The 57,671-nt window shown below is 61.2% G+C and carries 41 protein-coding genes and 1 pseudogene (1 of these 42 running past the window's edge); 17 read left to right on the forward strand and 25 right to left on the reverse strand.

Going from position 1 to position 57,671, the window contains the following annotated elements; all coding sequences use genetic code 11:
- Nucleotides 1–110: 110 nt before the first annotated feature.
- The 5 genes and pseudogenes from GJ700_RS32310 to GJ700_RS35960 form a co-directional block, all read right to left on the reverse strand.
- Nucleotides 111–737 carry a hypothetical protein gene (locus GJ700_RS32310; RefSeq protein WP_154381884.1) on the reverse strand — a complete coding sequence of 209 codons (627 nt, stop codon included), beginning with the start codon at nt 735–737 and terminating at the stop codon, nt 111–113.
- 10 nt (nt 738–747) lie between these two features.
- Nucleotides 748–1,680, reverse strand: a complete 933-nt coding sequence (locus GJ700_RS32315; RefSeq protein ID WP_154381886.1) for a hypothetical protein — start codon at nt 1,678–1,680, stop codon at nt 748–750.
- Between the two features lie 97 nt (nt 1,681–1,777).
- Nucleotides 1,778–3,364, reverse strand: coding sequence for a metallophosphoesterase (locus tag GJ700_RS32320; protein WP_154381888.1), 1,587 nt, complete (start codon nt 3,362–3,364; stop codon nt 1,778–1,780).
- Complete coding sequence (locus GJ700_RS32325) at nt 3,364–5,412, reverse strand: hypothetical protein (protein WP_154381890.1); 2,049 nt, start codon at nt 5,410–5,412, stop codon at nt 3,364–3,366. Before GJ700_RS32325 ends, GJ700_RS32320 begins: the two co-directional genes overlap by 1 nt.
- 1,341 nt (nt 5,413–6,753) lie before the next feature.
- Nucleotides 6,754–6,907: pseudogene (locus GJ700_RS35960) on the reverse strand (VapC toxin family PIN domain ribonuclease); the annotation flags it as partial.
- 629 nt (nt 6,908–7,536) lie between these two features.
- Between GJ700_RS35960 and GJ700_RS32335 the strand changes: the two are divergent.
- Both GJ700_RS32335 and GJ700_RS32340 read left to right on the forward strand, forming a co-directional pair.
- On the forward strand, nt 7,537–8,142 hold the full coding sequence (locus GJ700_RS32335; RefSeq protein WP_371868230.1) for a fused MFS/spermidine synthase: 606 nt from the start codon (nt 7,537–7,539) through the stop codon (nt 8,140–8,142).
- Complete coding sequence (locus GJ700_RS32340) at nt 8,139–9,677, forward strand: spermine/spermidine synthase domain-containing protein (RefSeq protein WP_154381892.1); 1,539 nt, start codon at nt 8,139–8,141, stop codon at nt 9,675–9,677. Before GJ700_RS32335 ends, GJ700_RS32340 begins: the two co-directional genes overlap by 4 nt.
- Nucleotides 9,678–9,689: 12 nt before the next feature.
- Here the strand turns inward: GJ700_RS32340 and guaD are convergent, their stop codons facing one another.
- Nucleotides 9,690–11,120, reverse strand: a complete 1,431-nt coding sequence (gene guaD, locus GJ700_RS32345) for a guanine deaminase (protein WP_371868232.1) — start codon at nt 11,118–11,120, stop codon at nt 9,690–9,692.
- A gap of 223 nt (nt 11,121–11,343) precedes the next feature.
- Between guaD and GJ700_RS32350 the strand changes: the two genes are divergently transcribed.
- The 6 genes from GJ700_RS32350 to GJ700_RS32375 all read left to right on the forward strand — a co-directional run bounded on the left by GJ700_RS32350 (nt 11,344) and on the right by GJ700_RS32375 (nt 19,855).
- Entirely contained in the window at nt 11,344–13,482 is a 2,139-nt protein-coding gene (locus GJ700_RS32350; RefSeq protein WP_154381894.1) for a YHYH protein, read from the forward strand.
- Nucleotides 13,483–14,595, forward strand: coding sequence for a HupE/UreJ family protein (locus tag GJ700_RS32355; RefSeq protein WP_154381896.1), 1,113 nt, complete (start codon nt 13,483–13,485; stop codon nt 14,593–14,595).
- Between the two features lie 248 nt (nt 14,596–14,843).
- Nucleotides 14,844–16,346 (forward strand): lipopolysaccharide biosynthesis protein, encoded by a 1,503-nt coding sequence (locus tag GJ700_RS32360; RefSeq protein ID WP_154381898.1) that lies wholly within the window; start codon nt 14,844–14,846, stop codon nt 16,344–16,346.
- Between the two features lie 8 nt (nt 16,347–16,354).
- Nucleotides 16,355–17,512 carry a carboxylate--amine ligase gene (locus GJ700_RS32365; protein ID WP_154381900.1) on the forward strand — a complete coding sequence of 386 codons (1,158 nt, stop codon included), beginning with the start codon at nt 16,355–16,357 and terminating at the stop codon, nt 17,510–17,512.
- A 2-nt stretch (nt 17,513–17,514) separates the two neighbouring features.
- Nucleotides 17,515–18,717, forward strand: coding sequence for a DegT/DnrJ/EryC1/StrS family aminotransferase (locus GJ700_RS32370; RefSeq protein ID WP_154381902.1), 1,203 nt, complete (start codon nt 17,515–17,517; stop codon nt 18,715–18,717).
- The gene (locus GJ700_RS32375; RefSeq protein ID WP_154381904.1) at nt 18,704–19,855 is read left to right on the forward strand and encodes a prenyltransferase/squalene oxidase repeat-containing protein; all 1,152 of its coding nucleotides are present in this window, start codon (nt 18,704–18,706) and stop codon (nt 19,853–19,855) included. Before GJ700_RS32370 ends, GJ700_RS32375 begins: the two co-directional genes overlap by 14 nt.
- A gap of 15 nt (nt 19,856–19,870) precedes the next feature.
- Here GJ700_RS32375 and GJ700_RS32380 read toward each other — a convergent pair whose 3' ends face one another.
- Nucleotides 19,871–20,497, reverse strand: coding sequence for a TetR/AcrR family transcriptional regulator (locus tag GJ700_RS32380; RefSeq protein ID WP_154381906.1), 627 nt, complete (start codon nt 20,495–20,497; stop codon nt 19,871–19,873).
- A gap of 203 nt (nt 20,498–20,700) precedes the next feature.
- Here GJ700_RS32380 and GJ700_RS32385 point away from each other — a divergent pair, with 203 nt between their 5' ends.
- The 4 genes from GJ700_RS32385 (at nt 20,701) to GJ700_RS32400 (ending at nt 26,550) form a co-directional block, all read left to right on the forward strand.
- Entirely contained in the window at nt 20,701–23,898 is a 3,198-nt protein-coding gene (locus tag GJ700_RS32385) for a transporter substrate-binding domain-containing protein (protein ID WP_195764078.1), read from the forward strand.
- Nucleotides 23,899–23,996: 98 nt separating this feature from the next.
- Complete coding sequence (locus GJ700_RS32390; RefSeq protein WP_154381910.1) at nt 23,997–24,134, forward strand: hypothetical protein; 138 nt, start codon at nt 23,997–23,999, stop codon at nt 24,132–24,134.
- A 5-nt stretch (nt 24,135–24,139) separates the two neighbouring features.
- A complete protein-coding gene (locus GJ700_RS32395; protein WP_154381912.1) occupies nt 24,140–25,507 on the forward strand; it encodes a putative O-glycosylation ligase, exosortase A system-associated in 1,368 nt (455 codons plus the stop codon).
- Nucleotides 25,504–26,550, forward strand: a complete 1,047-nt coding sequence (locus GJ700_RS32400; protein WP_154381914.1) for an acyltransferase family protein — start codon at nt 25,504–25,506, stop codon at nt 26,548–26,550. The genes GJ700_RS32395 and GJ700_RS32400 overlap by 4 nt, the downstream gene beginning before the upstream one ends.
- A gap of 5 nt (nt 26,551–26,555) precedes the next feature.
- Here the strand turns inward: GJ700_RS32400 and GJ700_RS32405 are convergent, their stop codons facing one another.
- Together GJ700_RS32405 and GJ700_RS32410 are read right to left on the reverse strand one after the other, a co-directional pair.
- On the reverse strand, nt 26,556–27,581 hold the full coding sequence (locus tag GJ700_RS32405; RefSeq protein ID WP_154381916.1) for a polysaccharide deacetylase family protein: 1,026 nt from the start codon (nt 27,579–27,581) through the stop codon (nt 26,556–26,558).
- Nucleotides 27,582–27,812: 231 nt separating this feature from the next.
- Nucleotides 27,813–30,113: an RIFT barrel domain-containing protein gene (locus GJ700_RS32410; RefSeq protein WP_229507373.1), complete on the reverse strand. Its 2,301-nt coding sequence runs from the start codon at nt 30,111–30,113 to the stop codon at nt 27,813–27,815.
- 488 nt (nt 30,114–30,601) lie between these two features.
- Between GJ700_RS32410 and GJ700_RS32415 the strand changes: the two genes are divergently transcribed.
- The 5 genes from GJ700_RS32415 (at nt 30,602) to GJ700_RS32435 (ending at nt 38,140) form a co-directional block, all read left to right on the forward strand.
- Entirely contained in the window at nt 30,602–31,657 is a 1,056-nt protein-coding gene (locus GJ700_RS32415; protein WP_154381918.1) for an SDR family oxidoreductase, read from the forward strand.
- Nucleotides 31,658–31,730: 73 nt separating this feature from the next.
- Entirely contained in the window at nt 31,731–33,134 is a 1,404-nt protein-coding gene (locus GJ700_RS32420) for a TIGR03013 family XrtA/PEP-CTERM system glycosyltransferase (RefSeq protein ID WP_154381920.1), read from the forward strand.
- 16 nt (nt 33,135–33,150) lie between these two features.
- Nucleotides 33,151–35,223 carry an XrtA/PEP-CTERM system histidine kinase PrsK gene (gene prsK / locus GJ700_RS32425; protein ID WP_154381922.1) on the forward strand — a complete coding sequence of 691 codons (2,073 nt, stop codon included), beginning with the start codon at nt 33,151–33,153 and terminating at the stop codon, nt 35,221–35,223.
- A 39-nt stretch (nt 35,224–35,262) separates the two neighbouring features.
- Nucleotides 35,263–36,618, forward strand: a complete 1,356-nt coding sequence (prsR, locus tag GJ700_RS32430; RefSeq protein WP_371868233.1) for a PEP-CTERM-box response regulator transcription factor — start codon at nt 35,263–35,265, stop codon at nt 36,616–36,618.
- A 97-nt stretch (nt 36,619–36,715) separates the two neighbouring features.
- The gene (locus GJ700_RS32435) at nt 36,716–38,140 is read left to right on the forward strand and encodes a right-handed parallel beta-helix repeat-containing protein (RefSeq protein WP_154381924.1); all 1,425 of its coding nucleotides are present in this window, start codon (nt 36,716–36,718) and stop codon (nt 38,138–38,140) included.
- Between the two features lie 33 nt (nt 38,141–38,173).
- Here the strand turns inward: GJ700_RS32435 and GJ700_RS32440 are convergent, their stop codons facing one another.
- The 16 genes from GJ700_RS32440 to GJ700_RS32515 form a co-directional block, all read right to left on the reverse strand.
- Nucleotides 38,174–39,571: a glycosyltransferase gene (locus tag GJ700_RS32440; protein WP_229507374.1), complete on the reverse strand. Its 1,398-nt coding sequence runs from the start codon at nt 39,569–39,571 to the stop codon at nt 38,174–38,176.
- A 91-nt stretch (nt 39,572–39,662) separates the two neighbouring features.
- Nucleotides 39,663–40,853, reverse strand: a complete 1,191-nt coding sequence (locus GJ700_RS32445) for a DegT/DnrJ/EryC1/StrS family aminotransferase (RefSeq protein WP_154381926.1) — start codon at nt 40,851–40,853, stop codon at nt 39,663–39,665.
- A 21-nt stretch (nt 40,854–40,874) separates the two neighbouring features.
- Complete coding sequence (locus GJ700_RS32450; protein WP_154381928.1) at nt 40,875–41,858, reverse strand: polysaccharide deacetylase family protein; 984 nt, start codon at nt 41,856–41,858, stop codon at nt 40,875–40,877.
- Nucleotides 41,859–41,892: 34 nt separating this feature from the next.
- Nucleotides 41,893–43,053 (reverse strand): glycosyltransferase family 4 protein, encoded by a 1,161-nt coding sequence (locus tag GJ700_RS32455; RefSeq protein ID WP_154381930.1) that lies wholly within the window; start codon nt 43,051–43,053, stop codon nt 41,893–41,895.
- 3 nt (nt 43,054–43,056) lie between these two features.
- A complete protein-coding gene (locus GJ700_RS32460) occupies nt 43,057–44,274 on the reverse strand; it encodes a TIGR04063 family PEP-CTERM/XrtA system glycosyltransferase (protein WP_154381974.1) in 1,218 nt (405 codons plus the stop codon).
- Nucleotides 44,275–44,330: 56 nt separating this feature from the next.
- Nucleotides 44,331–46,226: an XrtA/PEP-CTERM system amidotransferase gene (locus tag GJ700_RS32465; protein ID WP_154381932.1), complete on the reverse strand. Its 1,896-nt coding sequence runs from the start codon at nt 46,224–46,226 to the stop codon at nt 44,331–44,333.
- A gap of 18 nt (nt 46,227–46,244) precedes the next feature.
- Complete coding sequence (locus GJ700_RS32470; protein ID WP_229507375.1) at nt 46,245–47,429, reverse strand: TIGR03088 family PEP-CTERM/XrtA system glycosyltransferase; 1,185 nt, start codon at nt 47,427–47,429, stop codon at nt 46,245–46,247.
- Nucleotides 47,426–48,979, reverse strand: coding sequence for an exosortase A (gene xrtA / locus GJ700_RS32475; RefSeq protein ID WP_229507376.1), 1,554 nt, complete (start codon nt 48,977–48,979; stop codon nt 47,426–47,428). The genes GJ700_RS32470 and xrtA overlap by 4 nt, the downstream gene beginning before the upstream one ends.
- Nucleotides 48,970–50,166 (reverse strand): TIGR03087 family PEP-CTERM/XrtA system glycosyltransferase, encoded by a 1,197-nt coding sequence (locus GJ700_RS32480; RefSeq protein WP_154381934.1) that lies wholly within the window; start codon nt 50,164–50,166, stop codon nt 48,970–48,972. The genes xrtA and GJ700_RS32480 overlap by 10 nt, the downstream gene beginning before the upstream one ends.
- A gap of 10 nt (nt 50,167–50,176) precedes the next feature.
- Nucleotides 50,177–51,265 (reverse strand): FemAB family XrtA/PEP-CTERM system-associated protein, encoded by a 1,089-nt coding sequence (locus GJ700_RS32485; protein ID WP_154381936.1) that lies wholly within the window; start codon nt 51,263–51,265, stop codon nt 50,177–50,179.
- Nucleotides 51,266–51,267: 2 nt separating this feature from the next.
- Nucleotides 51,268–52,149, reverse strand: a complete 882-nt coding sequence (locus GJ700_RS32490; RefSeq protein WP_154381937.1) for an XrtA system polysaccharide deacetylase — start codon at nt 52,147–52,149, stop codon at nt 51,268–51,270.
- On the reverse strand, nt 52,146–53,300 hold the full coding sequence (wecB, locus tag GJ700_RS32495; RefSeq protein ID WP_154381939.1) for a non-hydrolyzing UDP-N-acetylglucosamine 2-epimerase: 1,155 nt from the start codon (nt 53,298–53,300) through the stop codon (nt 52,146–52,148). The genes GJ700_RS32490 and wecB overlap by 4 nt, the downstream gene beginning before the upstream one ends.
- Nucleotides 53,297–54,313 (reverse strand): XrtA/PEP-CTERM system-associated ATPase, encoded by a 1,017-nt coding sequence (locus tag GJ700_RS32500; protein WP_154381941.1) that lies wholly within the window; start codon nt 54,311–54,313, stop codon nt 53,297–53,299. The genes wecB and GJ700_RS32500 overlap by 4 nt, the downstream gene beginning before the upstream one ends.
- 13 nt (nt 54,314–54,326) lie before the next feature.
- Entirely contained in the window at nt 54,327–55,883 is a 1,557-nt protein-coding gene (locus GJ700_RS32505) for a TIGR03016 family PEP-CTERM system-associated outer membrane protein (protein ID WP_154381943.1), read from the reverse strand.
- The gene (locus tag GJ700_RS32510) at nt 55,864–56,907 is read right to left on the reverse strand and encodes an XrtA-associated tyrosine autokinase (RefSeq protein ID WP_195764080.1); all 1,044 of its coding nucleotides are present in this window, start codon (nt 56,905–56,907) and stop codon (nt 55,864–55,866) included. The genes GJ700_RS32505 and GJ700_RS32510 overlap by 20 nt, the downstream gene beginning before the upstream one ends.
- A gap of 19 nt (nt 56,908–56,926) precedes the next feature.
- Nucleotides 56,927–57,671, reverse strand: the final stretch of a protein-coding gene (locus tag GJ700_RS32515; protein ID WP_154381945.1) for an XrtA system polysaccharide chain length determinant. It continues 788 nt past the right edge of the window; the window shows 745 of its 1,533 coding nt (coding positions 789–1,533); its start codon lies off the right edge, out of view — the gene reads right to left on this strand; its stop codon occupies nt 56,927–56,929.

Genomic DNA, 57,671 nt, shown 5'->3' on the forward strand with positions numbered 1-57,671 from the left:
AGCACATGTATTTCCATCCACTCTTCCTTGTGTAGCACTCAGGTCTCGCGCAAAAGACCTGACTTTACAAAAAAGTGGCTCAGTTTTACTTTGCGCGAAGTGGCTCATTTTTACTCCGCGCGCAACACCTGGCAATAGTGCATAGTGAGGTAAGCCTTTTCGACCAACTGCGACCACCAGTTGGGATCGTAGCGTTTCCAAGCCTCTAATGTCTCTGGATCGGTCACGAGCTTCGCTTTGTCGAGGGCCTCGACAATTTGGTCAGTGACTTTTGATTCGATGCTCGATATAAAAGGTGCAATAACAATAGACGCGTTGGAGCAATCTGTTTTACTGCCATCATTCACAACGCGTCCCTCTACGTACTTTCTTCGAGGTAGTTGCCATCTGGGGCGAACATGACAGTCGAAGTGACTGGTGCGCACATATGCATCCAACTCGATTGTATTGGCCCCATCAGCATAACCCGCAAAATTCAACCCTACTAATTCTGCGTCGAGTATCCCACCTATGGTCCCGCTCGATGCATTGCGGATAGCTTTGGCAATCTCTGGTTCCATGGCACGTCGAATTTGAGCAAGATCCAATTGAATTCTCAGAGGCACCTGGGCTACCTGAGAAAATCCGACGTACGCTCCAGGCGGAATATAGGCCCATCCATCTTTGGCATCAGCAACGCACCCTGAGAGCAACAGCGAAGCAGCCAGCAGATTTCGTCGGAAAGCGTCTTGTAACATCGCTGTTACCTCAAACCTGTGGTACTTTGGCGATATACCAGAGCTGAGGCGCAGTTGCCACATTAAAACCTAGGGGTTTGCCTTCACCGCGATTGAGGAGCGCTACCATATCCTGAATGCAGGTGGCATTTGGAAATGTTCCCGCTTGGTAAAGATAGCTAATTTCATCAGGATTTTGGCCTGGCTCAACAAACATGTGAAAATCATTTCCCCCAGAAAGCGCGCACCAAATTTTGTTGAGGCCCGTAGGTATAGGCAAAGAGTTGAGCCAGTTCTCAAGGGCGGCTGGCCACCCAGTCCCATTAGCCACGGCATCACTCGCAGTAAATACCAAATTTTGATAGTTTGGAGCCGGGGTACCCATCTGAAAATCTTTGCGCTTAATTACCCACATCTGAGCTGGGCTGCCGACGTTGTACTGTACCGGGATGCCCCGACCTAGCGATAGGAGTTTCAACATTTCATTTGTACCTAAGCCATGGGGTGGCAAAAATGCGAACTCCAAATCTGGGCCAACCGGGTCACCAGGTTCTCGAACTTTTGCCCAAACATGAAAGTCGTCCCCTGCCGATAAGCAAGCGCATACTGCTTCTAACCCATTCTTATGAGGGGGAGTATTGAGAATAGTTTCAAGCTCAGCCTTCCAATTACCAATCGCACTTGCTTTTCGGGTGTAATGTCTCCACTCGCTCATTTTCTCCTCCTTAGTTTTAGTCCTATTGACACTGCTATAACTGCTATCCATGCACGCGACCGACTTCACCGTCAATCGATAAATCTGACTCATCTTTCTATAGACGCTTAGCCGGGATGAAAGATAAGAATGGCACAATCCTAATTCGAAAAATACGATAAAAGTCACCTGACGTTGCAGAATTGGCATGCGGCCGCACAGATATTCGCAGTACCACGGTAAGCCGTGTGCATTCAATGTCAGCTTCATTACGACAGTTCGGCATGGCTCCTTGCAAGTGACTTGAACGATACCGAGAATGCATTACGCTTCTCGGGCGAGGCACGAAAGAATGCGAATCACGACGTTACTTGCCTAGAGGGCAATTTGCAGGTGGAGCAGAACACAATGGGTCGCATGCATCAAGGAACACACCCTTTTCTTCGCTCTCAGGCATGTACCACTGTTTTAGCTCATTCGTTACACGACGCCCGTCATAACCGAGTTTGATCACCGAGTAGCACGAGGCTAAGTCGGTGTGAGTCAGCCGCTCTAGCGCCTTAATGCGACCTTCATTAGGTAGGAGTTTGCTGTCAAGATATTGCACGTTCATCAAACGCTGAAAAGCACCGGTATTAGCTGCACTTATGCGTAGTCCGTCTTTTACTCTGACGGCGAATGGTTTCTTCGACTCATGTGTATGGCCATATACGTACACACTCAGTCGACCATTCTGGCGATCGTATAATTCCTGAATACGTTGCTTCACCATCGCTGTACCATCTGGATCAAGGGCTCCCCGCACTCCTGTTGCAAGAGATTTCTCGCAAAGAGGATTCTTCGATCCAGCACTTTGTAGGTCGAGTTGACCTCCTTGTAATGTCGCCATTCGCGTACACAATGCACGTGCTTCTTCTGGTCTCAGTTGCTCGGCTGTTGCCTTAAGCGCTCCACGTAATGCGTCTGCACTTTCAATTGCTATGGTTCTCTGCCCCAATGGGTTTTCGAGCGTTAGTAACGTGTCGCTAAGACATGCTTGACAACGTTGCACCTCTTCTTCGCTGAGTTCCTCATTTCCATTTGGCAAATTAAGTGCCTGTACTTTTTGATAAGTCGAAGTTTGTAATAGGTTGAACTTAATGAACTTCGCCATATCAGCCCATTTAGTGCCAATTTCTTCACTATAGGTCTTATAGATCTGGGCTCCGGCCGAGTCAGGCACGATATTGTCGACCAAAGGAAACTTAATCTCAACGTCGTTGTATAAGGACTGAACGAAATTCTCGCCCCATGGTCGGAAGTAACGCACTTCGGTGCCACATGAGAGCTTTACGTTCCCTGGCCAATATGGGAACGAATTCACATCAAATGCTTGCTGATGTCCGTGCTCGACAATAATTTTCCCATCGTCGGATGTGAAACTTCCATTTGAGGCTCGTGTGAAGCGATCCCTTCCTTTATTGATCTTTGTACTGATTCTTTCCCAAATTACATCATCTATTAGCGCCGCGTCATGATTGCCTGGAATAATGGTAACGGCGTTATTGGGAGATACTAAAAATGCTTCGATACTGCGAAACTCATCGGGATGTGCCGTAAGCACATCATCCACAATGCGCTGCATTTCTTCGACCGTACATCCACACTCCGTGTCTTTAAGCTGTGCGCATGCCACTGTCGGATGCTGCCACAACTCGAGGAAGTCACCTGCAATTACAAGATGTGCCCCCTTCGGGTTATCAGCACTAACTTGCTTGAGAAACCCATCGAATGCCTTGGGCCATCGAAAGTCCTCCATGGGATGCCAGCGCCCATTCAATTTGCCAACACCAAGATGAAGATCGCTGATAACAAAGATTGGCCGTGGGCCAGGACCTGATGTAGACAGAGAGAGCAATTGGCCTTGTGCGCTAGATACGAACCATGCCAAGACCAGAATGAGCCATTTGCGCATTATTTAATCGCTCCACAGATCGAAGTATCGGGATCCCCGACAATCATGAGAAAGTTGGCTGCTATACGGACAGCCTCATTGTTATCTTGCGGATCAGGGCCGTTAAGTATCCGTTGGCGAGCCAGCCGGAAAATTTCTGAAAGAGTCGTATCTTTTTCTAGCTTTGATGCCACAGTCTTCACATTTTCGAGAAAACGAGCTGCTAATCGACCAGGCACAATCACTGGACTAATAACCGCCGCGCGCATGTTTTTTTCATTTAATCGTTCGAGAAACATGGCACCGTCATTGTCTTTGTCCCCAATTGCGCCAAGCGAACATGCCATCAAAATACCGACTGAGCCGTTCTTAAATTTTCGCGAAACCTGCTCTGCGGGAATGCCTTCTATCCTCTTCCTCTTTTGTGTATCTGCGAGAAATCCACGGCCGTGATGTGCCAACAGTACCAAAGCTTCTGGCCTCTCGCACATTGGCGAACTACTTGTTAAATATCCTTTAAGGAGATTTAGGTCATCAAATGTTGCGGGGCTACGATGATGCAATGGTTCAACTATTGAAGGTACAAGCGTGCGCCGCCAGGTTTCAGTGAAAGCTGCGTCCGTTACAATTAATCCAGAAGTCCAGTCGCTTATGCACTTCGTAGGGCCGAGTACAGGTGGTAGTGGAATCGGTAGTGGCTGCACAAAGTCTAGATACTTTCCTAGTGCCTCGCTCTCGGAGTAGCTAATCAGTTGGACAGGGGCGTAGTAATTTCTATTTGCAACGATGTTGCGTAAATTTACTTGCACTCGATCATTTTTTGATGTGGATGCAAGAGAACGAAGCTCTTGCAGAGCAATATTACCATCGCATGGATCTTCATCACTATCGCCGTTCGTGGCGCAATCAAAAAGTGTTTTTGTCAGTTCTCGACTGACAAGCTTTAGGTCGAGCGCATCGGACCCTATATTGTCATTAATGTATTCGCTCAGGTCGCGGAGTGCTCGTTCCAGTGGGCCTTTCAGTACCCATGAAATGGGGTCTTGGTCTGCGTCACGTGCCTTCTGAAAACTACCAATGGCGAAATCTTCAAAATCCAAGATTCCAAGCCTTGCCACTGCCTGTTTTTCGTCCGATACCTCAAACCAAGGCATAGCGCTTGGTCCCACGGAACGTGAAATTGAAGTAGTAACGCATTGCGTTGCATCCTGGTCACCTACCATAGCATTGACTCGCCAAGATGTTACAAGGCGCCGAGTAGCTTTACTTGATACTACCACCACAAACGAAATACATCCCGGTTCGATCGGGATGAACGCACTCGACAGAATAGTGTTGTCCCCATCCTCAAACTTGATTGCGTTGTGCTCTCTCGACATTTCGTTGAGTTTTCTTGTCGTAATCTTATCTTGTATAAGGGTCCGAGTAAGAGTATCGCGACTAATAGTGACCATCGACAATAGGGGTTTTCTAGTACGGAACTTACCAACTGGAACAACTGTGATGTTGTAGGGCTCAAAATCAGGTAAATAATCCTCTGTCTGTTGTAGTTCAATTTTTTCCCGAGGATTGTCCGCACCATTCTTTTGCGCGTTAAAATCAAGTGCAGAAAAAGCAAGCCTGAATCGATAAAGTTTTCCAGTTTCCAAAGTAACCGGTTGCTCACTGCCGTCATCCGAATCGATCCATGAATTCCAAAAGAGGCGTGGATGTATCGGTTGGAAATAACGAATATCTGTAAGTGACGTGGTTTGAGAAACCAGTTTGTCAACTGTAATTGTCTCGAGAGCACCACAATTCTTTGTCGACGGATACCATACTGCTATTTTTTGCAATGAAAATGCTGTATTAGTATCATTTCCGTCTTCCGCCACTAACGCTGCACTTTTTGGCCAGATCATTAAGGAACCGAGACGTGATTCCCCTTTTCTCACTGGCCGCAGACCAAACTTCCCGGGTGATTTTAAAATCGCCTCGGTGTTTATCTTTTCATTACTGGGATACCTACCATGGTAGGCATAAAGGACTTCTCTTAGAAAATTCCGTAATGGAAGCAATTTGTCGCTCATGAGGGCTCCCCCCTCACATTGCTTGAAAGTATTTCGATCAATTATCGAAATACCTGCTCCGAACTGCGACCACTCCAAGCATTCCTTGGCAGCTTTTTGCTCTTCTACGCTATGAGCGGTTCTGGGTGGGGTCGTTGGATTTACGCAGACACTAGTACGCGTCGCAAAGGCAACGGAATCTTCCGCCAAAGCTGGCAAAGTGAAGCATAAAATTAGAAGCCGGATAAAAACTGAACCGATTGAGACATTCATAATGACTCCAAGAACGGACAGAATGAAATTGTCAAACAGTAAAGTTAAAGATTGAATAAAGTAATGCGTGAATGAATTTCTTCATTCAAAATTTTGCCAGGTACATTATTGTAATAATAATTATTAATTTTGCATGAAAGGTGTGTAGATAGCTGTATTAGTAGGAATAAAAAGTGCGGACCATGCGCGTTAACCACGACGAAGCGCTTGCTTATGTTGTATATAGCCCGAACAGACAGTTTGTCTACGACAAGGTCAATTTTACAAACCAACCAAAAGTTTTTTGATCTACTTCAACCATAGCTGCTAAATGCATCAACATTCTCACCTTTTGTCACGAGTGGTTGAATCGCAACACTTTGTGAAAAATTGAGATTACCTCTCTTGAGTCACCAGACGAATTCTGTGGATATTCTTACAGTATAAGTAGGGTGCGAATGCACTCTGTGGAAATCGGGCATTAAAGAGACATTAGCTATGCTGCGCATTAGGTGTCGAGATGTGCAGCTAAGCGCCTGGTATAGGGCGAGCTGTGCTTGCTCTTCATCCATTCTTGCGTGCACTGGGCTAGCCAGTTTCTGTTCTCGAATTAATTGCAAAGGAATAGCCACGAGATGCAATCGAGATTATTGCTCATCCGTTGATAGATTTCCCTTATTTCAGGACGAGCTAGCGCCAACCCTGCGGGTCTAAGTTTGTGATCCAAGGTTCTTCGAGATAAGGAATTACAACTTTCCTCCTCCAGGTAACGTAGCGCATCTTGCTCACCACTGGGTATTGCCATTCCACGTCCAGTCGAAGTTGTACTTCCACCTGCAACCTGCCTTCTGGTCAAGGAGGCATTGACAGATCGAAGCCGTCTTTCGTGCGAAGGGGTAGACGCAGGTCGCCTAACAAAAATCCATCTCCTAAATGCGCTCGGTGAACGTTGGGTTGTTCGCGAGGAGGGCAAGGCGGAGAACATCGTTTTTGAGGGAAAAGGGGCCGTAATACGCAAGTTACCTACGCCGCGTAAGTCGAAGAAAGAGAACTCCTGACCTGTTAGCGAGCGCCTTGGTTCGTATAGTGGACTTGGATGGGCGGGGTTGGCTTGCCGACCGGGAGCGCCGCAATGCTAAATAGCAGCAAGCGTCAGGCTGGACAAGTACAAGGTCGTGGCGGCCTGCTCGTTCAACCAGGCACGCACCGGATGCGGCTCCGGTTTCATAGCTTCGGAAACGACGTTGGCATCCAACACCATCATCAGTCAAATCCCAGCGGCGTAGCCGGCGTCTGATCGCGGCCCTGCTCCAGCACATCAACCCCCTCATTGGTCAAGCCGATTTGGTGGCCTAAGTCCACCAGCGTATCGCCCATGCGTACACGGGCTGCCGGTTTGACCGCCAACGCGAGAATTTCCCTAACCTCGGCTTCAGTGCTGCGTCCGTACTGTCAGCGTAGCTATGCTATCCCTTCATTTAAATGCATTCACTGGATGCCGTGTCTCATGAAATGCTTTCAATTCTGGCTTGTGTTGATGGAGATGCAGAGGCGTATGGATGCCACCCTGGCAACCTAGCTCAAGTTCAAATTACTTGTTCAAGTTCGTTTTCCCAGCTGCCACTTACGAGCACGCGGCAACGATATGGTTCCGAGATTGTGGAACGGCAAAGTTATGCTTCCGGCTCCTCGGAAAGCGGGCCTGCGGGCATATTCCATCCCGGGCGACGAATGCACCTGGGAGACGCCTCTGGCAATGTTATGCATCCTGCCGCGGCAAAGTTATCGTTCTAGCGACAGAATGTCATGCCAACAAGGCATGGTACATTTTCCATTCATCTTCAGCATTGCAGTACCGAAGTGGTTACTCACCAACCGTTTCCAGGAGTCTGCGTGTCCGGTAAATCCTCCCGCCCCCTGCTGCTCGGCGTCTTTTTCCTGTCCGGCGTCTCCGCCCTGATTTACCAGGTCGCCTGGCAGCGCCTGCTGTTCGGCGCCTTTGGCGTCGATATCGAATCCATCACCATCATTGTCTCCACCTTCATGCTGGGCCTCGGTTGCGGGGCGCTGGCGGGCGGGCAACTGGCCGACCGGCTGGGACACCGCACGGTCGAACTGTTTGCGCTGTGCGAATTGGGCATCGGCTTGTTCGGCCTGGCCAGCACGGTGCTGATCCCGGCCGTGGGCGCGCGCTTCCTGCACAGCAGCCTGCCGGTGATCGCGGCCGCCAACTTCCTGCTGATCCTGCTGCCGGCCAGTCTGATGGGCGCCACGTTGCCGATGCTGGTGGCGCACCTGTTCCGGGACAATGCCAATGTCGGCCTGTCGATCGGCAGCCTGTACTGGGCCAATACCATGGGCGCCGCACTGGGCGCGCTGGCCGCCGGCGTGCTGCTGTTCCGCTACCTGACACTGGACCAGTCGATCTGGCTGGCGGCCGCCGGCAATTTCCTGGTGTCGGGGTCGGTCTACGTGGGCCACGGCCGGGGGCGCGCATGAATGGCGGCGTCCCGGGCGCGGCGCGCTGGCTGTCGTTTTTCATGGGCTTTTTGAGCCTGAGCCAGGAAATCCTGTGGGTGCGCATGGCCGGTTTCATTTACCACGGCGCCCCGCAGGCGTTCGGCGCCATTCTCGCGCTGTACCTGCTGGGCATAGCGCTGGGCGCCTGCTGGGGCAAGCGCTATTGCGCGCGCGAGGGCAACCTGTTCCGCGTGGCCGCCGTGATCCTGCTGGTGGCCGCAGTCATGGACTGGCTGTTCCCGTGGCTGGTGGTGATGGCCTTCGGCGTGCAGCGCGGCGTGGGGACGGCGGTGCTGATGCTGTGTGTGCTGGTGACGGCGCTGTTGAAAAGCATGGTGTTCCCCATTGCGCACCACCTGGGGTCGAGCGCCAGCGCGGCCAACGTGGGTTCGTCCGTGTCGCGCGTGTATTTCGCCAATATCGCCGGTTCCACGCTGGGCCCGCTGGTGACGGGCTTTATCGTGCTGCAACTGTGCACATTGCAGCAAAGCCTGGCGCTGATGGCGGGCGCGACTCTGATGGTGTCCGCCTTTTGCCTGCACGCGGGCGGCGGCCGTTTGGCCCTGCCCGCGCTGGCGGCCGCGACGTTGGTGGCGGCGGTGACGGTGGCGGCAATACCCGATGTCTGGCTGGGCCGGCTGGTGGCCGCCATGGGGACCGGCGGCCATGCGTTCAAGGGCGCCGTGGAAAACCGCTATGGCATTGTGCACTGGCTGGACGGGGGCGCCGACGGCGACATCGTCTATGGCGGCAATGCCTACGATGGCCGCATCAACACGGATTACATGGTGGACAGCAACCTGATTTCCCGCGTCTACCTGCTGGCTGCCGTGCAGCCCCGGCCCAGGCGGGTGCTGGTGCTGGGCATGAGCGGCGGGTCATGGACGCGCGTGCTGGCGAATTTCCCCGGCGTGGAGCACATCGATGTGCTGGAAATTAATCCCGGCTACGTGGACGTGATCCGCCGCTACGACGCGGTGCGGCCCATCCTGGCCGATCCCCGTATCGTCCTGCATGTCGACGATGGCCGGCGCTGGCTGAAGCGCCATCCGGATGAGCAATACGATTTGCTGGTCATGAACACCACGTTCCATTTCCGCGCTTACGTCACCATGCTGCTCAGCGACGATTTCCTGCGCATGGCGCGCAGCCACCTGCGTCCAGGCGGCGTGATTGCCTTCAATAGCACCGATGCGCCCGATGTCTACAAGACGGCCGCCGGCGTGTTCCGCCATGTCTACAAGTTGCGTAATTTCGTGGTGGCGGGCGATACCCTGGCCTTGCCGGACGAAGAGGAAGCCGTGCGCCGTGTGGGCGCGCTGGTCGATACCGGGCAGCCGGACGTGCAGGCGCGCGTGCGGGAGGATTACCGGCGTTTCGAGCGGTATGACGAAGCCGTGTTTGCCCGGCGCGCGGGGCGCAGGCTGTCCACCATCACGGACCAGAACATGCTGACGGAATTCCGCTACGGCGACAGCCTGCTGGATAACCTGGGGTGGGCCCCCAGGCACTGAGGCGTTTATATCTTAGTTATACGTGTACTGGTAATAACCGGAACCGTAACCGTTGACGGTCTGCTTCTTGCCCATCACGTATGTATTCTGGATGGCGCGGTCGTCGCCCAGCATTTGCAGCACGAACAGCTTGTCTTCGATGGTCGTGGTCTTTTGCATGCGGAACTTCAGCAAGTCCGTGGCATTCGGATTGATGACGACAAAGTCCGCCTCATTACCGATCTTGAAGCTGCCGACCTGGTTTTCCAGGCTCAGCGCGCGCGCCGCACCCAGGGTGGCCAGGTAATACGCCTTGACGGCTTTCAGCGGATTGACCGTGTCCGGATCGTCGACAAACGCCTTGCGCAACTGCGTCATCTTGTACGCTTCATTCATGGTCTGGAACGCATTGAAGCTGGTGCCGGCGCCCACGTCCGTACCCAGGCCCACCTTCACGCCATACTGTTCCGCCTTTTGCAGGTTGAACAGGCCGCTGCCAAGGAACATGTTCGAGGTCGGGCAAAACGCGATGGCCGAGCCGGTTTGCGCCAGCGACTGGAATTCATCGTCGCGCAAGTGCACGCCGTGCGCGTAGACGGAGCGGTTGCGCGACAGGCCGAAGCTGTTATAGACGTCCAGGTAGCCGGTCGACGACGGGAACAGCGATTGCACCCACGCGATTTCACCCTTGTTCTCGGACAGATGGGTGTGCATGTACACATCCGGGAATTCCTGCAGCAACTGGCCGGCCTTGGTCAACTGTTCCGGCGTGGAGGTCGGGGCGAAGCGGGGCGTGACGGCGTACAGTGCGCGGCCGTTTTTATGCCATTTCTGGATCAGCGCCTTGCTGTCCGTATACGAGCTGGCCGGGGTGTCCAGCAAGTAGTCCGGCGCATTGCGGTCCATCATGACCTTGCCGGCAATCAGGCGCATGTTGCGCGTCTGTGCTTCCTCGAACAGCGCGTCAACGGAATTCGGGCTGACAGTGCCGAACACCAGCGCGGTCGTGGTGCCATTACGAACTAATTCATTAATAAATGTTTTAGCGACGCCTTTGGCATAAGTTTTATTCGAGAATTGCTGTTCCGTCGGGAACGTATAAGTATTCAGCCACTCGAGTAATTGTTCCCCGAAAGAAGCAATCATTTCTGTTTGTGGATAATGCACGTGACTATCAATAAATCCGGGCATCAATATTTTCCCGGAATAATCGACAACTTGAATGTAGGGGTAATTGTTCAGGACGGTATTGGCGGGGCCGACGGCCTTGACTTTGCCGTCGGTGCCCACCACCAGCACGCCGTCTTCGTAGTATTCATAGGGCGTCTGGCTGACAGCGGGATCCGCCACGAAATGCAGGATCGAGGCCCGATATGCCGTGGTTTGATATTGCGCAAAAGCAGGGGCAGTAAATGAAAGTACAGCAGCGGTAATTAAAGCTTTATAGCATGTAGAAAGTTTCACTTTTTAAGTCTCCATTTTTAAATTGTTTTGGCAGGTTTTAATGCCGCTACAAAATCTAAAGGAGTGCTATTTGCGCATTATATTTATTCGATTATGTGTCATTAATGCATCCAATATGTTGTGCGGATAAACAACATATTGGCGACAGCCTCGCCCCCCTGTGCATAATTTCTCCATATTTCCGATTGATAATGAACAGCAATAAAAATCCTTGGGGGAAACCATGACAGTGCATCTGAAACCAATGGCCGGCGCCGTGCTGGCTGCCTGTGCCGCCTTGCTGGCCGGCTGTGGCGGGTCCACCGATACCGGCGCGGGCGCCAGCCAGGCGGTGCGTGCACTGATGGGCGGCGCGGTGCAGGGCGCGCCTGTCAACAGCACCGCGACCAATGGCGTGGCGACCGTGGCGTTTGCGGGCAATGCCAGCCGCTACACGATCGCCGCCAGCGGCACCGGCTATACGGTGACGGATACCGAAGGCAGCGATGGCGCCGTGACGGTGACGCGTACGCAGCGCCTGCAATTTGCCGACACCAATATCAGCCTCGATGTGGACGGCATCCCCGGCAAGGCTTACCGCCTGTACCAGGCGGCGCTGAACCGCACGCCGGACGTGGCGGGCCTGGGTTACTGGATCAGCGTGCTGGACGACGGCATCAGCATGAACGCCGTGTCCGCATCGTTCATCGCTTCCGCGGAATTCAAAAGCCTGTATGGCGCCAATCCCTCCAACGGTGACATGGTCAACGCGTTTTACCGCAACGTGCTGCACCGCGACCCGGACCAGGCCGGTTACGCCTATTGGCTCAACATCCTCGACAAGAAGCTCGATACGGTCGACAACGTGCTGTCCTTCTTTGCCGCCGGCAAAGAAAACTATGACGCCGTGGCGCCCACCATCGCCAACGGCATCCGCTATACGCCGATGAGCCGCATCGCCGTCACCACCGTGCCGGGCGCACCCACCATTGGCGCGGGCACGGCCGGCAATGGCACGGCCAGCATCGCGTATACGGCGCCGGCATCGAATGGCGGCAGCACCATCACCGGCTATACCGCCACCTGCAGCGGCAACAATGTCAGCAAGACCGCCACCGGCCTGACCAGCCCCTTGCTGGTGACGGGCCTGACCAACGGTGTGGCGTACACCTGTTCCGTCAAAGCCGCCAATGCGCAGGGCAGCAGCCTGGCGTCCGGCACTGTGACGGTGACGCCGGCGGGCGCCACCACGCCGACCGATCCGGTCACCCCGAGCGTGACCGTGCCGGGCGCGCCCACCATCGGCGCGGCCACGGCGGCCAGCACCAGCGCCAGCATCGCGTTCACGGCCCCCACGTCGACGGGCGGCGCCGCCATTACCGGCTATACCGTCAGCTGCACGGGCGGCGGCGCCACCAAGACCGCGACCGGCACCGCCAGCCCCGTCGCCGTCACGGGCCTGACCAACGGCACCGCGTACGTCTGCAGCGTGAAAGCCGCCAATTCGGCCGGTTCCAGCGCCGCCTCGGCGACGGTCACGGTGACGCCGACGGCCGGCAGCACGTCATCCGGCACCAGCACCACGGCGGGCGTGTATTGCAGCTATACCAACAGCACCACCAATCCCACCACCAGCATGGCCAGCACGGCGGCGGTCAGCTGCACCAGCACGCAGCGCCGCTTCACGGGCAATGGCGTGCCGGATCACAAGGTAGGCACGTTCCCGAATTCCGGCAATCCGAATACCATCGGCCAGATCACGGTCGACTTCACCACCACGGTCACGCCGGCCGTTGTCAGCAGCACCGGCACGGCGGTCGACCATATCCTCGGTTACGCGATGAACAGCGTGAAGTACGACCCGTCGACGGCGGAAAGCTATCAGAACGCGGGCGTGTGGAAAATCGAAGCGCTGAACCAGACCTACTTCAAGTTCGGCACCGATACCAACAATGCGCACGTGCAGCCGGACGGCGCTTATCACTACCACGGCATGCCGGAGGAATACATCACCAAGCTGGGCAAAGGCACGTCCACCATGACGCTGGTCGGCTTCGCCGTCGACGGCTTCCCGATCTATGCGCGCTATGGCTACAAGACGGCCGGCGACGCCACCAGCGGCGTGAAAGTCATGACGTCCAGCTATCGCATGAAGACCACGGCGTCAAGCGGCCGGCCTTCCACGTCGATTGCCGCCATGGGCACGTTCACGCAGGATTATGAATACGTGGCCGGCCTGGGCGACCTGGACGAGTGCAACGGCCGTACGGGCGTCACGCCGGAATTCCCGAACGGGATTTACCACTACTACATCACGGACAGCTATCCGTACATCCAGCGCTGCGTGAAAGGCACCGCATCGTCGACCACTGGCGGCAGGTAAATGATGTCTGGCAAGTCCTGGCGGTGGGGGCGGCTGGTATGGCTGATGTTGTGCGCCATGCTGGCCGTACCGGTGGCATGGGCGCACCTGATGCCGTCCGGGCAGGGGGCGATACGGCTGGTGGGCGACTCCGCCTATGTCACGGTGGCCGTCCCCGTCGCCGCGCTGGCCGGCTTCGACGACAACCACGATGGCCTGATCAACGCCGCGGAAATCAATGCGCACCGCGACATGCTGAGCATGCAGCTGAACGCCATGTTCGAGCTGCGCAGCAATGGCCCGCACGGGCCGCTGGGCCGCGTGCTGTTCGAAGACATGCTGCTGTCGCACCCGGGGCCCGGCACGGAGCAGGGGCAGGGCGAAGCGGAATTTGCGCTGTTGCGGCGCTACCAGTGGGACGGGCCTGTCACCGCGCCGTACATCTCCGTGCGCATGTTCCATGCGGACGCCACCGCCGGCAAACGGTTGGCCTTGCAAGTGATCCGGGGCGACGAAACGGAGCTGGCGGTGCTGACGCGCGAGCGCCACGCGCACCAGTATTTCGCGGGGCCGTGGGCCGTGTTCCAGGACTTCACGCGGCTGGGCGCCGAACATATCCTGCTGGGCCCGGACCACTTGCTGTTCCTGCTGACCGTGCTGGTGGTGGGCGCCGGCTGGCGCTACTGGCTGGCGGTGGTCACCAGCTTTACCGTTGCACACAGCATCACGCTGGTGGCGTCCGCGCTCGGCTATGTCAGCGCGCCGTCTGCCGTGGTGGAACCGCTGATCGCCGCCAGCATCGTGCTGATGGCGCTGGATAACCTGTGGCGCGGACCGGCTTCCGCCCGGCACCGGCCCTGGCTGGTATTTGCCTGCGGCTTGCTGCACGGGCTCGGTATCGCCACCGTACTGGTGGAAATGGGCTTGTCGAGCGGCAACCGTGCGCTGAGTTTGTTTGCATTTAACGTGGGCGTCGAGCTGGGCCAGGTCGCCTTTGTGTCGGCGGTACTGGCGTTGCTGGTGCTGGTGACGCGCCGCTTGCCCGCGCATTGGCAGCCACGGTTGATGCGCGGCGGGTCGGCCGTGGCCGCCGCCACGGGTGCATGGTGGCTGGTGGAACGTATCGTTGCTTAATAGAAATAAAGCGGAAATACAGGGAAGATACAAGGAATTACAGGCAATACTACAGCCTGTAATTCCTGATGTACGGGAACATCGATTGCGAAAACTGCACGAAAATAATATCATTGGTGAAGTTTCCCTAGCGCACGCGTAACTGCTACGCGCGTCTGTCTTACACCCACCTCCGACGCGGTCATTGCAGTTGATGATCGTTGCTGTGGCGCAAGAATGTCAATCCGAACCCTGAAGAAGCCCTGATTATGAGCAACGATCTCCGCCAAAAAACTGTAAGGGCGATGGGGCACCTTGGCTTGGGCGGAGCGGCGGGAAAGATCGTGTCGCTGGCGTCGACGCTGGTGCTGGCGCGGTTGCTGACCCCGGCCGATTATGGCTTGATGGCGCTGGCCATGGTGGTGATTGGGTTCGTGTCGTTTTTCAATGACGTGGGCATCGGTTCGGCCATCGTCCAGAAAGAAAAGCTCACCGACGAAGAAGTGAATGGCTGTTTTGCCATTTCCATCATGACGGGCGCCGTGCTGGCGCTGGTGACGGGCTTGCTGGGCGGCGTGTTTGCCCACTATTTTGGCGATGCGCGGCTGCAAGCCATGATTGCCGTGCTGGCGTCGGCCTTCTTTATCGGCGCGACGTTTACGGTGCCGCAGGCATTCCTGCGCAAGGAAATGCATTTCAAGGCCATTGCCGGCATCAATTTCCTGTCGGTGCTGATCCAGACCGCCGTGTGCCTGGCGCTGGCGGCCGCCGGTTACGGCGTCTGGGCGCTGGTGTCGAGCTTCGTGGTGCAAAACGTGGTGCAGGCGATCGGAACGTTTTACCTGTCGCCGTGGCGTCCGCGCGGCCGTGTCGGCTACCGCGCCGCCGCCGGTCTGGTGACGTATGGCATCCACGTGACGGCCAGCCGCATCTTTTATTACATCTATTCCAGCGTGGACAAGCTCGTTATCGGCAAGGTGCTGGGCAGCCGCGCGCTGGGTATCTATGAAATGGCGTTTTCGCTGGCGACCTTGCCGACCGGGCAAATCACCACCATGGTCACCAATGTCGCCTCGCCGGTGTTTGCCAAGCTGCAGGACGACCATGAACGCTTGCGCGGCGCCGTGCTGTCGCTGACGCGTGCGCTGGCCTACGTCACCTATCCGGCGCTGGTCGGGATGCTGGTGTCGTCGCATGAACTGATCCCCGTGGTGCTGGGACCGGAATGGGCGGAAGTGCAACTGCCGTTTGCCGCGCTGTGCCTGATGGGCTTGATCAAATCCGTCGATCCGCTGCTCTCGCAACTGTTGATCGGCACCGGGCACGCGAAAAAACTGTCGGCGTACACATTGCTGTGCGGCATGACGATGGCGCCCGCCGTGCTGGCCGGCGCCTGGCTCGATGGCTTGCGCGGCGTGTCGATCGTCTGGGCCGTGGTGTACCCGATCCTGTCGGTGCGCCTGCTGTCGAATGCGTGCGGCGTGATCGGCATGCGCATGCGGGACTACTACAGCAACCTGGCGCCCGTGTTGCTGGCGGCCTGCGTGATGGCGGTGTGCGTGCTGGTGGTGCGCTGGGCCGGCCTGGCGGCGGGCTTGCCGGTGCCGGCGATGCTGGTGCTGGAAGTGGCGACGGGCGCCATCGCGTATGGATTGTGGATCGTGTACGGGGACCGTAACGGCTTGTCGGAATTGCGCCAGATTATGCTGGATGTCGGCATATCGAAGCAGCGCCTGAACCGCTGGCCGTTTACCCGCTGCGAACAGATTTGAGGAGCAGTATGGCCAGATATGAAACGCCAGCCGTCGTGCTGGGTGGGGGATTGAATGCATTGGGCATCGTGCGCAGCCTGGGCAGCGCAGGGGTGCCGGTCATCGTCGTCGACAGCGACCCTACTGCGCCCGCCATGCGGTCGCGCCACGGGCGCAAGGTGCAGTGCCAGGCGCTGGAAGGCGAGCCCCTGTTCGCCACGCTCGATGAGCTGGCGCGCGGCTTCGGCAAACCCGTGCCGCTGTTCCTGACGGAAGAAAAAACCGTGGTGTCCGTGTCGGAACAGCGTGAGCGCCTGGCCGGCCGCTACCTGGTGCGCCTGCCGGAACACGAGCGCCTGCTGGCGCTGATGCACAAGCAGGGTTTCCAGGAACTGGCCGAAGCCTGCCATTCCGCCGTGCCGCGCGCCGTGCGCCTGGCGGGCCTGGAAGACTTGCCGAAAATCGAAGCCTTGACGTATCCGTGCGTGCTGAAGCCCAGCGAAAAAAGCTACGAATACGGCGCGAAATTCAAGAAGGCGTACAAGATGATGTCGGCCGAAGAGGCGGCGAAACAGTACCGTGAAATCCACCCGGTGCTGGCTGACATGATCGTGCAGGAATGGATCGAAGGCAGCGATTCGGAAATCTATTTCTGCCTGCAATACATCGGCGCCGATGGCGAACCGTGCGCGTCGTTCACGGGCCGCAAAATCCGTTCGTGGCCGCCCCGCATCGGCGGCACGGCCAGTTGCACGGCCGCATGGGAAGAAGACCGCGAACTGGCCGCCATGACCACCCGCTTCTTCCGCGACGTGGGCTTCACGGGCATGGGCAGCATGGAATACAAGCGCGACCTGCGCGACAACAAGTTCTACATGGTGGAGCCGACAGTGGCGCGCACCGACTTCCAGGAAGAAGTGGCGTCCATCAACGGCGTCAACCTGCCGCTGGCCGCCTATTGCTATGAACTGGGCCTGCCGCAGGCGGCGCCGCAAAAGCCGGCCGTGCCCCGGATCTGGCGCGACCCGCAGGCGGACCGCTGGTCGCAGCAGGAAAGCCAGGATGGCCCCGATGCGCGCTCGCAATCGCACGCCATCTATGACGCGTACTTCCGCTGGAACGATCCGGTGCCGGGCATCGACCTGTTCGTCCATCGCGTGAAGAGCAAGCTGGGCCTGGCGGGCTGACCATGCATGCGATTTCATATGCGGACTGGTCCGGCGCGGAATACCGCGCCGCGCTGCGCTGCATCGCCACGGGCCGGGTGGCCAACGGTGGCAAGATCGCATTGCTGGCGCAGCGCCTGGCCGCGCTGTATGCGCCATCGTCCGTGTATCCGGTGAATTTCGGCCATACGGCGATCCGCATGGCGCTGGCGCTGTTTGCGCAGCGTACTTCCGGCAGCGGCCGCACTGAAGTCGTGATTCCCCGCTATATCTGTCCCAGCGTCGTGCAGTCGGTGCAGGGGGCGGGACTGACGCCGGTCATGGCCGGCGTCGGCACGGACCTGAATCTGACGGCGGAAAGCGTCCAGGCCGTGCTGGGGCCGCGCACGCTGGCCGTCATCGCTCCCCATATGTTCGGCTGCCCGGCCGATATCGGCGCCATCGAACGCGTGTGCCGTGCGGCCGGCGTGTGGCTGATCGACGACGCGGCGCAAGTGGTGGGCATTGCCCGCGACGGGCGCCAGCTGGGAACGTTCGGCGATATCGGCATCGTCAGTTTTGCACAATCGAAAACCGTGGTGGCGGGCGTGCGGGGCGCGGGCGGCCTGCTGCTGGTGAATAACCATGAACTGGATGCGCCGTTGCGCGCGCAATGGCAGGCGCTGGCGCCCGCGCGGGGCCGCCTGCACGCGCTGGTGTTTTTCCTGTTTAACCACGTGTGGAAACGCCGGGCCGGCAACATTGGCTATTATTTCACCCGTATGGCAGGCATGCTGGGCTTTCATCCCCGCCAGTACGATGAAAATGCGAAGATCAGCAACCTCGACGCGGCGCTGGCGCTGGCGCAACTGGGCCGGCTGGAACCCTTGAAAAAAGCCCGCATCGCCGTGGTGGAAGCGTACCAGCGCGCGCTGGCCGCCGTACCCGGGGTGACCATGCCACAATATGCGCCGGGACGTTACCTGGCGCGCGTGATGGTGGCGCTGCCGCCGCACGTGGATGTCGCCGCGTTGCGCGCGCGCCTGAAGGTGCTGGGCGTGGAAACGCGGACCGGCTATCCGGCGCCCGCGGGCAACAGTGGAGATGATGCGTGGATGGGCCGCCTGGTTGGCTTGCCGTTCCGCGCGGGGATGGATAAGGAAGAAGTGGACCAGGTTTGCGGCCTGTTGCGGCAAGCCCTGGAATCAACCAGTCAGATTGGGAAATCAGCAAATGAAGCACATTAGGCAGTTGGTCAAGGATAGCCTGGGCATGACGCCGCAGCCGGTGAATTCCATCGAAACCCATTTGCGCGAAGCGGCCGAATGGCTGCTGCGCGCGCAGGCCGGCACGCCGGACGACGGCGTGGCGCACAGCTATAACGTACAAACCAGGAGCTGGGCAGCGTCGTATCCGGAAACCACCGGCTACGTCATTCCCACCCTGCTGGAATATGCGAAGTACTATGACGCGCCCCGCTTCAAGGAAGCGGCGCTGAAAATGACGGACTGGGAATGCGACATCCAGATGGAAGATGGCGGCGTGCGCGCCGGCACCATGGATGCGCCGATCGTCGCGCCCACGATTTTCAATACGGGACAGGCGCTGTTCGGCTGGGCCAAGGCGTACCAGGACACCGGCAGCGAGCGTTACAAGCAATCGCTGATCCGCGCGTCGGACTGGCTGGTCGATGCGATGGACGACGATGGCGCGTGGCGCCGTTTTGCTTCGCCGTTCACCACCTCCAAGCTGAACAGCTACAACACCCGCACCGCGTTTGGCCTGGTGCGCGCGGCGCAGGCGCTGGGCAACGACGAGCGCTACCTCGCGGCCGCCGTGAAAAACGTGGAATGGGCGCTGAGCCGCGCCGAGCCGAATGGCTGGCTGCCGGACAATTGCCTGCTGGCGCGCGACAACAAGGCCGCGCTGACGCACACCATCGCGTATTCGATCCGCGGCTTGCTGGAAGTGGGCGTGGCGACCGGCCGTGACCAGTTCGTCGAGCACGCGCTGGGAATGGCGAAGCACGTCGCGAAACTGCAGCGTGCGGATGGCGCGCTGAACGCGCTGTACCTGCCAAACTGGGAAACCTGCGTCAAATGGTCGTGCGTCACGGGCAATTCGCAAATGGCCATCAACTGGCTGCGCCTGGCGCAAATCACCGGCGACAAGTCGCTGATCGAGCATGCCAAGCGCGCGAACCGCTTCAACATGAGCATCCAGGATATCGCGACGGACGACTTGAACGTGCGCGGCGCCATGAAGGGATCGCATCCGATCAATGGCGAATACATCAAGTGGCGCTATCCGAACTGGGCCACCAAGTTCTTCATGGATGGCCTGATGCTGGAACAGCAGTTCGACCGCATCGACAATATCGGTTGAAGCCCGGGCGGCCGGTCAGGAGGTGCCGAAGGCGATGCGCTGGATGGCGGCCGCCATTTCCTGCTGCAGCCCGGCCAGTTCCTCATGCCGGGGCCGGGTTTCCGCAATGAAGACCATGCCCCCGATCAGTTGCGACACGATCAGCGCGGCGCGCAAGTCGCATTGCGCGGGCGCCATGTGCGGATCGATGTCGCGGATCAGGCGCCGCAGATTTTTGCGCGCCCGCGTCAGCATGTTGTCGAACACGTGCGACGCCACCGGATGGCGGTTGGCCAGCGCCGCCACTTCAAACAGCAATCCGCTCTGCATCTGGCCTGCCAGCGTCCCCACGAAATAATCGATCACGGCGCTGAAGCGCAGTTGCGGCGACTCCGTACCGGCCGCGATGCGGTCCATGTCGGCTTGGTAATGCATCAGGGTTTGTTCCAGCAGCGCTTCGATCAGCGCGTCGCGGCTCGGGTAATAGTGCTGTACGTTCGACAGGCTGACACCGACCCGCTGGGCGATGCTGCGCATCGACAGCGCCGCATAGCCTTCCGTGGCGAGGAGGATGCGGGCCGCTTCCATGATGGCGGCCGACCGCTCGTAACCCTTGGTGGTGGTGTTGGATTCCTTGCCGCGCAAGGGACGTTTCGTGTTCATAGCCGCAATTATAGGGTGCCGGGACAGGGTGCCCGAAATGCACGCCAGGTCACTGAGCGTGTACACAGGTCACCGGTGTGAGTCCCGGACGCGACAGTAACCGTTTTGTAACCAGTATTTTTAACTGTCGCCACCCGGTGATTGATGTAGGATGGGTCCTACATCTTTGTAGGCGGGTTATGCACGCAGTTTCTGTTCTCTGGATGCGCTTGGGCCGCGCGTTGTTACCGCTGGCGTTCATGGCGTGCACGCTGCATGCCGGGCCGGTTGCGGCCCAGGGGGACGAGCGGGCCGTGCTGAGCGATGCGGAGCAGGCCTGGGTGCGCGCCCACCCGGTGGTGACGCTGGCGGTCGACCAGAACAATCCCCCGCTGAACTTCCGCCGCGAAGATGCCGACGCCGCATCGTTTGGCGGCGCCTCCATTGATTATGCCAACCTGATCGCCCGCAAAACGGGCCTGACGGTGCGCTATACCGGCTCGACCTGGGATGAAGCGCTGAATAAAGCCATGGCGCACGAGGTCGATGGCGTGATGGGCGCGCGCGAACGGCCGGAACGCAAGGCCCGCCTGAATTTCACGGCGCCCTACCTGGAATTCCCGATCGCCATGGCGGTGCCGCCGCAGATGCCGGAAGTGCGCACGCTCTCGGATTTCGGCAAACGCCGTATCGCGGTGGTCAAAAATACCGTGCGCATTCCCGTGCTGCGCTCGCGCTGCCCGGAATGCGTGCTGGTTGAAGTGGACACGCCGGCCGATGGCGTGGCGCGCGTGCAGCGCAATGAAGCGGATGGTTTCTTTGACGATTTGCCCGTGGTGCAGCGGCACCTGGCGCAGGGCGGCGTCAAGCTGAAAATCGGCCTGCTGTATTACTACTCGGAAGCGGCCACCGTCCGCTTCGCGCTGCGCAACGATGAATCGCTGCTGCACACGATATTCGACAAGGGCCTGGCGGCGATCCGTCCCGACGAACATGCGCTGATCCGCGCGCGCTGGCTGACGGCGGCCGAAGGCATCCCGGTGCAGCGCGACTTGCCGCTCAGCGAAGCGCAGCGCGCATGGCTGGGCGGCCACCAGACCATCCGTATCGGCTACGACACGCATCGTACGCCGATCGAATGGAAAGGCGACGATGGCGCGCCGCGCGGGATATCGATTGAATTCATGCGCCGCGTCGAGCAAATGCTGGGCGTACGCTTTGAATTGCTGCCCTACGACGGCCTGACCGCGCTGCTCGATGCGATGCAGCGGCGCGAAGTGGACATGATTGCTTCCGCCGCGCAGGCGACGGCCCGGCAGGGATACCTGCGGTTTTCCGAACCGTATATCAGCACGCCGGTGGTGCTGTTTTCCGCCGTCGGGGCGTCGCCGCCCAGCCTGGCGAACCTGACGGGCAGGAAAGTCGCCGTGATCCACCGCACGTCGCTGGACGAGTGGATGCAGCGCGAATGGCCGGGCGTGGTGCGAGTGCCGGTGGCCAGCGTGAAGGAGGCGGTGGGCTTGCTGCGCAAGGGGGAGGCCCAGGCCTACGCGGGGGCGCTGCTGACAGCGTCGCACCAGATGATGGAAATGGGCGCCAACGATATCCGCGTGGCCGGTGAAACGGATTACACGTACCAGTTCCGTGTCGGCGTGCGTTCCGACTGGCCGGAACTGGTGGCGATGCTGGACCAGGCGCTGGCGGCGATTCCCCGGGCCGAGCGCGACAGCTTCCGCCAGAAGTGGGCCAACATCACGTATGCGCGGGAAATCGATTACCGCCCGCTGGGTGCGCTGCTGGCCGCCATCGTCGTGGCCACGGCCTTCATCGTGCAATTGCGGGTCATGGTCAAGCGCCGCACTGCCGACCTGGAGCGGGAAGTGGCCACGCGGCGTTCGCGGGAAGAGGAATTGCAGCATTACCGGCTGCACTTGCAGGAACTGGTCGACGCCAGGACCAGGGAACTGGCGTCCGCCAAGGAAGACGCGGTGGCGGCCAACCGCGCGAAAAGCGTGTTCCTGTCGAACATGAGCCATGAGTTGCGCACGCCGCTGAACGCCATCCTGGGCTTTTCCGAGTTGCTGCGCCATGAAGACAACGTGACGGTACCGCAGCGCAAGACGCTCGACCTGATCAACCGCAGCGGTGAAAACCTGTTGTCGCTGATCAATGACGTGCTGGACATGTCGAAGATCGAAGCGGAGCGTTCCATCGTGGACCGGGCGCCGTTCGACGTGGCGGTCATGTGCCAGGACATTGCCGCCCTGATGGCGGTGCGGGCCCACGACAAGGGATTGCAACTGGTGCTGGAGCTGGGCGAACCGCTGGTCTCCGTGCTGCATGGCGATGAAACCAAGTTGCGCCAGTGCGTGCTGAACCTGATCGGCAATGCCATCAAATTCACGGAGCAGGGCGGCGTCACGCTGCGCGCCGCCACGGCGGAGCGGGGCGGCGACATCGCTGCGCTGGTGATTGAAGTGGAAGACAGCGGTGTCGGCATCAGCGCGGCGGACCAGGAGCGCGTGTTCGAACCGTTCGTGCAGGTGGACCGCGCCCGTGCCCAGGAAGGCACCGGCCTCGGCTTGTCGATCACGCGCAAGCTGGTGGAATTGATGGGTGGCGCGCTGACGTTGAGCAGTACGCCGGGGCGGGGTTCGTGTTTCCGCATCGACCTGCCCATGCAGCGCGCTTCGCTGCAAGCGCCGCAGGTGCGCTCGGAGCGGCAGGGGCGCGTGGAGCGGGTGGCGCCGGGCCAGCCCGCGTACCGCATCCTGGTGGCGGAAGACCAGATGCAAAACTGGCTGCTGTTGCAGCGGCTGCTGGAAGACGCGGGGCTCGATGTGCGAGTCGCCACCAATGGGCAGGCAGCGTTGGAACAGTTCGAAGCGTGGCATCCGCATTTCATCTGGATGGATAACCGCATGCCCGTCATGAGCGGCATCGAGGCGACGCGCCGCATCCGCGCGCTGCCGGGCGGCGCGGAAGTGAAAATCGTGGCGGTGACGGCGTCCGCGTTCCAGGACGAACGCGATGAAGTGATGGAGTCGGGCATGGATGATTTCATCCGCAAGCCTTACCGCCGCGAAGAAATCTTCGAATGCCTGGAGCGCCACCTGGGCTTGCGGTTCGTGCGTGCCGGCGGCGACAACCCCGGCCTGGACGCCGACATCGAGAACGGTCCGGCGGAGCAGGCGCCGGCGCTGGCGCCGGCCGACCTGGCGGTGCTGCCGGCCGACGTGCGCGCCGCACTGCGGCTGGCCGTCGTCAGCCTGGACCAGCATGCGCTGTCGGACATCGTATCCGGCCTGGACGCGCAGGCGCCCCGCGTGGCGCAAGGCGTGCGCGAGATGGTGGCGGCGGCGCGCTACCGGGAATTGTGTGCACTGCTCGATACGGCATCGGCCGCCATGCCTGCGCAGTAATGTCCGGGCGCAGGTTTCTGACGTACAATCTCAGGCATCTCCGGGCGGGTACTGTCGACCCAATGCACCGGCCACGCGGACAGAGTCAGGACAGTTTCATGGAAAGCGCATTGTGGGCCCTCAACATCGTGGCCGTATGTATCTTGTGCATTTGGGCCTTGCGCGAAGACCAGCCGCCCAAGGATGCGCCCAAAGAGCCGTCCGCGCCGGGCCGCAAACCGTCTGAACGCAAGTAATCCGCATGCGCGACCTTATTTTCCTGACACTCCTGCCGGTTATCCTGTATTGCATGGCCAAGCGCCCGTTTATCGCGCTCGGCATGTGGATCTGGACCGCGCTGTTTTTCCCCAATGCATGGATGTACGGACTGGGCAACACCATCCGCTACAACCTGATGTTTGCCGGGATTACCATCTTTGGCTACCTGGTCCAGAAAGACAAGCCGCCGACCCGCTGGGGCGCCATTGGTACGCTGGTCACGATCTTTTTCCTGTGGACTTGTATGTCCAGCCTGCTGGGGACGGGGAACCCGGTGGACGTCATGGACCGCTGGACGTATCTGCTGAAGATCGTTGTACTGTTTTATTTCGTGAACCTGATCGTCGCCAAGAAACTGCACGTGGACTTTTTCCTGTGGAGCGTGGTGTTTTCGGTGGGCTTCTTTGCCGCGCTGGAAGGGTTGAAATTCCTGGGGAGCGGCGGCGGCCACAAGATCGAAGGCTTGCCGGGGCACGTGCTGGGTGACCGCAATGAATTGTCGGTGGCCTTCGTGATCCTGTTGCCGATCTGTTATTACCTGTTGACGGAGTTCGGCAAGCGTAGCCACATCATCAAATGGGGCATGCTGGGACTGATGGGACTGATTGTCATGTCGATCATTGGCACGCAGTCGCGGGGCGGCATGATCGCGCTGACGGGCCTGTTCATTTACATGTTCATCAAGAGCGACCGCAAGATACCGCTGGCGATCCTGGCGGGGGTGCTGATCTTTGTGGCGTCGTATTTCATCAGTGAAGAATGGGCGCAGCGCATGGACACCATCGGCAACGCCGGCAAGGACGATTCCTTCATGGGCCGCGTCGTCGCGTGGAAACTGAGCTTTATTGTCGCCGTCCACAATCCCATTTTTGGCGGCGGCTTCAAGGTCATCGAGTACTGGCCCAACTGGCAAGCCCTGAGCCAGGAATTTGATTCATTCCCCTTCTTTTATACGGGCGAAGCGCGGCCGGATCCGAAAGGCACGCACGCCGCGCACAGTATTTATTTCCAGCTGCTGGGCGAGCACGGTTTCGCTGGGCTGGCGATTTACCTGTCCTTCATCGTGGTGGCCTTCCGCAAGGCAGGCAATCTGTCGCGCCGGGCCCGGCAGCATGTCGAGACCGCCTGGATGGGGACGCTCGGCACCATGCTGCAATTGTGTATTTACTCGTTTTGCCTGGGGGCGGCCGCCCTCAGTTTTGCGTACTTCGACTTGATGTTCGGCTTGCTGGCGCTGATCCAGGTGATGGATTCCCGCATCCTGCCGGCCCAGCTGGCGGCGATCGAGAGCGCCAGGGCGGCGGTGGCGCCCGCCACACCCGCGCCGGTCAAAGCAGTGCGCGCACGATGAACCTGAACATCCTGAAGGGGTTGTTGATCCTGACCGTGATCTTCGACCATAACGATTTTTCGCGCGGCGTGTTTGCGGACTTCCTGCGGGGGATGTCGTTCCATGTGGTGGGCTTCCTCGCGATCCCCTTCCTGCGCGATGCGTTGAACCCTGTCTCGCGCCGCGCCGCGCAGTATGTGTTCCGGCTGTATTTCCCCTTCCTGCTGATGACGCTGGCGATGGGCGCGGCATTGATGGTGCTGGGGGGGCAGCCGTGGCAGGAGCGCGTCCGGGCCATTGCCGTGGCGCTGTATAGCGGCAATTTTTATGCGCTGAAAGCCGCCACCAACATGGGCCTGCTGTGGTATTTGCCGTCGTTCATTTCCCTGGTGTTATTGCACGGTGTGATCGAGGCGCAGGGCCGTACCGGCAAAGCCATGCTGATGGCGCTGCTGGTGGCGCTGCATGGCGTGCTGGGCCCGGTGGCGGCCGGGATCCAGGATTATGTGCCGCTGGGCTTGCTGCCTGCACTGTATGTGATTCCCATGTGCTACCTGGTCGTGCTGTGCCATCGCCACCTGTATCTGCGCCTGCCCGTCCCGGCCGCCGTGTTGCTGGCGCTGGGGAGCTTTGCGCTGGTCAAGTGGGGACAGATGCACTGGCGTTTGCCGTATGAACTGGGCGCGATGGAAGTGCCGGGCTTCGATGCGTGGCCATCCATGCTGGTCGACGACCTGGAAGGGGTGACGGGGGCGCTGTTGCTGTTCCAGCTGGCGCGTCTGCCGCTGGGCAAGCTGCTGGCGGCGTTTGGCGAAGTGAGCCTGCAGGTGTACCTGGTGCATGCGTTTATCGGCCTGGCCATCGCCAAGGTGCTGATGCGCACCAGCCTGGTGGCGCATCCGGTCGCCATCCTCGCCATTTCGCTGGCGCTGACGGCGGCCATCGCGCTGGCGGTGGCGCGCGTTGTGATGGCGTCGCCGTTCAAGCGTTATCTGTTTCCCCGCGACGTGGCGGAACTGACGGGACGCACCGCTGCGGGCAGCGTCAAGGCTGCCCGCTCCTGACCCTGTCAGGTGGCGGACGAGCGCAGGGTCATCAAATTACCCAGCTTGTCGTGCGTGACTTGCGACGCCATGCGCAGCAAGCTTTGGCCCAGGTTGGTTTTCAGCAGGGTATTGCGCGACGGGGCGTGCTCGCACGCCGTCGCTGCCGCGGCAAAGCCTGACGCTTCGAAACGGTCGCTGTGCCGGTCCAGGAACTGGCACAGTTGCAGCAGGCGGCGCTGCGTCAAATGGTGCCGGCCCAATTGTGTGAAGGCGACATCGCGGCGGTGCACGAACTCAAAGGGATGGGTCAGCACCACCACCAGCGGGATTTGCATCGCGTGCGCGTCTTCCAGCAGCGACACGGTTTCCTGGAAACTGGTGCCGGCGATCGTCAGCGACTTCAAGTGCTGGCGGCCACCCATGTTCCAGTCGGAGAACGTCAGGACCGGATATTCCTGTACGCCGTGCCGCTCATGGCGGCCGCTGTACAGCGCATAGTTCGGATCGCCGCTGTCGAAAATGGCCACGCCGACGTTCGAAGCATAGGGAATGTCTTTCTGCGCCAGCGCACGGTACAAATTGTCGTCGTGCTGCAAATTGCCGCTGCGGAAAGCCTTGGGCCGGGGCATGCCCCAGTCGCTGAAGGTGTCGATGCCTTGCTGAATCAGGCTCATCGAATCTTCCACGGCGCGGCCATGGAAATTATCGCTGCCCTCGGGAATCGGCAAACGGCTGCGCCAGTCGCTGTGGCGGAACAGCGTCCAGCACGGGTGCGAGTGCAACTGGACTTCGTGCCCATCGCCGTACACGCGGTGGACGATGTCCCGCATGGGGTCGTGCCGGAAATAAGTACGCTGTACCGTTTCCACGAAAAACGTTGCGGGAACATGGTACTTGCGGAACGTGTCCAGCATGTAGCCGAGACCTTCCGAGCGGCCGTGGGAATTGCACCATACAGCGGGCTCGGCAACGGGAGTGCAGGAAGGGTCGTTAAACGCTCCTCCGATACTGAACTCCATGTCGATCGTGATACAAACCCGTGTGCGCATGCGGTCTCTTATCTTCAATAAATTGCGTAGATGTTAATTTCCGTGAGTAAATATGCTATACCTCCAGAGTAATTCCTGCAATGCGGGGAACGCCTATGAAAGTTGACAACATTGCGTTGCTAGGGCAAGGAAGCGCGAAAGCCTGGCAGAGCCAGGCTTTCGATATCGGCAGCACAGGGATGTGGTGCTGCGCGATCTGATTTTTGCCGCTGTTAACCAGCGGGCCGGGATTTAGCGGGGCACGATATCGAACTGCGGCTCCAGGCTGTAATCCGGTTTCACCGTACGCGCCATAAACACTTTCCATGCGGCCGGACCACCGGTTGCGGCGCCTGCGGCATAAGCCAGTGCTGGCTGCATGTTGGATGGATAACCGGTTGGCATATCGGAATAACCCGTCATTTCACCCAGTTTCAATCCCAGCAGCGTTGCCATTGCAGTGGTGTTGCAGCCCAGCAAATTCAACTGGTCGGTACTGCTTGCTTTATACGCTTGGCCAATTGTCTCATACAAAGGCGACGTTGCGCTATCGCGAACCTTCATGGCGTACATGGCGCCGGAAATCCAGCAGAAGCCTGCACCGGTCATGCGATCGATCGGGAACTTGGCTTTCCATGCCAGCAGCGGCTTGGCGCGGGTAAAGCCCAGTTCGGCGGCAACACCGATGGCGGACGTGAAGAAGTCGTCTTGCCATGGGGACAGGCCCGTGTTGTCGTTGTAAATCACCGCGTAACCATGGGTCAACGCACCCAGCTTGGTTGCCGCCGGGTTGTTCGTATAGTTGGCGTCGTACCAGTCGATGTTGTTGTTCAGGATGGTCGTGAACAGTGCTTTTTGCGGATCGTTGTCCGGCAGGATGTACGCCGCCTGCGCGGTGGTACGCATGCTCCATGCCTGGGCGCGGATCTGGTCAGCCTTGAACAAGCCCTTGCCATAATCGCGGTAACCCGGATTGGTCGAGAACGTGTTGTAGTTGGCCCAGAATTCCAGTTCTTCCAGGTGGTAGTAATCACCCGTCACCATGTACGGCAGGTAGGCGAAGGCCGGCTGGTGCGACGTGTCGGCGCGGAACGGCGTGGTGCAGGCCGTGCTCGGGCAGTCCGGGAAGGCTTCGCGCAGCTTGGTGACCGGATTGTACGTGTCGCCCGGATTACCCAGCAGCGTCATGTACGGGTATTCCGCCAGCGTGATGGGCTTGCCCGTCGTCTTGTTGCGGTAGTGCGCGGACCAGCCGCCTGCCAGTTCCGACATGCCCAGCATGATGTTTTTCATGCGCTGGTCCATGCTGGTCAGGTACAGGGCGCTCCAGGCCGGCAGCAGGCCGATATCGCTGCGGCCGCCCGTGGTCGGCATGTAAGGCTGGCCCAGGCCGACGTCCATCGCGCCCGTTTTGGCGGCGAGCCAGCGCTTGTTCCACGCATCGATGGTGGTTTCCTTGATGCTCAGCGTCAGGTCGTAGTTCGGCAAGGCTTTCGACGCCACCATGTAGGCGGCATTGTGGCGCAAGTCCAGCAGCGGCGCGTTGCCCCACCAGAACGTCTTGCGCCAGCGCGCATGGTGATAGTGCGGCACGGCAGCCTGGGTATACGCGCTCTTGCCACCCACCAGCAACTGGGCGTCATACGTATAGTTTTGCGGCGAGGCTTCGAAGGCCCACGTGTTTTCCACCGTCACGTCCACCCGGGCCGCGCTGGTGCCATAGGCACGGATTGCAAAGCGTGCATGCAAATGCGGATGTTCTTCGCCCGACGCGGTTTTCAGCGGCGCCGATACCAGCCATTCATTGGTCAGCGGACCGGCCAGCCAAGTCGTGTATTTGCCGGATTTCAGCAGTGCATCGGCCGAAGCGCTGTAGACCTTGCCGCCGATGGTGGCGTTGAAGGTCGACGAGAAGCCGGCGTTCAGCAATTGTGCCGGCGCGGCGCCGGTGGTGGTGGTGGTGGCGTTGCCCTTGACCAGGTAAATGGTCTGGACTTGCTTCGGCATGCTCGATGGCAATTGGCCGGTAATGACGGCATGGCGTACCGAGCCGTCGGCATGGCGGGCCTTGACGTCGACTTGCAGCGGCACATTGGCGCCGGCGGCGGTCTTGGCGGCAATGCCTTCGGTGCTCTTCACGTCGCCCACGGCAAATACCTGGCCGAACGTGAATGGCGTATTGACTTGCGGTACGGCCGCCGTGCTGGTCAGCGTGACCGACGTGATGGTCGCGAACGACGGCGCGGTGGTCGTGGTCGGAGCGGGTGCCGCACCGGCCGACAGCAGCCCGGTGGCGGTGCCGGCCGACAGGGCGCCCTGTGCTTTACCGCCTTGTACGGTGCTGCTGGTGGTGTTGCCTTGCGTGGCCGACGAAGCGTCGGTCGCGGGAATGGTGACCGTGCCGGGATTGGTGATCGCCGGACCGCCCATGGTGACCAGGCTTGCCGGTGGCAGGCTCGGAGTGTCGCTGTTACCGCCGCCGCATGCAGCTAACGAAGCGCACAGGAGCGAAGCGAACATGGGACGCAGGGAAGTGGTCAGGGAGTTACGCATAATATCTGATCTGTCCTGAAAAATTGCGGCGCCGAAATGATGCCGTATGGATAGATTCAGATTAGCGCGGAAATGAGTTGGCTGCAGGAAAAATTTAACATTCCCCGCAAAAATAAATCCTAAAAACAACGCTTGATTGTCTTGTTATTCAGTATGTTTGTCAAGGATAATTTTCTCGAAAACAACGACAGATATGGATCGGCTAAAATATGTTGTATTGGCATCAATGTACGCAATCATTGCTATAATGACATAGGTGTTGTAACTAAATAATTCCTTGTTGTCATTGCTTTTCAGTTCGATTTGTTATAAAGCTTGCATTTATTTACAAACTCACCGACGATAACGACTATCCTCTCCAAACCCAGCAGTAATGTCGCGGAACCCCAACGCAAAACTTGCGTTGGGTGGTATCCTCGCCGACACTTAATTCAATGCTCGCGAGCTGAACAACTTGCGGCGTACTGACTCAATAGATGGATGCACTGATGAATGATCAATCCGGGCGCGGTGGCGCTTTTCCCCGCGTGGCGCAGCAATTGCGAACAGCCCGCTACCATTGGCTGGTAACTGGCGCGGCAGGGTTCATTGGGTCCAATCTGGTCGAAGCATTGTTAAAGCTGGGCCAGCGCGTCACGGGACTGGATAATTTCGCCACGGGTCACCAGCATAATCTTGACCAGGTGCAAGCCGCTGTCGGCGACGAAGCCTGGTCCCATTTCCAGTTCATCCGCGGCGATATCCGCGTACCCGACGATTGCGCGCATGCGTGCGAAGGCGTCGATTATGTTTTGCATCAGGCCGCGCTGGGCTCGGTATCGCGCTCGATCGCCGATCCGCAAACCACCAACGACACCAATATCACCGGTTTCCTCAACATGCTGACGGCCGCCCGCGACGCCAAGGTGAAGCGTTTCGTGTACGCCGCCTCCAGCTCCACCTATGGCGACCACCCGGCCTTGCCGAAGGTCGAGGACCGTATCGGCAATCCGCTGTCGCCGTATGCCGTCACCAAATATGTCAATGAGTTGTATGCCAACGTGTTTGCACGCTGCTATGGGATGGAATCCATCGGCCTGCGCTACTTCAACGTGTTTGGCCCGCGCCAGGACCCGCAAGGCGCCTATGCGGCGGTCATTCCACAGTGGGTATCGGCACTGATCCATAACCGCCCCCTGGCCATCAATGGCGATGGCGAAACCAGCCGCGACTTTTGCTTCATTGAAAATGTCGTGCAAGCCAACCTGCTGGCGGCGATGGCTGACAAGCCGGAAGCCGTCAACCAGGTCTACAACGTGGCGCTGAGCGGCCGCACCAGCCTCAATCAACTGTACGCCATGATGCTGGCGCTGCTGGAGCCGCGCTTCCCGCACCTGGCCGGACACCATCCGGAATACAAGGATTTCCGTCCCGGCGACGTGCGCCATTCGCAGGCTGATATCAACAAGGCGGCACAACTGCTGGGTTATGTGCCGACACACAATATAGAACAAGGGTTGGCGCTGGCGATGGACTGGTATGTCGCCAGCCTGACCCGTCCGTAAAGACCGGGGCTGACGTGTTACCCTGCGGGGCCTGCCGGCGCGCGGGGGGGCACGGGCGGGGAGGAACCATAAAATGCTAAGAATATCCAATCACTACGTATCCAAAGTCGCGTTCAGCTTGCTGTTCGTGGAAGTGCTCATCCTGATCGGCTCGTTCTATGTCGGTTCCGCCATCCGGTATTTCGATGGCGATGACTTCGTGCTGCCCAAGCTCGAGCATTTCCTGCTGTCCGCTTGCGTGTTTGCCGGCGCCATCGTGTTCAGCATGAGCGCGCTCGGCATGTACCAGCTCAATTTTGCGGACGGCTTGCGCAACCCCTTCTTCCTGCGCCTGATGCCCTCGTTTGCCATGGCGTTCGGCATCCTGACGCTGGTGTTCTACATCGTGCCGGACCTGTATTTCGGCCGCGGCATCCTGCTGCTGGTGTTCGGGATTTCCGCCCTAGGTATCCTGGCGGCGCGCGCCATCTTCTTTACCACGTCGGAATTCCGCTTCCTGGAATCGCGCATCATGTTCCTGGGCATCGGCCCCCTGGCCAAGGAATGCGGCGACATGGCGCTGACGGCGTCCAGTTATCACAAATACGATGTGGCGGGCTATGTCGCCATGCCGGGCGAAGAGTGCGTGGTGCCATCGTCGTCCGTGTTGCAGATGGAACCGGGCATGTCGCTGGTGGCGTTGGCGCGCAAGTATGACGCCAGCGAAATCGTGGTCGCCGTGCAAAACCGCCGCGGCGGCACTTTTCCCATTCGGGAATTGCTGGAATGTAAGTTGTTTGGCATCACCGTGACGGATGCCGCGACGTTCTTCGAACGGGAAACGTACCAGATCCGCGTCGAATCCCTGCAACCGAGCTGGCTGGTGTTTGGCGGCGGCTTCGACCAGAGTTTCGTCCGTACCTTCATGAAACGGGCATTCGACATTATCGTGTCCGTGATTATTTTGCTGCTGACCATGCCGATCATGCTGATCACGGCGCTGCTGATCCGCCTGGAAGACGGCGGCCCCGTGATTTACAGCCAGGAGCGCACGGGCCGCGGCAACCGCCCGTTCAAGGTGCACAAATTCCGCAGCATGGGCATCAACGCGGAAAAAGCCGGCAAGCCGATCTGGGCCCAGCAAAACGACCCCCGCGTCACCCGCGTCGGCGATTTCATCCGCAAAGTGCGTATCGATGAATTGCCGCAGTTGTGGAATGTGTTCAAGGGTGAAATGAGTTTTGTCGGTCCGCGTCCCGAGCGTCCCTTCTTCGTTGAACAATTGAGCAACGATATTCCGTATTACAACGTCCGCCACAGCATCAAACCCGGCATCACGGGCTGGGCCCAGGTGCGTTATGGTTATGGTGCGTCGGTCGAAGATGCCGTGCAAAAATTACAGTACGACTTGTACTATGTGAAAAACAACAGCCTGTTCCTGGATATCCTGGTGCTGATCGATACGATGAAGGTCGTGCTATTCGGTAGTGGGCGCTGATGCGGGAGGCGCCGGCATGGTGAACGTGGTTGCGGCCAGCTATGGTTTGGCAGCGCTGGTGTTCCTGGTGCTGTTCGTGCTGCAGGTGAGCGTGTGGCACCGCCGCGCATTTGCGCTGGCGCTGGCCGGCGCGGCGCTGGCCACGGCGCTGTGGTCGGCGCTGATGGCCTGGCATGGCTGGAATGGCTGGGCTCCCAGCATGCTGTCCGGCGGCCTGGATATTCTCCGCAATGCCGCCTGGGCGTATTTCATGTTGCTGTTGCTGGGCTATCTGCGGCCGGGCAGCGACTGGCGCGCGCAGCGGGGCAGCCTTTTGCTGCGGCTGGTGGCCGGCGTGTACGGCTTGTATATCGGCGTGACCGTGCTGGGCGCGTGGCTGCCGGGGCTGATTTTCAGCCTGGGGGGCGGGCTGCTGCTGGTCATGGTGCGGGCCGGCGTCGCCGTACTGGGCCTGATCCTGGTCGAGCAACTGTACCGCAGCAAGACCCCGCAAGAGCGCTGGGGCGTCAAATTCGCCTGCCTGGGCGTGGGCGGCATGTGGATCTTCGATTTTTACCTGTACAGCGACGCCATGCTGTTCCGCCGCATCGATGACGATATCTGGGCGGCGCGCGGTTTCGTGCATGCGCTGACGGCGCCGCTGCTGATGATCGCATCGGCGCGCGGCGCATCGTGGTCGTCCGAACTGTCGGTGTCGCGCCGCGTGCTGTTCCATTCGGCGGCGCTGGCCGGTTCCGCGCTGTACCTGCTGGCCATGAGTTCGGCCGGTTACTACCTGCGCTTTGTCGGCGGCGACTGGGGCTCCGTCATGCAGCTGGCGTTCCTGTTCGGCGCCGGCGTCCTGCTGGTGGGGATCCTGTTTTCCGGCACGTTCCGCGCGTGGCTGAAAGTTTTCATCAGCAAGCATTTTTATTCGTACAACTACGATTACCGCGAAGAGTGGCTGCGCTTTACGCGCCTGCTGTCGCAGGATGGCCCGGGCCTGGCCGACCGCACGATCCAGGCCGTGGCGGCGCTGGTGGAAAGCCATGGCGGCGCCGTCTGGATCAGCCGCGACAATGACCAGTTTGAACAGGTGGCGCACTGGAATTGCCCCGCTGTCCCGGAACCGGAACCGGTGTCGTCGTCATTTATCCGTTTCCTGCAGGAGCGCCAGTGGGTGGTCGACCTGGAAGAATACGAGCGCAATGGCGAAATGTATGGGGACATGGTGTTGCCGGGCTGGCTGCGCGCCATTCCGCGCGCGTGGATCGTGGTGCCGCTGACGTTGCAGGGGCGCCTGTATGGCTTCATGTTGCTGCTGCAACCGCGCAGCACCGTCCAGCTGAACTGGGAAGTCATCGACTTGCTGAAGATCGCGGGCAGCCAGGCCGCCAGTTACCTGGCGCAGCAGGAAGCCGTGACGGCGCTGATGCTGGCGCGCCAGTTCGAGTCGTTCAACCGCATGTCGACCTTCGTCGTGCATGACTTGAAAAACCTGGTGGCGCAACTGTCGCTGCTGATCCCCAACGCCCACAAGCACCGCAACAATCCGGAATTCCAGCAAGACATGCTCGATACCGTCACCCATTCGGTGCAAAAGATGAAGCTGATGCTGCAAAAGCTGAGCCGCAACGATGCGCCGGAGCGTCCGGTGCCGCTGGCAATTGACCAGCTGTTGCGTCAGGCCGTATCCTTGAAAGCGGCATTCGAACCGACGCCGGCATTGCACGTGGAACAGGCCGGATTGCAGGTGGTGGCCGACGGCGAGCGGCTGGAGCGCGTGCTGGGGCACCTGATCCAGAACGCGATTGAAGCCACGCCCCGCGATGGCAGCGTAACGATTACACTGCGTAACGACGGCGGCGCCGTTCGCATCGACATTACCGACACCGGCCAGGGCATGACGGACGAATTCATCCGCGAGCGCCTGTACAAACCGTTTGAATCCACCAAGCCGGCCGGCATGGGTATCGGCGCGTTTGAAAGCCGGGAATACATTCATGAACTGGGTGGCAGGCTGGAAGTGCGGAGTGTGCCGGGACATGGCACCACGTTCAGTGTGACGCTGCCGCTGCATGCCCAGGAAGCACAGGACCGCGCGGCCTGACCGTGACCGCACACCTGCCGATATCGTCAAAGGAATACCGTGAGCAAACCCAAATTGTTGATCATTGAAGACGATCCAGGCCTGCAAAAACAATTGCGCTGGAGCTTCGACGCGTATGAAGTGCTGGTGGCCGGCGACCGCGAAAGCGCGCTGGCGCAAATCCGCCGCCACGAACCGGCCGTGGCCACCATGGACCTGGGCTTGCCGCCCGATCCGGACGGCGCCACCGAAGGCCTGGCCACGTTGCAGCAAATCCTGGCCATGGCGCCGGACACCAAGGTCATCGTCCTGACGGGTAATCAGGATCACGAGCACGCGGTCAAGGCCATCGGCATGGGCGCGTACGACTTCCACCAGAAACCGGCCGACCCGGATATCCTCGGCCTGGTGGTGCAGCGTGCGTTTTACTTGCATGCGCTGCAACAGGAAAACCGCCGCATGCTGCAAACCCAGGCGGATTCGCCGCTGTCCGGCGTGATTTCGCGCGACGCGGGCATGCAAAAGGTTTGCCGCAGCATTGAAAAAGTCGCGCCCACCTCCGCCTCCGTCATGTTGCTGGGCGATAGCGGCACCGGCAAGGAAGTGCTGGCGCGCGCGCTGCACCAGCTGAGCCCCCGCGCGAAAGAGCGCTTCATGGCGATCAATTGCGCGGCGATCCCGGAAAACCTGCTGGAATCCGAGTTGTTCGGCTATGAAAAGGGCGCGTTCACGGGCGCCGCCAAGCAAACCAAGGGCAAGGTCGAACTGGCCCATGGCGGCACGTTCTTCCTCGATGAAGTGGGCGACTTGCCGATGGCGCTGCAGGCGAAGCTGCTGCGCTTCCTGCAGGAGCGCGTCATCGAACGGGTCGGCGGCCATGAGGAAATCCCGGTCGACGTGCGCATCGTGTGCGCGACGCACCGCAACCTGAAAGAACTGGCCGCGGCCGGCCGCTTCCGCGAAGACTTGTATTACCGCCTGTCGGAAATCGTCGTCACCATTCCGCCGCTGCGCGCGCGCATCGGCGATGCGGCGCTGCTGGCGCACCATTTCAAGAACAAGTTCTGCGCGCAGGAAGGGCGTTCCGCGCTGCACTTCAGCCAGGAAGCCCTCAGCGTGATTGAAAACCACCCGTGGCCGGGCAATGTGCGTGAAATGGAAAATTGCATCAAGCGCGCCGTCATCATGGCCGATGGCGCACAGATCGTGCCGGAAGACCTGGGCCTGGCCACGGATCCGGCCGAAGACCAGCCGCTGAATCTGCGCCAGGTGCGCGATGAGGCGGAATACAAGGCCATCGTCAAAGTGCTGGCGCGGGTGGACGGCAACATCGTCAAGGCATCCGAGTTGCTGGGCATTAGCCGTCCGACCATGTATGACTTGATGAGCCGCCACGGCATCAGCGCCAATGCATAACACCGACCAGGACAGCCACGCACCATCCGAACGTTCCGGGCGATCGGAGCGCTCAGGCGGTGAGCGCCGCAGTCACCGCCGCCAGTCCAGGAAGAAAATGCGGATGTGGCCCTGGCTGCTGGGCTTGGGCATGTTTGCCGGGTTGGCCGGCGTGGGCGCTGCGCTGTATGTGCTGGACGATTACGGCATTACCCCGCGCGCGCTGGGGCCGTACATCGCCAAGCGCAGCGATGGCCACAATGCCGCCATCGAAGGCATTGGCCGGGCTGCGCAAAACTGGCTGACCCGGGTCGACCGCGGCGAACAACCGTTGCGCAGCATGGAATGGCGCAGCAGCATCGGCGCCCAGCCAGTGGCGGCGCAATCGGTATCCCGGGGCCAGGAAGTCCTGGTCAGCAATGACGTGGAATGGCTGCGCGCCATGGCGGGGGCCCAGCCGGGCCAGTCCATCACGCTGCTGCCTGGCCGTTACCTGATCGACCATTCCGTCGATGTCATGCGCCCGGGCGAAGAGGGTGCGCCCATCACGGTGCGGGCGCAAGTCCCGGGCAGTGTGACGGTGGAGTCGGCGACGGACGAAGCGTTGCGCATCCAGGCGCCGTACTGGCGGTTTGAAAACCTGACGATACGGGGAAAATGCAAGGGCGCGACCCAGTGCGAGCATTTCTTCCATATTTCCGGCAACGCCCACCACTTTGTCGCCGTCAATAACACCATCGTGGATTTCGACGCCCACTTCAAGATCAATGGCGATGGCGGCAAGTTTCCCGACCATGGCTTGATCGCCTCGAACACGTTGCGCAACGACAGTGCGCGCGAGTCCAGCAAGCCGGTGACCCCGGTCGACCTGGTGGCCGCCAGTCACTGGCGCATCGAGCGCAACTTGATCAGCGATTTCATCAAGTCGTCCGGCGACAAGATCAGTTACGGCGCGTTCGTCAAAGGCGCGGGCAGCAATAATGTGATCGCCCAGAACATCGTGATTTGCGAAGACAAGCTGCGCGGCTTGCCGGGACAGCGGGTCGGCTTGTCGCTGGGCGGCGGCGGCACGGGCAAAAACTATTGCCGCGACGGCCGCTGTATCACGGAGCAAACGGGCGGCGTGATCCGCTCCAACCTGGTGGTGTCGTGTTCGGATGACGGCATTTACCTGAACGCCGCGTCGCGCAGCAAACTGGTCCACAACACGTTGCTCGATACGGGCGGCATCAGCGTGCGCTTTGCGGAAAGCAGTGCGGAAATCGAAGGCAACCTGGTCGACGGCTCCATCCGCAGCCGCGATGGCGGCATCCTGCACCTGGGGGATAACCGCCAGACCGCGACGGCCCGCCTGTACCTGGGCGGCCATCCGCAGCGCGATTTGTTCCGCGACGCCACCGCGCTGGACTTTGGCTGGCGCACGCCGGCCGACAGCCGCCTGGCGGCCAGCGAAGAGGTGCCGGACCTGTGCGGCGGCAAGCGCCCCGGCACGCCGCGCTATGGCGCGTTTGAAGATTTCAACGCCTGCCTGGCCAAGCCCTGAAAATAAAACCGGCGCGCTGCGCCGGTTTTGCCGTCAGGCGGAAGCGGCCCTGCCGCCATTCTTTTCCGCGATCACTTCATTGAGCAAGGTCGCCAGTTCGCGGCTGCGGCCCCGGCGCGAATACGTCTGGCTGGCATTTTCCGGCGGCAGCGGCGCTTCGCCCTTGCGCAGCAAGTCGATGAAATGCAGCAGGCCGCGCATGATGTCTTCCTTGTTGTCGAGGCGGGCAATGGTATCGATGCCGGCGCCGCGCATGGTGGCGGCGGTATCGCCGTCCGGATCGGTCAGCGCCAGGATCGGGCGGCCGGCCCGCATGTATTCATAAATCTTGGCCGGGATTTGCGCATTGCAGAAGGCCGCCTGCATCACCAGCAAGCCGTCCGCGTCCAGCATTTCCGCCAGCGCGGCCCGGTACGGGATGGGCGGCGCCAGGGTCACGATGCCTTCCACCTGATGGCGCGCGATCAATTCGTTCAGCAAGTCTTCGTGCACGGCGGCGCGCAGCACGATGCGCACGGTGTCCGGGCTGATCTTGCCTTGCTTGCGCAGTTCGCCCAGCGCTTCGAACATCGCGGTCGGGTCGCGTTCCACCGGATAGATGATGCCGCTGTGCAGCAGCACCAGCGGGCCGCCGGTTTTCCGCTCGGCCGGCTGGTAATTGGCGGTGGCGCGCACGAAGTCGTCTTCATCGTAACCGTTTTCGATCAGGCGGAAACGCGATGCGGGCACGTCCGGATAGCGCGCGCGGTAGACCGCCTGCGCGCCCGGCGTCGTGAACACGAGGCGCGTGCAATTCCGTACCGTCAATTGCTCGACCCAGCGGTAGCAGCGCCACACCAGCGGATTGGCCGGCGTGCCTTTTTCCGTCATCGGGTCGCGCATGTCGGCGATCCACGGCAGGCCGGAAACGCGTTGCAGGCAATAGGCGATCAGGTGCGCGGTGGGAATCGGGTAAGTCGACCAGATCACGCTGGGACGGTGCTGGCGGATCAGTTTCAGGCCGGCCGGGACCGCGCCCAGCAGCCACGAAATCCAGCGGTCCGGCAGCGCCAGCGCGCGCAGGTAGCGGCCCCGGATGGCCAGGTGACGTCCGGAATCCAGTGCAAAGGCGCGCCGCACCACCATCCCGCCAGGCACATCGCCCATCTGGTCGTCGCTGCTGTCGGCATAGGCGCGCCGGTGCGCGGACAGCACGATCGGCTGCCAGCCCATTTTCGGCAGATGCTGCGTGAATTTCAGCGTGCGCTGGATTCCGCTGCTGCCGCGCTGTGGCGGGAAGTGGAATGCCACCATCAGCACGCCCGGCATGGCTTGGCCATTGCCACGGTTAATCATGGCTGGCTCCTGTGCATCGAGGTAAGGCGCACCATCTGGCTGCACGGTCGGCGCGATGGTGTCGGTGGATGTACATTGCTTGCTCCGGGTATGCATCTGCGGCTTTCTCAAGTCTTTTTGCAAAACACTGTTTGCATAAGGGTAACACGTATGATTCTCGTTCTAAATGAAACCTGGCCGATAACGGTCAGGGCGGCGCGGCTGTGAAACATTGGTGCAACGCTGTAACAATTGCAGCCAGTTCACCATCCGACAGGCCCTGGTGGCATGGCAAGCCAAGTACTTGCCGTGCCAGGGCCTGTGCGTCGGCGCAACTGCCGGTTTCCGCCGGTAGCGGCCAGCCAAAACGCACCAGCGGCACGCCGGCAGCCTGCAGCCGGTGAAATGCGGGTTCCGGGTCGTCCACCAGCAATGGAAAGACCCAGGGCACGACCTGCTCCGGCAGCGCCGGATGCAGCGGGCGGCAGCCGGGCAAGTCCCGCACCGCCTGTTCCAGCGCCAGGTAGTGGCGGCGGCGGCGGCGGCACAGGCGCTGGCGCGACGACAGCCGCAGCAGGGCGCGGGAAAACCAGGCGCTGCGCTTGTCCAGCCAGCGCGGGTCAAAATCGGCATCGTTTTCCGATGCGGCCGGCGCGATGGTTTGCCGCGCCGGCGGCAGGCCCCGTTTGCGCCAGCGCCACACTGCCTGTACGGCCCGCTGCGGCAGCGCCAGCAGCAGGGCGGCGGCGCGCAGGCGGCCGTGGGCGAAGCTGTGTTCCAGCGCGCCCAGCGCTGCCTTGGCTTCAAACAGCAGGCCCGCGGAACGCAAGTGAATGGCGCCGAGCGGATGCCGGGCCGAGGCGATGCAGCCGCCATCGTACGACGGCAGGAATTTCATGGTGCTGGCGGCTGCATAGTCGCCCCAGGCGCCCAGCGGACGGCCGCCCTGCGCGCCGAACAGGCTGTGCGCACAATCTTCCAGCAATGGCACGCCGTGGCGGTCGCACAGCGCCCGGATCGGCGCCATGTGCTGGGGGAAACCAAAATAGTGGGTGACCATCAGCGCGCCGGCGCCGGGCAGGCGCATGGCCAGGTCTTCGAGGTCGACGCCGGTATCCTGGCCGATGCGGTAAAACTCCGGCGTGGCGCCCAGGTGCAGCACGGGCGGCACCATCGATGCGCTGTGGTACGCCGGCACCAGTACCCGCGCGCCGGGCTGCACGCCCATGGCGCGCAAGGCAAGACCGATGGCCATGCGGCCGCTGGTGACGAGGCGGCGCTGCTCCAGGTCCAGCACGGACGGCAAGCGCGCGCCCCGTTGCGGCAGGAAGTCGCGCCACCCCAGCACGGGGGCGAGCGGCGCCAGCCAGCGCGCGGAGGAGCCGGCCACGTCAGTCATGGCGTGCTTCCGTGGCCATGGTCAGCCTGCCAGCCAGCGCAACAGGCGCAGCATGTAAAAGAACGTGGTGGCGTCCCACGGCCGCGAGCGGGACAGCGTGTACATGTCCTGGGAGGCGCTGACCGGGCCGGGCGCCGTCGTGAACGCGGCGGCAAAACCGGCCTGGCGCGCCATCGCCATGTGGCGCTGGTCGAAATCCAGTCCGGCTTTGCCATTGGGATAGGCAAAATAGCGCACGGGTTCGCCAATGATGGCTTCCAGCGTGCGCTTGCTGTCCACCATTTCCTGCAGCGCCACGTCGTCCGGCAGGCTGGTCAGGATAGGATGCGACACGGTATGGGCGCCGATCTCGATCCCGGCGCGGTGCAGCGCGCGGATCATGTCCGAGCTCAGCATCAAGGGCGCCGCCTGGGAATCCGTGACGGCTTCCAGGCTGGCGATCAGCGCCATGCGCTCCGCCGGCGGCAGGTACTTGGCTTTCTGCGTCAGTTCATGCGCGGCGACGCACCGTTCCGTCACGGTGGCCAGCGGATAGCGGCCGGCACCTGCCGGGCGCAAGTCGAGCTGGTCGCCCTGTATCGACCGCACGGCTTCGACGATGCGGTCGTTCCACATGTTTTCGCGCCGGTCCACGTAGCCGGTCGTGACAAATACTGTGGCCGGCAAGTTAAATTCCTGCAGTACCGGCAACGCCAGTTCGTAGGTCGAACGGTAGCCGTCGTCAAACGTGATGCAGACTGCGCGCGGCGGCATCGTGTGCGACTGCAGCGCATGCAGGGCCTTGTGCAGCGGCAGCACATTGAAGCAATCCGCCAGCATTTTCATGTGCTCGCGGAAGGTGGCCAGGTCCGGTTCATTGCCCAGCAGCGGGTCGTGCGTTTCCAGGATGCGGTGGTAATTGACGATGCACAGGCGTCCGCGCCCGGCCTGCCACAGCGAATAGCTGTTGCCGATGGCGCGCATCAGCGTCGGCAACGGCGCTGCGGATCGCTGATAAGTGTTCATGCCGCGCAACTCCCCGGCATTGGACGTCCTGGTTTCACTGTGCGCGTCCCACGATGATTTTTTCAAAAAGTTCAATCTGGCCCCGGGTAGTAAAGTCCCAGCTGAATTGTTCGGCATAGCGGCGTACCGCCGCACGGTCCGGGTTGCGCGCGCGCAGCCGCTGCACAGCGTCAGCCACGCCATCGCTGCTGTAGTCGGACATCAGCAAACCCGCTTCCGGCGCCGCCACCACTTCCGGCGAACCGCCCACGTTGCTGGCCACCACCGGCGTGCCGCATGCCATGGATTCCAGCAAGACGTTGGCCCAGCCTTCACGGCTGGACGCCAGCACCATCACGTCGGCGGCATTGAAATACTGTTTCAGCTCTGCCTGCGGCACGGCGCCCAGGAAACGCACGCGATCCGCCACCTGTAATTCCCGCGCCAGCGCTTCCAGTTTGTCCCGCTCCGGCCCCTTGCCAGCAATCAACAATATCACATCGGGCATGCGCTGCAGCGCCCGGATGATCAGGTGATGGCCTTTCAACTCGATCAGGTTCCCCACCGACAGTATGGTATACCTGTCGATACCCAACTGGTTGCGGATGGTGGCCCGGTCGAGCGGTTCGAAGCGCTGCAAGTCGACGCCGTTGCGCAGCGGCGTCACGGCAGCCGCCGGCGCCCCCAGTTGCACCAGCCGGTCTTTCAGTGCCTGGCTGACGGTAATCATGCCGGCCGCATTGCGGGCAGCCCACTGGATCATCCGGCGCGGCAAGGGGTATTCCGGCAACAGGTTGACGTCGGAGCCCCGCGCGGTAATCACCACCGGTTTGTTGAAGTACTTGCCCAGCATGACGGCCGCCACGCCGTCCGGATAAAAGTAATGGGCGTCGATGGCGTCGAAATCAAAGCCTTCGTCGATCAGGCGGCTGATTTCCCGTTTCGCGCTTTGCGCCAGCAGCCATGGCGCCATGTTCATGCCGACCATGGGCACGTTCAGGTAGCGGGGATGGCGCACTTCCAGGCCGTTGCGCGTCGCGCGTTCGGGCACGCCCTTGTATTCGGCATAGCGGGAAGGAAACCACGGCACGGGCGCCACCACGCGCGACTGTACCTGTCCGCTGGCCACCAGGTGGCGCAACCGGGTTTCCACGAAAATGCCAAGGCCGGGCAGTTCCTGGTTGGGGAACAGCGTACTGAACGTCAAAAGCTTCATGATTCAGGCGGTTTTACCCTTGCTCAGCGCCGCGTACACGGGACGGTAGCGCGCCACGCTGGCGGCCCAGTTGCGTTCCGCCTCCACGAAGTGGCGGCCTTGTGCGCGCATGGCGGGCCACTGCTGCGGTTGTGACAGCAAGGCCAGCACCTGCTCGGCCAGCGCCTGCGGATCGCCAGCCTTGAACAGCATGCCGGTCTTGCCATGCTCGATCAATTCCTTGTGGCCGCCCACGTCGGACGCCACCAGCACGCGGCCCTGCGCCATGGCTTCCAGCGGCTTGAGCGGTGTGACCAGGTCGGTCAGGCGCATTTTCAGGCGCGGATACACCAGCACGTCGACCAGGTCGTAATAGCGCTGCACTTCGCTGTGCGGCACGCGGCCTGTGAAGCTCACCTGGTCCTGCACACCCAGCGCCTGCGCCTGGGCTTTCAGTGCGGCATCCTGCGGACCGCCGCCCACCAGCAACACGCGGATATCGGGATTTTTTTGCAGCATGGCCGGCAGCGCCTGCAGCAGCACGTCCAGGCCTTCATACGCATAGAACGAACCGATGAAGCCCAGTACCGCCTTGCCTTCCAGTCCCAGCTTGACGGCCATGGCGCTGTCTTTTTCACCGCCCACGCTGAAATCTTCGATGTTGACCGCGTTCGGGATCACCGTCAGCTTGCTGGCCGGGATGCCGCGGGTCGCGATGATTTCACTGCGCAAGCCTTCGCAAATGGTCGTGGCGGCATCGACGTTGCGCAGCGCATAGGTTTCCATCGCGCGCGTCAGGCGGTAGCGCATGCCCCATTCCGTGCTGGTGCCGTGGTCGACCGCCGCATCTTCCCAGAACGCGCGGATTTCATAGACCACGGGGATGCCCAGTTTTTTCCCCACCCGCAGCGCCGCCATCGCGTTCAGGGCGGGCGAGTGCGCGTGCAGGATGTCCGGTTTGACTTCCTTCGCCACTTCCAGCAGGCGCCGGGCCAGGCTGTCGATGACGGCCAGCTGGTTCAGCACCGGCACGCGCGACATCAGGCCCGATGCGGGCGGCGTGCGGAAAAAGTCCAGGCCGTCCACGCTTTCTTTCGGCTGCTTGACGTCGCCCTGCTTGGAACTGGTGATATGGCACGTGTCCCAGCCCAGCGCGCGCTGTTGCTGCAGGATCGAGCGGGTACGGAAGGTGTAGCCGCTGTGCAGCGGGATCGAGTGATCGAGCACGTGCAGGATGCGCAGTGCCTTGGCGTTCTGTGGGGCGTTCATCGGGGTTGCATTCACTTTTCGGTTACTTTTCAGGCTGCCATTTCTTTGCGGAGGAAGGCTTCGAACATCAGCACGGTCCAGATGAACGTGCTGTTGTCGCGGCGTCCGGATTCGTGCTGTTCCACCAGGTCGCGCAAATACGCCTGGTTGAAAATGCCGGTATCGGCCAGCAGGGGGCCGAGCAGCGCATCGCGCACGCGCTGCTTCAGCGGCCCCCGCAGCCAGGCCGCCAGCGGCACGGAAAAGCCCATTTTCTTGCGGTACAGGACATCGTGGGACAGGTGCGGTTCCAGGCTTTTCTTGAAGATGTACTTGCCTTCGCCGCCCTTGAGCTTGAGGTCGGGCGGCAAGCCCGACACCCATTCGACAAAGGTGTGGTCCAGCAGCGGCACGCGCACTTCCAGCGAATGGGCCATGCTGGCGCGGTCCACCTTGGTCAGGATGTCGCCCGGCAGGTAGGTTTTGAAGTCCAGGTATTGCAGCAGCGACAGCGGATCGTCGGTTGGCGAATTTTTTGCATGGTCCTGCATCACGGACACGGCGCGGTAGCCCTGCAGGCGAGCCTTGAAGCGGTCCGAAAACAGTTCGGCGCGCACGCGGTCCGGCATGAACGACACGCCGTGGAAATAGCCTTCCACCAGGTCGCGCGCGATTGATTCGAACGTGGTCTTGGCGCGGAACACGCGCGGCGCCCAGTCGGCTTTCGGATACAGCTTGCCCAAGGTGCCGAACACCGGCTTGCGCAGGCTGGCCGGGATGCGGTCGCGCACGCTGTGCTCGGCCATTGCCATGCGGTAGCGGCGGTAGCCGGCGAAATTCTCGTCGCCGCCATCGCCCGACAGCGACACCGTCACGCGCTGGCGCGCCAGCTGGCACACGCGGTAGGTGGGGATGGCGGAACTGTCCGCATACGGTTCGTCATACAGGTGCACCAGCTGGTCGACCAGGCTGTAGTCGTCGCCGCTGACGATTTGCGCGTGGTGATGCGTCTTGTACTGTTGCGCGACCTGGGTGGCGTACGCGGTCTCATCGAAATTCGCGTCGTCGAAGCCGATCGAGCACGTGTTGACGGCCGGCGCATTTTCCTGAGCCATCGTGGCCACCACGGCCGACGAATCCACGCCGCCCGACAGGAACGCGCCCAGCGGCACTTCGGCCACCATCTGGCTTTGTACGGATTCGCGCACGCGCTCGATGACTTCGCGCGCCACGTCCGCTTCGCTGCCGACCTTCACGGGCTTGAACGGCACGTCCCACCAGCGTTCCTGCCTGACCGCCGTATCGCCGACTTTCAGCACGATGCGGTGGCCCGGCTGCAATTTGTACGCATTGTGGAAGATGGTTTTCGGTTCCGGGATATAGCCGTATGCGAAATAATCCTCGACCGCCTGCGGATTGAGTTCGCGCGACAGTTCCGGGTGCGTCATGATGGACTTGAGCTCGGAACCGAACACGAAATAACCGGTCGGCAGCAGCGAATAGAACATCGGTTTGACGCCGATGTGGTCGCGCGCCAGGAACATGGTTTGCTTGTTGCGGTCCCAGATGCCGAACGCGAACATGCCGCGCAGGCGGTGCACGCAATCCGGGCCCCACGCTTCCCACGCGTGCAGCACCACTTCCGTGTCGGACTTGGTGCGGAATTCGTAGCCCATGCCTTTCAGCTCGGCCATCAGTTCGCGGTAGTTGTAGGTTTCGCCGTTGTAGACGATCACCACGCTCTTGTCCGCATTGAACAGCGGCTGCTGGCCCGTGGCCAGGTCGATCACGGACAGGCGGCGGTGGCCCATGCCCAGCGCTTTTTCCAGATACAGCTCGCCCTCGTCCGGGCCGCGGTGATGCTGGCTTTCATTCATGCGGTGCAGGGCGGCGCGATCGATGTCGCGCTGGCCAGTGGTATCAAAAATTCCGACGATTCCGCACATGGTGCAATTCCTGTAGCTTTAATGAACGCGCGCCGCCGGACGGCCCAGCTTTTGCTGGCGCAGTTCGTCGTACAGCGCGAGATAGGAGTCCAGCATGGCGGCCATGCTGTAGTGTTGGATCACGCGCTGCCGGCCCGCCGCGCCGTGCTGGCGGCACAGTTCGGCGTCGGTCGCATAGCGCGCCAGCGCCTGCGCCAGCGCGGGTGCGTCGGCCGGCGGCACCAGGCTGCCATGCACGCCTTCGGTCACCACTTCCGGCATGCCGCCCACGCGCGACACCACCACCGGCAGCGCGCACGCCATCGCTTCCAGCAGCGACACGGGCGTGCCTTCGGCCAGAGACGGCAGCGCGAACAGCGAAAAACCGTGCAGCACGGTGTCGATATCGTTGCGCGAACCGGGCAGCCACACCACGTCCTGCAATCCCGCCGCCGCCACCTGCTCGCGCAGCGCCGGCAACAGCGGGCCGTCGCCCACGATCGACAGGCGCAGGCGGTGATGCTGGTCCGGCAGCAGCGTGCGCAGCGCAATGAACCCTTCCACCAGGCCCTTGTGGTGCTTGACGTCCTGGATCCGCGCCACGGTGCCGATCACGAAGTGTTCCGGGCCCCACGGCGAACCGCCGGACTGGTACGGACCGTGACGGAAGCGATCCGTATCGACGCCGTTGTTGATCAATTGCGCCTTGGCGCGGGGAATGCGCACCACCTGGTCCAGCCATTTTTCCAGGTCGGCCGAGACGGTGACGTAGCGGTCGATGAAGGGCGCCACCAGGCGGCGCAGCAGGTTGTGTTTCGGGTTCAAGCCTTGCGGGTCGCGCGCATCGCGCCCGTGTTCCGCATGGATGCGCACGGGCACGCCGGCCAGCATGGCGGCCGGCGCATATTCCAGCGTGGCCAGGTTATACGTATGCAGCACCGTGGGGCGCAGCCGGCGCAGCAGCTTCCACAGCTTCACGTGGATGCCGGGCGCCTGGCCGGGCGGCTTGTGCAAGGCATGCACTTCCACGCCGGGCTGCGTGATGCGCTCGGCAAACGACGTGTAGTGGGTCAGGCACACCAGTGCATGGCGGTAGCGCTCCGGCGGCATGCGGTTGATGCAGTCGACCAGCAAGGTTTCCAGACCGCCCACGTCCAGCGCGTACACGAGGTGCACCACCAGTGGACGTTCGTCCTGCGGCAATGGCGGCATATCGTTCCTCATTTCCTGCTCGCGGAATCGTAGGCGGCGTCGATGGCGGGCAACTGGCCTTGCAGGAAGTTGCGCAGCACGGTGCGCGCCGCTTCGGCATTCTTGGGCTGCAGCGGCGTCGCCACCATGATGGCGGCGCCATCGTCGCCCTGCACGGACAGTTTGCGCCAAGCCTGCCACAACTTGCCCTCGTAATTATTCGCCGTGGCATGGGAACCCACGCGCAGCCAGTGCCACACCAGCAGGTCGCCGTCCGGGCCGCTGATGTGCGCTTCGCGCACGGCAAACTGGCGGCCGGCTATCTGTTCGTTGCGGCGCTCCGCGTCCACCGTGTGATAGGGGTCTTTTTCCCCCGTCAGCCCGTTGCTGGACGTGATCAGGGCCTTGTCGTTGCGCTGGTTGCGGTAGAACAGCATGTGCACGGCGACCGGGCCGCCGTCCGCCTGGAGCAGGCGCGCCAGGCTGGCGTCGGGCGGCGTATAGCGCGGTTCCCAGCGCGTGAACGGTGCTGCCGGCGGCAATGGCAAGTCCAGCGCCAGGCCTGGCGCGTGCGGGTTGTGGTTGGCGCCATCGCTCCATGCGGCCCATGCGGGCCACAGCGCCGCCAGTGCAATCACGGCGCCGGCGAGGGTGGCATGCGATTTCGCGGATGCTTGCTGAACGGCGGGCTGGCCGGCGACGGCGGGCGCCGCCACCGGATCCGGCTGGTCCTGGTGCCAGTAGCCGCCAATCCAGAACATCAGCAGCATCACGAGGCCGAAGAACAGCCAGCCATAGATCAGGTGGTCGACGCCGACCGCCAGCGTCATGCCGCTGTAGTGGCCGATCATGACGATCATGAAGGCGCGCAAACCGTTGGCAATCACGGGTACCACGATCGACAGGCCGACAAACAACAGGCGGCGGCCCCAGGTGCGGTAAGTCAGGTAGCCATACAGGCAGCCCAGCGTGATGGAGGAAATCAGGTAGCGCACACCGCTGCACGCTTCCACCACCGACCAGCTGCCGCTGGGGATTTCAAAATGGGTGCCGTTGCGCAGCACCGGCATGCCGATCACGTGCAGGCACCATACGGTGAAATCCGCGGTGAAACTGATCAGCGGGTCGATGAAGACTTCGCCGAACGGCACGGCAAACAGGACGAACAGCAGGGGGAACGCCAGCGAACGGGCCAGCGCCAGGCCGAACATGGCCAGCGCCGCCAGCGGCAGCATGGTGGCAAACGCGTATTGCATCACCACCTGCACTTCGCCCATGCGCGCCACCAGCCAGGCGGCGCCCGCCAGCGCCAGCGCCAGCAAGGCGGGCCAGAAAGGGCGGGGCGGATACACGAGGAAATTCGCGCGGCGGCGCCAGATCAGCCACAAGCTGATCGGCAGGATCACGTAACCGTGCGCGAAGGTTTCCGAACTGTTCCACAGCGCCACGATGGACGAGGCGGTGTTGAAGTACAGCGCGAACAGCGCGGCCATCACCAGCGCCGTGAACAGCAATGCCGGCAACGGCTTGTTGGTGGCGGAGACGGAAGCGGGCGGCATGGCGGTGGCGGAATTCAATTGCATAGCTGTGCCTCGATGCTGGCCAGGTTGGTTTGCCAGCTGTAGCGCGCCAGCACGCGGGTGCGGGCGGCCAGCCCCACTTTTTCCGTGGCGGCCATGTTGTGCAGCTGGGCGATGACGGTATCGGCAAAGGCGGCGGCGCCATCGGCCAGCAACACTTCGTTGCCTGGCATGGCTTCAATGCCTTCCAGCGCCTGCGGCGACACCACGCACGCCTTACCCATGGCCATCGCTTCCAGTACCTTGTTCTGGATGCCGCGCGCCACGCGCAGCGGCGCCACCGACAGCGCGGCATGGGCCAGGTAGGGACGCACGTCCGGCACGGTGCCGGTCACGACGATGCCGGGCGTTTGCGCCAGTGCCTGCACGGCGGCGGCGGGACGGGCGCCGACGATATAAAAGCGCACACCGGGACACGCCTGGCGGATGCGCGGCAGGATGTCGGCCGCGAACCATTGCACGGCATCGATGTTCGGCCAGTAATCCATCGCGCCCGTGAACACCACGGCTTGCTCGCCGGGGGCGTAGGGCGACGCCAGGCCGGCGTCCGGCGAAAAGTACGCGGTATCGACGCCATTGTTGAAGTAGCCGATGCGCGGCGCGCTTTCCGGCGCCAGCCGGGTAAACAAGGCCGCTTCCGGCGCCGAGACAAACAGCGAGGCGGCGGACGATGCCGCCACCTGCCGCTCATAGCGCAGCAATTGTTTGGCTTCGTGGCGGAACAGCAGGCTGGCGGGCCATGGCTTTTTCTCGCCATATTCGCGCCACTTTTCCGAGTCCACGTCGACAAAATCCACCACGCGGTGCGCGTGCGGGAAGGCGTCCGCGTATTGCGCCATGGCGGACGAAAACACCAGGATGCGCTGGATGCCGTACTGGCGCATGGTGTCGGCGACCCACGCGCGCAGCTTGGCGTTGCGGTAATAGTCGAGCGACAGCGAGCGGTTGCCCAGCAGGGCGCCCAGGCTGCGCACGCGCGCCAGCTTCGGGTTCAGCTTCGCGAAGTGCGAACTGGCGCACAGCGCTTCCACCTTGGGCACGTGCTGCCAGTCGTCTTCATCGTCGACGAAGGTGGCCAGGTGCACGCGGTGGTTTTGCGCCAGGTGCTTGAGCAGGTGATACGACCGGATCTTGTCGCCCTTGTTGGGCGGATATGGAATCCGATGCACCAGCATCAATAAATCGTCCATGTGCCGTTCCTTAACCCAGGCTGCGCACGATGAACGGGCCAAGGAAATTGGCCACAGGCAGCGGCAGGCGCTTCCACATCTTGATGAACAGCTGGTACTTCGGGTTCAGCGGATTATTGTCCGGCAACGCGGTTGCCTTGATCAGCTTGTACTCGTAGCCCAGGTGGGTGGGGGAAAAGCCCCAGTTTTTCTTGAAATCGAACGCGCCCGTACCCAGCTTGCTGCGGCCAAAGTCGAAGCTGCGGCAACCCTTCGCGGCCGCGGCCTGCATCAGGTTCCAGTACATGAAGTCGTTGCCGGCGCACTCGCGCGCGGCCGGCAGGCTGCCACCGTAATACGGCAGCACTTCATCGCGCCAGTAAAAACTCATGACGCCGGCGATCAGTTCGTCGCCGCGCACAATGATGCGGATTTCGCATTCGTCGCCGAATACTTCCTTGATGACCTTGAAGTATTTCTTCGGGAACACCGGCGTGCCGAGGCGGTGCACGCTGGTGGCGTAAGCCGTGAAGAAGCGGTCGACGTCCTGGTCGAGTTCGCCCCGCAATTCGCATTTGATTCCCTTGCGCACCATGGCGCGCTGCTTGCGGGGGATCGCATTCATGTTTTCTTCGTCGTCGGCGCTGATTTCCTTGCGGAACGTGACGTACAGTTCCTTGGTGTGCCACGACGGGTCGCCCGGATGGGCGGACGTTTCATAACGGTGCTCCAAATGGCCTACGCCCAGTTCGCGCGCCAGCCGTTCCGCTTCCGCGTCCAGCAGCGCGCGCGCCTGGTCGTCGACAGCGGCGATGCCGCCCACCACGCAAAACGGCAGCGAACCGAGGAAGTGGCCGAACAGCCGGCTTTTGACTTCGGCCAGCGGCAGCACGCCGACGATTTCGCCGTTGCGCTCGGCATAGTAAAACCACGTGCGATGGCCGTACACCTTGTCGATGATGGTTTTCCAGCCGGCGCGGTGGAAGAAGGTCGCTTCCGGGCAGGACTGCACGAAAGCGTCCCAGCGGGCATAATCAGCCGACACGGCCGGCGGCAGCAGGCGCAGGGTGATGGCGGCGGTCGGGGCCGCCTGAGGCAGTTCTGCCAGGTCAGTGCTCATCGTTATTTCAGGAAGATGCGGTCCATCCGGTCCCACGCGAAATCACGCGTGAGGGCGCGGATGCGGCCATCCATCTTTTCCATGTTGACGTAGTGACGGAAACGGGTTTTCAGGTTGATGCCGTCCGGGCGAGGCTGGCCGGGATCGATTTCCCACGGGTGGAAATAAAAGATCGCGGGCTGGCCGTCACGCTGGTTCACTTGCTGCATCAGCCAGCGCGACAACGCGTACGGGAACAGGCGGAAATAACCGCCGCCGCCGGCCGGCAAGTTGCGCTGGCCCAGGCGGACGGTCGTGATCGGCACTTCCAGCAAGCCGTCACTGCCGTTCGGATGCCATGCAAAGCGGGGCGCGTCCGGCATGCCGTAATGGTCGTGCCGCACCGGGTAAATGCTGGAACTGTAGCGGTAGCCTGCCTCGTGCAGCGCTTCCAGCGCCCACAGGTTGCCGTGGCCGATGGAAAAACTCGGCGCGCGGTAACCCAGCACCTGTTGTCCGCCGATGTCTTCCAGAATGGCCTTGGCCGAGCTGATGTCCTGCGTGAACTGGGCCCGGTCCTGGTCCGATGCGCGCAAGTGGCCATAGCCGTGGCTGGCCAGTTCATGGCCGCCGGCGACGATGCGCTTGACCAGCGCCGGATAGCGCTCGGCGATCCAGCCCAGCGTAAAGAACGTGGCTTTGACGCCGCCCTCGTCGAGGATGGCGAGGATGCGGTCGACATTGGCTTCCACGCGGCATTCGCGGTCGGGCCAGCTTTCGCGCGTGATGTACGGCGCGAAGGCGGAGACCTGGAAATAATCTTCCACGTCGATGGTCATGGCGTTGCGGATTGCCGACGCCTGGTGCAGGGCTTGGCCCTCCTGCGGGGACAGGGGCGCGTTCATGATGTCTTGCAGCCGGCCTGCATCCAGGCCTGCAGTTTTTCCGCGATGCGCACGGCAGCCTTGCCATCCCAGAAGTACGGCACGCGGCCGGCCTTGCCGCCGCCCGCCATGACTTCATTGTAGATGGCCATGATCTTGTCCGGATCCTGGCCGGCGATGGTGTTGGTGCCTTCATCGACGGTGATCGGACGCTCGGTATTGTTGCGCAGCGTGATGCACGGCGTGCCCAGCGCCGTGGTTTCTTCCTGGATGCCGCCGGAGTCCGTCAGCACCACGCGGGCGCCTTTCATCAGGCCCAGCATTTCCAGGTAGCCCATTGGCGGCAGCAGCAGGATATTACTGTTTTCCACCAGGTGATTCAGGCCGGCTTTTTCAATCATGCCGCGGGTGCGCGGGTGCAGCGGGAAGATGATCGGCGTACGTTCGCCGATGCGGTTGGCGGTTTCCAGCAAGGTGCGCAGCACGGCAAAGTCGTCCACGTTTGACGGACGGTGCAGGGTCAGCACGGCATATCCTTCGGCGCCGCTGGCAAAGCCTGGTTTGCCGTGGTCGGCCACGATCTGTTCCGCCGAAATGGCACGGGGCAGGTTGCGCACCAGCGTGTCGATCATGACGTTGCCGACGAAGTGGATGCGTTCCTTGGCGATGCCTTCGCGCAGCAGGTTCGCTTCACCGCTTTCTTCCGTGGTGAACAGCAGGTCGGAAATCTGGTCCGTCAGCACGCGGTTGATTTCTTCAGGCATGGCGCGGTCGAAGCTGCGCAAGCCCGCTTCCACGTGGATCACGGGGACGCCTTTCTTGGCGGCGACCAGCGCGCAGGCGATGGTGGAATTCACGTCGCCCACCACCAGCACGGCGGTCGGCTGCACCTGGTCCAGCGCCGGCTCGAATTTTTTCATGACGTCGGCGGTCTGGATCGCATGGCTGCCGGAACCCACTTCCAGGTTGATGTCCGGATCGGGAATGCCGAGCGCGGCGAAATACTGGTGGTTCATGGCCACGTCATAGTGCTGGCCGGTATGCACCAGTTGCACGTCCACGTGCGGACGCAGTTCGGCCAGCGCGGCCATGATGGGCGCCATCTTCATGAAATTCGGACGGGCGCCGACGACGCACAGGATGCGGAAAGGGGATTGGGCTGCGGTATTCATTCGTTATTGTCCAGCTGAGAATTGTTGCTGGCCGGGGTGGCCACGATTTTTTTCAGGATGTTCAGTACCGACACGACGGACTTTTCCAGCCGCATCATGCGTTCGTCCATGCCATCCGGATAACTCGCGATGGCGGCGGCCAGTTCCGCCTCGTCGGCCTGCCGCGACGCGGGGGCGGCGGCGATGGCGGCAGGCGGGGGCTGGAATTCGGATTGTATGTCGCGGATCACGTCGTCGACATGCTTGTCCGTGAATTCATGTAATTCCTCGAGGAAGCCCATCAGCATCAGGCGGTCGCACAGGTGGTTGGTCATGCGCGGGATGCCGCCGGAATATTCATAAATCGCGGCATGGGCGGCCGGCGTGAACGACGGGTCATTGTTCCAGCCGACCGTGTGCAGGCGGTGCTCGATATACGCCTGGGTTTCCACCGCATCCATCGGCCCCAGGTGATAGGTGGCGATGACGCGCTGGCGTAATTGCTGCATGTCCGGGCTGTGCAAGGTGGTGCGGAATTCAGGCTGGCCCAGCAGGAATGTTTGCAGCAGCGATTTGTCGTCGGTCTGGAAGTTCGACAGCATGCGCAACTCTTCCACCGTGCGGGGCGACAGGTTTTGCGCCTCGTCGACCACCAGCAGCGCGCGCTTGCCTTGCGCATCGCAGGTGCGCAGGAAGGTTTCCAGGCGGCTCAGCAGCGCACTCTTGGTGGCGTCTTCCGCCGGCAGGCCGAACGCCGACACCACCATGCGCAGCACGTCTTCCGGATTCAGGTGTGTGTTGACCAGGTGCGCCGCTACGATGTGCTGCGCTTCCAGCGTGCTGAGCATGTTGCGCACCAGCGTGGTCTTGCCGGCGCCGACTTCGCCCGTGATGACGATGAAGCCTTCGCCTTGCGACAAGCCATACTCGAGGTAAGCCATGGCCCGCTTGTGGCCTTTGCTTCCGAAGAAGAAATGAGGATCGGGGCGCAGACGGAACGGTTTGTCGCTGAGCCCATAATAACTTTCATACATCCTGCAGACTCCGCTAGAACTGTTTATTAAGGGACGCCGCTATGGCGTTTTCCGTGTATTTCGCCGCGCCAAGGCCCCCCGACACACGGCGCACGTCGACCGCCGCGTGCAGCTTGGGCTGCATCTGGTGCGTCAGGCCGATCCGCATGCCACGGTTGTTGGTGCTGGTATTGGCGGAAATGGAACGGATGCGCGTCAAGTCCGCCGTGGCCAGCACGCCGGTGCGGGTCGACAGGCGCCAGTTCCATGTGATATTGCCTCCGGTCTGGCGGGTGTTGTCATTGAGAATGCTGGACGTATTGCCCAGCAAACCCGAATCCACATTCGTGCTCGACAGGCCGTTGCGGCGCATATCCTGCAAGGTCAGCACTGTCGTGGTGTGCGCGCCGTTGAGCGCGACGGCCGCCTGGAATTGCTTTTGCAGGTAATACCGGTTGCTGAAGTAATTGATGTTGTTGGCCAGCGACGTCGGCAATCCCGTTGCCTGGATATACGCCGCTATTGCCTGGCGCCGTGCATCGGCATCGGGAATCGTGGTCGCGAACAGGCGGTCCAGCATGCTGAACGTATCGATGGCCGATGGCAGCAGGAATTGCTGGCGTGTACTGGTGACGGAATCGTTGTAATTCAGGGTCCAGATCGACACGCGGGCGCGGTGCTGCGCCTGCAGCGAATAACTATTGCCGTAATAGCGCTTGCCGGCGCTCGCTTGCAGGCGCGTACGGGAACTGGGTTGCCAGTCGAAGCCCAGTTGCCATGCACTGCCGCCATTGCTGCCGCCCAGCGCCTGGTAATCATAGCTGTCATAGCCGCCCAGCGCCGTCAGGTTCAACTGCGACGTGGCGGCCCAGCGCAACGTCAACGCATAGTTGTCGCTGGTGGATTCGCCGCCGGCTGTCGTGGTTGCCACCCCTTTTTGCTTGCTCTTACTTGCTTGCAAGCCCCAGCCCAGCAGGCGGAACGCATTGCCGCTGGTAACGTTCAGTGACAGGGAATTGCCGGTCGAATCATTCAGGCCGCGGGTTGACGTCATCACGCGGTCATACGCGTAGCGCAATTCCGCATCGGCGTAGGACGCGAAGCGCTGTTTCAGATACGGGCTGATGCGGGCGGTTTTGACTTCCGCCGAGTTGGCCGTCGCGAACGTGTTGCCAGTGTTTTGCTGGACGGCGCCGAAGATGGACGTATCGCGCTGGCCGATGCTGGCGCTGGCGTCAACGAACAGCAATTCATTGATGATCCTGGCCTTGCCGTTGGCGTTCAAGTCTTGCGTGGCGCCATACGTGCCGCCGACATCCTTGTCCGCATATTCATAAAAACGGCGCGAGTAGGTCGCACTCATCTGCAAGCCGGGACCGGTGTGGTCGAGCCTGAAGGATGGCGCCAGTTCCGTGACCCAGTTTGCCTGTGCATTGGCGCGCAGCGCCACGTTGTCCGTATAGGTTTCGCGCAGTTCGACCGTCGGTGTGAATTTCCAGTCTGCCCGGCAGGCCGGCGCCAGCGACAGCAGCGCCAGGGACACCGCCGCGGCGGCTGGCCGGCGGTGCAGTTTAGCCATAGTGATAGTCATACGTCTCGGTGCCGGGGAACTCGCGGGTCTTGTTGTAGATAAGGTTAACGTTCTGCAAGCCTTCCAGCTGGCGCAGCGATTCTTTCACGGCGTGCTGGGTGGTGCGTTCCGCTTCCACCACCACGACGATCTGGCCCATGTGGCCGGCCAGCACGTGCGCTTCACTGGTCAGCAGCAATGGCGGCGAATCGAAAATCACGATACGGTCGGGATAGCGGTTGGCGATTTCATGGACGAAGTTCGTCATGGTCTGGCTGGCCAGCAATTCCGTGGCGCGCGGCGAATTGGTACCCGCTGGCAAGATCGTCAGCGTATCGACGTTGGTGCGCAACATGACGTCAGCCATGTCGACTTTTTCTTCCAGCAGCAAATCCATCAAGCCGCGCTGGGCCGGCAAGCCCAAGGTGCGCAGCACGGAAGGGCGGGCCACGTCGGCATCGACCAGCAGCACGGTGTGGTCCAGTTCCATGGCAATCGACATGGCCAGGTTAATCGAGCAGAAAGTCTTGCCTTCACCCGGCAGCGAACTGGTCACCATGATCAGGTTGCCCGGATTTTCATCCGGGCCACGGGGCGCAAAGGCGCGCTTGATCAGCGGGCGCTTGATGATACGGAAGTCTTCGACCAGCATGGTGCGGCCGCCGGCGGCGGTCACCAGGCCGATTTCCTGCATGCGTTTCAAATCCAGTTCCACGCGCTTGGGATTGCGGCGCGTGGTGGTCGTGACGTCGGCTGCTTCAGCCTCCGCATTGGCGGTTGCGCCGGCCTGCGCCGGTTCGGCCGCCACGGCCGCCGCCGCTTCGACAGCCGGTGCTGTTGCCGGTGCGGCGGCAGGCGCGGCGACCGGCGCCGCGGCAGGTGCTGCAACGGCCGCTGGTGCTGGCGCCGCGGTGTCTGCGTGGGCAGTGTCAGCGTGTGCGGTGGCCGCGTCCGCTGCGGGTGCGGTGTCTTGCGCCGGCACAGCGGGGGCAGCGGTGGGCTGCTTGTTTTCCAGGCGGCTGGCCGCCCGTTCAATAATGCTCATGTCTTTCCCCGTGTATCGACTAGTTCTTCATCAGCAACGCGGCCATCACGCCGCCATACGCTGTAAATAACAGCGCCACGGCAGCGGAGAAGGCATACAGGCGGCGCCGGCGGCGAACTTTTTGTTCATCGGTCCAGTTCATGCTGATGCTGCCCAGGATCGGCAAGCCGGTTGCGCTGCGCAGCGCATTTTGCGTGACGAAGGTCGGGCGTACCTGGCTCATCAGCAGCGCCACGCCGAGACCGGCCACCAGCGCGCCGCCAAACACCATCGACATCAGGCGCGGACGGTGCGGACCGGTTGGCACGGTCGGCGCCGTCGGCGGATCGATCACGCGGAAGCTCATCATGTCGGTGGCGGACGTCAGGTCGCCGGACAGGCGGGCCGCTTCGCGGCGTTCCACCAGTTTCGTATAGTTTTCCTTGTTCACCGCGTAATCGCGGTTCAGCTGGGCCAGTTGCGCTTCCACTTCCGGCGCCGCATTGCTTTGCGCGCGGGCCGTGCCCAGGCGCGATGCATATTCATTGACGCGCGCGCGCAGTGACGCCACGCGGGCTTCTTCCACCGACAGCGCCACATTCATTTGCTGCATCATCGGGCTGTAGTTGGCGCCGGGGTCGTTGGAGCGCACCCGTTTCTTCGCTTCTTCCTTTTTGCGTGCCTGCAATTGCTGCAGCAGGCGCTTGCTCGACACGATGTCCGGATGTTCTTCCGTATATTGCATGCGCAACTGGTCCAGGTTCTTTTCCAGTGCCTGGATACGG

The organism is Pseudoduganella rivuli, assembly GCF_009674485.1.
Classification (GTDB): domain Bacteria; phylum Pseudomonadota; class Gammaproteobacteria; order Burkholderiales; family Burkholderiaceae_D; genus Rugamonas; species Rugamonas rivuli_B.

What these genes read in the sequence shown, in the direction of transcription:
- GJ700_RS32435 (WP_154381924.1), top strand. Translation starts at nt 36,716, where the DNA reads ATGCGGATGTGGCCCTGGCTGCTGGGCTTGGGCATGTTTGCCGGGTTG.
- GJ700_RS32470 (WP_229507375.1), bottom strand. Translation starts at nt 47,429, where the DNA reads ATGAGGAACGATATGCCGCCATTGCCGCAGGACGAACGTCCACTGGTG.
- GJ700_RS32380 (WP_154381906.1), bottom strand. Translation starts at nt 20,497, where the DNA reads ATGAACACGAAACGTCCCTTGCGCGGCAAGGAATCCAACACCACCACC.
- xrtA (WP_229507376.1), bottom strand. Translation starts at nt 48,979, where the DNA reads ATGCAATTGAATTCCGCCACCGCCATGCCGCCCGCTTCCGTCTCCGCC.
- GJ700_RS32320 (WP_154381888.1), bottom strand. Translation starts at nt 3,364, where the DNA reads ATGCGCAAATGGCTCATTCTGGTCTTGGCATGGTTCGTATCTAGCGCA.
- GJ700_RS32510 (WP_195764080.1), bottom strand. Translation starts at nt 56,907, where the DNA reads ATGAGCATTATTGAACGGGCGGCCAGCCGCCTGGAAAACAAGCAGCCC.
- GJ700_RS32490 (WP_154381937.1), bottom strand. Translation starts at nt 52,149, where the DNA reads ATGAACGCGCCCCTGTCCCCGCAGGAGGGCCAAGCCCTGCACCAGGCG.
- GJ700_RS32400 (WP_154381914.1), top strand. Translation starts at nt 25,504, where the DNA reads ATGAACCTGAACATCCTGAAGGGGTTGTTGATCCTGACCGTGATCTTC.
- GJ700_RS32315 (WP_154381886.1), bottom strand. Translation starts at nt 1,680, where the DNA reads ATGAAGCTGACATTGAATGCACACGGCTTACCGTGGTACTGCGAATAT.
- GJ700_RS32405 (WP_154381916.1), bottom strand. Translation starts at nt 27,581, where the DNA reads ATGCGCACACGGGTTTGTATCACGATCGACATGGAGTTCAGTATCGGA.
- GJ700_RS32375 (WP_154381904.1), top strand. Translation starts at nt 18,704, where the DNA reads ATGAAGCACATTAGGCAGTTGGTCAAGGATAGCCTGGGCATGACGCCG.
- GJ700_RS32445 (WP_154381926.1), bottom strand. Translation starts at nt 40,853, where the DNA reads ATGACTGACGTGGCCGGCTCCTCCGCGCGCTGGCTGGCGCCGCTCGCC.
- GJ700_RS32395 (WP_154381912.1), top strand. Translation starts at nt 24,140, where the DNA reads ATGCGCGACCTTATTTTCCTGACACTCCTGCCGGTTATCCTGTATTGC.
- GJ700_RS32450 (WP_154381928.1), bottom strand. Translation starts at nt 41,858, where the DNA reads ATGAACACTTATCAGCGATCCGCAGCGCCGTTGCCGACGCTGATGCGC.
- GJ700_RS32480 (WP_154381934.1), bottom strand. Translation starts at nt 50,166, where the DNA reads ATGGACGATTTATTGATGCTGGTGCATCGGATTCCATATCCGCCCAAC.
- GJ700_RS32505 (WP_154381943.1), bottom strand. Translation starts at nt 55,883, where the DNA reads ATGACTATCACTATGGCTAAACTGCACCGCCGGCCAGCCGCCGCGGCG.
- GJ700_RS32355 (WP_154381896.1), top strand. Translation starts at nt 13,483, where the DNA reads ATGATGTCTGGCAAGTCCTGGCGGTGGGGGCGGCTGGTATGGCTGATG.
- GJ700_RS32340 (WP_154381892.1), top strand. Translation starts at nt 8,139, where the DNA reads ATGAATGGCGGCGTCCCGGGCGCGGCGCGCTGGCTGTCGTTTTTCATG.
- wecB (WP_154381939.1), bottom strand. Translation starts at nt 53,300, where the DNA reads ATGAATACCGCAGCCCAATCCCCTTTCCGCATCCTGTGCGTCGTCGGC.
- GJ700_RS32350 (WP_154381894.1), top strand. Translation starts at nt 11,344, where the DNA reads ATGACAGTGCATCTGAAACCAATGGCCGGCGCCGTGCTGGCTGCCTGT.
- GJ700_RS32455 (WP_154381930.1), bottom strand. Translation starts at nt 43,053, where the DNA reads ATGAAGCTTTTGACGTTCAGTACGCTGTTCCCCAACCAGGAACTGCCC.
- GJ700_RS32485 (WP_154381936.1), bottom strand. Translation starts at nt 51,265, where the DNA reads ATGAGCACTGACCTGGCAGAACTGCCTCAGGCGGCCCCGACCGCCGCC.
- GJ700_RS32500 (WP_154381941.1), bottom strand. Translation starts at nt 54,313, where the DNA reads ATGTATGAAAGTTATTATGGGCTCAGCGACAAACCGTTCCGTCTGCGC.
- GJ700_RS32385 (WP_195764078.1), top strand. Translation starts at nt 20,701, where the DNA reads ATGCGCTTGGGCCGCGCGTTGTTACCGCTGGCGTTCATGGCGTGCACG.
- GJ700_RS32360 (WP_154381898.1), top strand. Translation starts at nt 14,844, where the DNA reads ATGAGCAACGATCTCCGCCAAAAAACTGTAAGGGCGATGGGGCACCTT.
- GJ700_RS32420 (WP_154381920.1), top strand. Translation starts at nt 31,731, where the DNA reads ATGCTAAGAATATCCAATCACTACGTATCCAAAGTCGCGTTCAGCTTG.
- GJ700_RS32440 (WP_229507374.1), bottom strand. Translation starts at nt 39,571, where the DNA reads ATGCATACCCGGAGCAAGCAATGTACATCCACCGACACCATCGCGCCG.
- GJ700_RS32390 (WP_154381910.1), top strand. Translation starts at nt 23,997, where the DNA reads ATGGAAAGCGCATTGTGGGCCCTCAACATCGTGGCCGTATGTATCTTG.
- GJ700_RS32465 (WP_154381932.1), bottom strand. Translation starts at nt 46,226, where the DNA reads ATGTGCGGAATCGTCGGAATTTTTGATACCACTGGCCAGCGCGACATC.
- prsK (WP_154381922.1), top strand. Translation starts at nt 33,151, where the DNA reads ATGGTGAACGTGGTTGCGGCCAGCTATGGTTTGGCAGCGCTGGTGTTC.
- GJ700_RS32365 (WP_154381900.1), top strand. Translation starts at nt 16,355, where the DNA reads ATGGCCAGATATGAAACGCCAGCCGTCGTGCTGGGTGGGGGATTGAAT.
- GJ700_RS32415 (WP_154381918.1), top strand. Translation starts at nt 30,602, where the DNA reads ATGAATGATCAATCCGGGCGCGGTGGCGCTTTTCCCCGCGTGGCGCAG.
- GJ700_RS32370 (WP_154381902.1), top strand. Translation starts at nt 17,515, where the DNA reads ATGCATGCGATTTCATATGCGGACTGGTCCGGCGCGGAATACCGCGCC.
- GJ700_RS32310 (WP_154381884.1), bottom strand. Translation starts at nt 737, where the DNA reads ATGTTACAAGACGCTTTCCGACGAAATCTGCTGGCTGCTTCGCTGTTG.
- GJ700_RS32325 (WP_154381890.1), bottom strand. Translation starts at nt 5,412, where the DNA reads ATGAGCGACAAATTGCTTCCATTACGGAATTTTCTAAGAGAAGTCCTT.
- GJ700_RS32410 (WP_229507373.1), bottom strand. Translation starts at nt 30,113, where the DNA reads ATGCGTAACTCCCTGACCACTTCCCTGCGTCCCATGTTCGCTTCGCTC.